61 protein-coding genes and 2 tRNA genes (2 of these 63 running past the window's edge) are annotated in these 56642 nt (G+C 57.8%); 53 read left to right on the top strand and 10 right to left on the bottom strand.

Annotation, left to right across the window (positions count from 1 at the left end; genetic code table 11):
* The 10 genes from ACSYSO_RS07085 to dapC form a co-directional block, all read left to right on the top strand.
* Positions 1-17 carry the 3' portion of an NAD(P)-dependent malic enzyme gene (locus tag ACSYSO_RS07085; RefSeq protein ID WP_489799593.1) on the top strand. 1141 nt of this gene lie to the left of the window's left edge, so the window shows 17 of its 1158 coding nt (coding positions 1142-1158); its start codon lies off the left edge, out of view; its stop codon occupies positions 15-17.
* An 82-nt stretch (positions 18-99) separates the two neighbouring features.
* On the top strand, positions 100-1155 hold the full coding sequence (gene citC / locus ACSYSO_RS07080; RefSeq protein WP_489799490.1) for a [citrate (pro-3S)-lyase] ligase: 1056 nt from the start codon (positions 100-102) through the stop codon (positions 1153-1155).
* Complete coding sequence (gene citD / locus ACSYSO_RS07075) at positions 1139-1432, top strand: citrate lyase acyl carrier protein (RefSeq protein ID WP_489799492.1); 294 nt, start codon at positions 1139-1141, stop codon at positions 1430-1432. The genes citC and citD overlap by 17 nt, the downstream gene beginning before the upstream one ends.
* On the top strand, positions 1432-2346 hold the full coding sequence (gene citE, locus ACSYSO_RS07070) for a citrate (pro-3S)-lyase subunit beta (RefSeq protein WP_489799494.1): 915 nt from the start codon (positions 1432-1434) through the stop codon (positions 2344-2346). Before citD ends, citE begins: the two co-directional genes overlap by 1 nt.
* On the top strand, positions 2336-3874 hold the full coding sequence (gene citF, locus ACSYSO_RS07065; protein ID WP_489799496.1) for a citrate lyase subunit alpha: 1539 nt from the start codon (positions 2336-2338) through the stop codon (positions 3872-3874). Before citE ends, citF begins: the two co-directional genes overlap by 11 nt.
* A gap of 202 nt (positions 3875-4076) precedes the next feature.
* Positions 4077-4646, top strand: a complete 570-nt coding sequence (gene citX, locus ACSYSO_RS07060) for a citrate lyase holo-[acyl-carrier protein] synthase (protein WP_489799498.1) — start codon at positions 4077-4079, stop codon at positions 4644-4646.
* The gene (gene citG / locus ACSYSO_RS07055; protein ID WP_489799499.1) at positions 4643-5554 is read left to right on the top strand and encodes a triphosphoribosyl-dephospho-CoA synthase CitG; all 912 of its coding nucleotides are present in this window, start codon (positions 4643-4645) and stop codon (positions 5552-5554) included. The genes citX and citG overlap by 4 nt, the downstream gene beginning before the upstream one ends.
* A gap of 204 nt (positions 5555-5758) precedes the next feature.
* Positions 5759-7270 (top strand): APC family permease, encoded by a 1512-nt coding sequence (locus ACSYSO_RS07050; protein ID WP_491701728.1) that lies wholly within the window; start codon positions 5759-5761, stop codon positions 7268-7270.
* Between the two features lie 60 nt (positions 7271-7330).
* Positions 7331-7654 carry a ferredoxin gene (gene fdxA / locus ACSYSO_RS07045; protein WP_489799503.1) on the top strand — a complete coding sequence of 108 codons (324 nt, stop codon included), beginning with the start codon at positions 7331-7333 and terminating at the stop codon, positions 7652-7654.
* A 2-nt stretch (positions 7655-7656) separates the two neighbouring features.
* Complete coding sequence (dapC, locus tag ACSYSO_RS07040) at positions 7657-8790, top strand: succinyldiaminopimelate transaminase (protein WP_491701727.1); 1134 nt, start codon at positions 7657-7659, stop codon at positions 8788-8790.
* A 22-nt stretch (positions 8791-8812) separates the two neighbouring features.
* Here the strand turns inward: dapC and dinB are convergent, their stop codons facing one another.
* Both dinB and ACSYSO_RS07030 read right to left on the bottom strand, forming a co-directional pair.
* Positions 8813-10135: a DNA polymerase IV gene (gene dinB, locus ACSYSO_RS07035; RefSeq protein ID WP_491701726.1), complete on the bottom strand. Its 1323-nt coding sequence runs from the start codon at positions 10133-10135 to the stop codon at positions 8813-8815.
* 4 nt (positions 10136-10139) lie between these two features.
* Positions 10140-11438, bottom strand: a complete 1299-nt coding sequence (locus ACSYSO_RS07030; protein WP_491702080.1) for an ATP-binding protein — start codon at positions 11436-11438, stop codon at positions 10140-10142.
* A gap of 335 nt (positions 11439-11773) precedes the next feature.
* On the opposite strand from ACSYSO_RS07030, the gene ACSYSO_RS07025 reads away from it, so the two are divergent.
* From ACSYSO_RS07025 to ACSYSO_RS06835, 39 genes are all read left to right on the top strand, one after another.
* Positions 11774-11860: transfer RNA gene (locus ACSYSO_RS07025), tRNA-Ser, on the top strand.
* 180 nt (positions 11861-12040) lie between these two features.
* Complete coding sequence (locus ACSYSO_RS07020; protein ID WP_491701725.1) at positions 12041-12679, top strand: YigZ family protein; 639 nt, start codon at positions 12041-12043, stop codon at positions 12677-12679.
* Positions 12680-12708: 29 nt separating this feature from the next.
* Positions 12709-13482, top strand: a complete 774-nt coding sequence (locus tag ACSYSO_RS07015) for an AbrB family transcriptional regulator (protein WP_491701724.1) — start codon at positions 12709-12711, stop codon at positions 13480-13482.
* A 193-nt stretch (positions 13483-13675) separates the two neighbouring features.
* Entirely contained in the window at positions 13676-14125 is a 450-nt protein-coding gene (gene rplM, locus ACSYSO_RS07010) for a 50S ribosomal protein L13 (RefSeq protein ID WP_489799512.1), read from the top strand.
* Positions 14126-14146: 21 nt separating this feature from the next.
* A complete protein-coding gene (rpsI, locus tag ACSYSO_RS07005) occupies positions 14147-14638 on the top strand; it encodes a 30S ribosomal protein S9 (protein ID WP_489799514.1) in 492 nt (163 codons plus the stop codon).
* 280 nt (positions 14639-14918) lie between these two features.
* The gene (locus tag ACSYSO_RS07000; protein WP_491701723.1) at positions 14919-15923 is read left to right on the top strand and encodes a zinc-dependent alcohol dehydrogenase family protein; all 1005 of its coding nucleotides are present in this window, start codon (positions 14919-14921) and stop codon (positions 15921-15923) included.
* 45 nt (positions 15924-15968) lie between these two features.
* A complete protein-coding gene (locus ACSYSO_RS06995; protein WP_489799597.1) occupies positions 15969-16355 on the top strand; it encodes a VOC family protein in 387 nt (128 codons plus the stop codon).
* A 130-nt stretch (positions 16356-16485) separates the two neighbouring features.
* A complete protein-coding gene (gene adhE, locus ACSYSO_RS06990; RefSeq protein WP_491701722.1) occupies positions 16486-19200 on the top strand; it encodes a bifunctional acetaldehyde-CoA/alcohol dehydrogenase in 2715 nt (904 codons plus the stop codon).
* A 212-nt stretch (positions 19201-19412) separates the two neighbouring features.
* Positions 19413-19721, top strand: coding sequence for a 30S ribosomal protein S10 (gene rpsJ, locus ACSYSO_RS06985; RefSeq protein WP_006295278.1), 309 nt, complete (start codon positions 19413-19415; stop codon positions 19719-19721).
* 14 nt (positions 19722-19735) lie between these two features.
* The gene (gene rplC / locus ACSYSO_RS06980) at positions 19736-20389 is read left to right on the top strand and encodes a 50S ribosomal protein L3 (protein WP_489799519.1); all 654 of its coding nucleotides are present in this window, start codon (positions 19736-19738) and stop codon (positions 20387-20389) included.
* Between the two features lies 1 nt (position 20390).
* The gene (rplD, locus tag ACSYSO_RS06975) at positions 20391-21050 is read left to right on the top strand and encodes a 50S ribosomal protein L4 (protein WP_489799521.1); all 660 of its coding nucleotides are present in this window, start codon (positions 20391-20393) and stop codon (positions 21048-21050) included.
* A gap of 1 nt (position 21051) precedes the next feature.
* Positions 21052-21348 (top strand): 50S ribosomal protein L23, encoded by a 297-nt coding sequence (rplW, locus tag ACSYSO_RS06970; protein ID WP_489799523.1) that lies wholly within the window; start codon positions 21052-21054, stop codon positions 21346-21348.
* A gap of 35 nt (positions 21349-21383) precedes the next feature.
* Complete coding sequence (rplB, locus tag ACSYSO_RS06965) at positions 21384-22214, top strand: 50S ribosomal protein L2 (protein WP_489799525.1); 831 nt, start codon at positions 21384-21386, stop codon at positions 22212-22214.
* Positions 22215-22227: 13 nt separating this feature from the next.
* On the top strand, positions 22228-22506 hold the full coding sequence (rpsS, locus tag ACSYSO_RS06960) for a 30S ribosomal protein S19 (RefSeq protein ID WP_489799527.1): 279 nt from the start codon (positions 22228-22230) through the stop codon (positions 22504-22506).
* A gap of 14 nt (positions 22507-22520) precedes the next feature.
* Positions 22521-22880, top strand: a complete 360-nt coding sequence (gene rplV, locus ACSYSO_RS06955; protein WP_489799529.1) for a 50S ribosomal protein L22 — start codon at positions 22521-22523, stop codon at positions 22878-22880.
* A 2-nt stretch (positions 22881-22882) separates the two neighbouring features.
* On the top strand, positions 22883-23704 hold the full coding sequence (gene rpsC / locus ACSYSO_RS06950) for a 30S ribosomal protein S3 (RefSeq protein WP_489799531.1): 822 nt from the start codon (positions 22883-22885) through the stop codon (positions 23702-23704).
* A gap of 6 nt (positions 23705-23710) precedes the next feature.
* Positions 23711-24130, top strand: coding sequence for a 50S ribosomal protein L16 (rplP, locus tag ACSYSO_RS06945; RefSeq protein ID WP_489760522.1), 420 nt, complete (start codon positions 23711-23713; stop codon positions 24128-24130).
* The gene (rpmC, locus tag ACSYSO_RS06940) at positions 24130-24384 is read left to right on the top strand and encodes a 50S ribosomal protein L29 (protein WP_489760524.1); all 255 of its coding nucleotides are present in this window, start codon (positions 24130-24132) and stop codon (positions 24382-24384) included. The genes rplP and rpmC overlap by 1 nt, the downstream gene beginning before the upstream one ends.
* Before the next feature lie 3 nt (positions 24385-24387).
* Positions 24388-24654, top strand: coding sequence for a 30S ribosomal protein S17 (gene rpsQ / locus ACSYSO_RS06935; RefSeq protein ID WP_489799533.1), 267 nt, complete (start codon positions 24388-24390; stop codon positions 24652-24654).
* A gap of 73 nt (positions 24655-24727) precedes the next feature.
* A complete protein-coding gene (gene rplN, locus ACSYSO_RS06930) occupies positions 24728-25096 on the top strand; it encodes a 50S ribosomal protein L14 (RefSeq protein WP_489799535.1) in 369 nt (122 codons plus the stop codon).
* A 1-nt stretch (position 25097) separates the two neighbouring features.
* Positions 25098-25433: a 50S ribosomal protein L24 gene (rplX, locus tag ACSYSO_RS06925; RefSeq protein WP_489799537.1), complete on the top strand. Its 336-nt coding sequence runs from the start codon at positions 25098-25100 to the stop codon at positions 25431-25433.
* A complete protein-coding gene (gene rplE, locus ACSYSO_RS06920; RefSeq protein WP_489799539.1) occupies positions 25430-26005 on the top strand; it encodes a 50S ribosomal protein L5 in 576 nt (191 codons plus the stop codon). The genes rplX and rplE overlap by 4 nt, the downstream gene beginning before the upstream one ends.
* On the top strand, positions 26005-26190 hold the full coding sequence (locus ACSYSO_RS06915; protein WP_044087814.1) for a type Z 30S ribosomal protein S14: 186 nt from the start codon (positions 26005-26007) through the stop codon (positions 26188-26190). Before rplE ends, ACSYSO_RS06915 begins: the two co-directional genes overlap by 1 nt.
* Before the next feature lie 85 nt (positions 26191-26275).
* Complete coding sequence (gene rpsH, locus ACSYSO_RS06910) at positions 26276-26674, top strand: 30S ribosomal protein S8 (protein WP_489760527.1); 399 nt, start codon at positions 26276-26278, stop codon at positions 26672-26674.
* 16 nt (positions 26675-26690) lie between these two features.
* Positions 26691-27230, top strand: a complete 540-nt coding sequence (gene rplF / locus ACSYSO_RS06905; RefSeq protein ID WP_489760528.1) for a 50S ribosomal protein L6 — start codon at positions 26691-26693, stop codon at positions 27228-27230.
* A 1-nt stretch (position 27231) separates the two neighbouring features.
* A complete protein-coding gene (rplR, locus tag ACSYSO_RS06900; protein ID WP_489799543.1) occupies positions 27232-27603 on the top strand; it encodes a 50S ribosomal protein L18 in 372 nt (123 codons plus the stop codon).
* Positions 27600-28340, top strand: coding sequence for a 30S ribosomal protein S5 (gene rpsE, locus ACSYSO_RS06895; RefSeq protein ID WP_489799545.1), 741 nt, complete (start codon positions 27600-27602; stop codon positions 28338-28340). Before rplR ends, rpsE begins: the two co-directional genes overlap by 4 nt.
* Complete coding sequence (gene rpmD, locus ACSYSO_RS06890) at positions 28340-28519, top strand: 50S ribosomal protein L30 (RefSeq protein WP_489760529.1); 180 nt, start codon at positions 28340-28342, stop codon at positions 28517-28519. The genes rpsE and rpmD overlap by 1 nt, the downstream gene beginning before the upstream one ends.
* A gap of 1 nt (position 28520) precedes the next feature.
* The gene (rplO, locus tag ACSYSO_RS06885; RefSeq protein ID WP_489799547.1) at positions 28521-28979 is read left to right on the top strand and encodes a 50S ribosomal protein L15; all 459 of its coding nucleotides are present in this window, start codon (positions 28521-28523) and stop codon (positions 28977-28979) included.
* A gap of 175 nt (positions 28980-29154) precedes the next feature.
* Positions 29155-30531 (top strand): preprotein translocase subunit SecY, encoded by a 1377-nt coding sequence (gene secY, locus ACSYSO_RS06880; protein WP_489799549.1) that lies wholly within the window; start codon positions 29155-29157, stop codon positions 30529-30531.
* 180 nt (positions 30532-30711) lie between these two features.
* On the top strand, positions 30712-31275 hold the full coding sequence (locus ACSYSO_RS06875) for an adenylate kinase (RefSeq protein WP_491701721.1): 564 nt from the start codon (positions 30712-30714) through the stop codon (positions 31273-31275).
* Between the two features lie 179 nt (positions 31276-31454).
* The gene (gene infA, locus ACSYSO_RS06870) at positions 31455-31673 is read left to right on the top strand and encodes a translation initiation factor IF-1 (protein WP_033520847.1); all 219 of its coding nucleotides are present in this window, start codon (positions 31455-31457) and stop codon (positions 31671-31673) included.
* Positions 31674-31693: 20 nt separating this feature from the next.
* Positions 31694-31807, top strand: a complete 114-nt coding sequence (gene rpmJ / locus ACSYSO_RS06865; protein WP_043164480.1) for a 50S ribosomal protein L36 — start codon at positions 31694-31696, stop codon at positions 31805-31807.
* A 120-nt stretch (positions 31808-31927) separates the two neighbouring features.
* The gene (gene rpsM, locus ACSYSO_RS06860; RefSeq protein ID WP_489799554.1) at positions 31928-32305 is read left to right on the top strand and encodes a 30S ribosomal protein S13; all 378 of its coding nucleotides are present in this window, start codon (positions 31928-31930) and stop codon (positions 32303-32305) included.
* An 81-nt stretch (positions 32306-32386) separates the two neighbouring features.
* Complete coding sequence (rpsK, locus tag ACSYSO_RS06855; protein ID WP_489799557.1) at positions 32387-32785, top strand: 30S ribosomal protein S11; 399 nt, start codon at positions 32387-32389, stop codon at positions 32783-32785.
* A gap of 77 nt (positions 32786-32862) precedes the next feature.
* Positions 32863-33858 (top strand): DNA-directed RNA polymerase subunit alpha, encoded by a 996-nt coding sequence (locus tag ACSYSO_RS06850; protein WP_489799559.1) that lies wholly within the window; start codon positions 32863-32865, stop codon positions 33856-33858.
* An 89-nt stretch (positions 33859-33947) separates the two neighbouring features.
* The gene (gene rplQ / locus ACSYSO_RS06845) at positions 33948-34463 is read left to right on the top strand and encodes a 50S ribosomal protein L17 (RefSeq protein WP_489799561.1); all 516 of its coding nucleotides are present in this window, start codon (positions 33948-33950) and stop codon (positions 34461-34463) included.
* 268 nt (positions 34464-34731) lie between these two features.
* On the top strand, positions 34732-36030 hold the full coding sequence (locus tag ACSYSO_RS06840; protein ID WP_491701720.1) for a tRNA pseudouridine synthase A: 1299 nt from the start codon (positions 34732-34734) through the stop codon (positions 36028-36030).
* A gap of 127 nt (positions 36031-36157) precedes the next feature.
* A tRNA-Ser gene (locus ACSYSO_RS06835) sits at positions 36158-36245 on the top strand.
* Between the two features lie 576 nt (positions 36246-36821).
* On the opposite strand, the gene ACSYSO_RS06830 is transcribed toward ACSYSO_RS06835, so the two are convergent.
* The 7 genes from ACSYSO_RS06830 to ACSYSO_RS06800 form a co-directional block, all read right to left on the bottom strand.
* Complete coding sequence (locus tag ACSYSO_RS06830; protein WP_491701719.1) at positions 36822-37637, bottom strand: hypothetical protein; 816 nt, start codon at positions 37635-37637, stop codon at positions 36822-36824.
* Between the two features lie 790 nt (positions 37638-38427).
* Positions 38428-41004: a mucin-binding protein gene (locus tag ACSYSO_RS06825; protein WP_491701718.1), complete on the bottom strand. Its 2577-nt coding sequence runs from the start codon at positions 41002-41004 to the stop codon at positions 38428-38430.
* Between the two features lie 65 nt (positions 41005-41069).
* Positions 41070-41384: a hypothetical protein gene (locus ACSYSO_RS06820; protein ID WP_491701717.1), complete on the bottom strand. Its 315-nt coding sequence runs from the start codon at positions 41382-41384 to the stop codon at positions 41070-41072.
* Between the two features lie 356 nt (positions 41385-41740).
* Positions 41741-43972, bottom strand: a complete 2232-nt coding sequence (locus tag ACSYSO_RS06815; protein WP_491701716.1) for a mucin-binding protein — start codon at positions 43970-43972, stop codon at positions 41741-41743.
* 356 nt (positions 43973-44328) lie between these two features.
* Entirely contained in the window at positions 44329-44553 is a 225-nt protein-coding gene (locus ACSYSO_RS06810; protein WP_489799571.1) for a hypothetical protein, read from the bottom strand.
* 431 nt (positions 44554-44984) lie between these two features.
* A complete protein-coding gene (locus ACSYSO_RS06805; protein WP_491701715.1) occupies positions 44985-47438 on the bottom strand; it encodes a mucin-binding protein in 2454 nt (817 codons plus the stop codon).
* Between the two features lie 209 nt (positions 47439-47647).
* Complete coding sequence (locus ACSYSO_RS06800) at positions 47648-47872, bottom strand: hypothetical protein (protein WP_489799997.1); 225 nt, start codon at positions 47870-47872, stop codon at positions 47648-47650.
* Positions 47873-48260: 388 nt separating this feature from the next.
* On the opposite strand from ACSYSO_RS06800, the gene ACSYSO_RS06795 reads away from it, so the two are divergent.
* Entirely contained in the window at positions 48261-49088 is an 828-nt protein-coding gene (locus tag ACSYSO_RS06795) for a LytR/AlgR family response regulator transcription factor (RefSeq protein WP_489799998.1), read from the top strand.
* Positions 49089-49512: 424 nt separating this feature from the next.
* On the opposite strand, the gene ACSYSO_RS06790 is transcribed toward ACSYSO_RS06795, so the two are convergent.
* Positions 49513-50133 (bottom strand): methyltransferase, encoded by a 621-nt coding sequence (locus ACSYSO_RS06790; RefSeq protein WP_489800033.1) that lies wholly within the window; start codon positions 50131-50133, stop codon positions 49513-49515.
* Between ACSYSO_RS06790 and ACSYSO_RS06785 the strand changes: the two genes are divergently transcribed.
* The 3 genes from ACSYSO_RS06785 to ACSYSO_RS06775 all read left to right on the top strand — a co-directional run.
* Positions 50023-50385: an ATP-binding protein gene (locus tag ACSYSO_RS06785; RefSeq protein WP_491702079.1), complete on the top strand. Its 363-nt coding sequence runs from the start codon at positions 50023-50025 to the stop codon at positions 50383-50385. The genes ACSYSO_RS06790 and ACSYSO_RS06785 overlap by 111 nt on opposite strands.
* Positions 50386-50541: 156 nt before the next feature.
* A complete protein-coding gene (locus ACSYSO_RS06780; protein ID WP_491701714.1) occupies positions 50542-53673 on the top strand; it encodes a glycoside hydrolase family 3 C-terminal domain-containing protein in 3132 nt (1043 codons plus the stop codon).
* Positions 53674-54102: 429 nt separating this feature from the next.
* Positions 54103-56642, top strand: partial view of a glycoside hydrolase family 3 C-terminal domain-containing protein gene (locus ACSYSO_RS06775; protein WP_491701713.1) — the 5' portion only. It continues 331 nt past the right edge of the window; the window shows 2540 of its 2871 coding nt (coding positions 1-2540); it begins with the start codon at positions 54103-54105; its stop codon lies beyond the right edge, outside the window.

Genomic DNA, 56642 nt, shown 5'->3' with positions numbered 1-56642 from the left:
AAGAGCAAGCTTCCTGAGCTTGTGTAGGAATTTGCACGGTATGCGGAGTTAGCCGCATACCGGGAGGAATGTGGTGTAGGAGTGTGAGGAAGGGGTGCCATGGCTACCGTCATCAGGGATATATATCTCGACAATGCACAGTCAAACCGGCGCTGGCGCCAATTCCTTGCCCAAGCCGGCATTGAGCGGTTCCTTGAGTCTGAAGTGACCTCACTGGATCAGACCGTAGGCGTCTTTGACGATGACCGGCTGGTTGCCACTGGTTCCATTGCGGGATCCATCATCAAGTACATGGCTGTGTTGCCAGGGGCTGGCGTTCACGGGGCGCTGTTCAATCAAGTGTTCAGCGAACTTGTCTCGCGTTTGGCGGCTCGTGGCATCTTCCACTATTTTGTATTCACCAAGCCAGGTTATGTTGCTTCGTTTGAGCATGTCGGCTGTACGTGCCTGGCTCAAGTCGATGCCGGAGCCGTCCTGGAAGGTGGAGTTCCGGGCATCGAAGCGTATCTGGATCGTCTGCCGCAGGAACGTGAAGACGCTGACGTGGCTGCCATAGTCATGAACGCAGACCCGTTCACACTGGGACACCGCCATCTTGTCGAACGTGCCGCCAGTGAGCATGAACGAGTGTATGTCTTCGTCTCGCGCAACGACGCGTCGCTGCTTACCAGCGACGAGAGATTGATGCTGGTGCGTCAAGGGCTTGCTGACTTGGGGAACGTGGCTGTGTGGAGCGGAGGGGACTATCTCGTCAGCTTTGTGACCTTTCCCTCCTACTTTCTGCATGCCTCGCAGAACGTGGTCGATTACCAGACGCGTCTGGACGCCACGGTGTTCGCTCGCTGGTTCGTTCCACGGCTGTCGGTCCGTGCTCGCTACGTGGGCGAGGAGCCCTTCTCTCCCGTCACCGCCACCTACAACGCCGCCTTGCGTCAGGTATTGGAACCGCAAGTGTGCGTTCAGATCGTGCCTCGTCTTGAAGTCGTGGGAATCCCCGTCAGTGCCAGCGCGGTGCGTCGTGCGATTGGCGGAGATGAGCGTGGAGATATCGCGACGCTGGTGCCGCGTACCACTGAAGATTTTATCCAACAGCATTGGGCTTCATTGAGGTCCAGAATCAAGAAAGGAATAGCAGCACATGAACGTGAAACGTAATGCGACTGCGGGGACGCTGGAGTCTTCCGACATCCAAGTGACCATTGCCCCAGGTAGCGCCGGCGTCAACATTGATCTGCAATCCGATGTGATGAAGCAGTTCGGCACGCAGATCAAGGAGACCATCTCCGGTGTGCTTGAACGCTATGGCATCGATAACGCAGAGGTCAAGGCGGTCGACAAAGGGGCGCTGGACCTGGTCATACGGGCACGCACCATAACGGCGGTGCAGCGCGCGCTGGACATAGTAGACGAGCCGAAGTGGGAGGTGCTGTGATGGCTGAGAATACTGAACGGTTACGGCGCACCATGATGTTCGTGCCTGGCAACAATCCTGCAATGCTCAAGGACGCCGGGATCTACGGTGCCGACTCCATCATGTTCGACTTGGAGGACGGCGTCGCGCTTGAGCAGAAGGATGCCGCCCGCTATTTGGTGTATGAGGCATTGACCGGGATCGACTACGGTGACGTCGAGCTGGTGGTGCGCATCAACGGCGATGACACCCCCTTCTACGAGAACGACATCAAAGCCATGGTAAAAGCCGGCATCGAAGTGATTCGTATGCCCAAGGTGGAGTCTGCCGCGATGATGCACGATCTCGAAGAGCGTGTGGCGGCTGCTGAACAGGAGTTCGGCAAGCCGGTGGGGTCCACCAAGCTCATGGCCGCCGTTGAGTCTTCCGAGGGTGTACTGCATGCCGAAGAGATTGCCAAATCTTCGGACAGAATGATTGGCATCGCCCTGTCCGCCGAGGACTACACCACCGACATGAAAACGCACCGTTACCCTGATGGGCAGGAGCTGTTCTTCGCGCGCTGCATGGTGGTGCATGCCGCCCGCGCGGCAAAGATCGCGGCGTTCGACACGGTGTTCTCCAACATGAACGACCCGGAGGGCTTCTACCGCGAGACGAAGCTCATCCACCAGATGGGCTTCGACGGCAAGTCGCTCATCAACCCCCGCCAGATTGAGATGGTCAACGAAGTGTTCCTGCCCACCGCCAAAGAGGTGGAGAACGCGCAGAACGTGATCGCCGCCATTGAACGGGCGCGTGAACAAGGATCAGGTGTGATCTCAATGAACGGCAAAATGGTCGATCGCCCGGTGGTGTTGCGTGCCGAGCGCGTGATGAAACTGGCTGAAGCCTCCCATCTGCTTGACGAGGAAGGAAACTACCTTGGAAAATAACGTAGGTCGGATTTTGCCCGACGATATCATGAACAATCTGGGGTTTGAACCTTACCGGAGCGCTGACTATGGCGACCCCGTGGTGACTCGCGTCGCGCCGAAAGTCCATGCCTCCAAGGGAGAGGGCAAGCTTTGCGATTCCCTCGAGGACGTGGTGCGTCAGAGCGTGCGTGACGGCATGACCATTTCCTTCCACCACCATTTGCGCGGCGGGGACTTTGTCTTTAACCAAGTCATGCGCATCATTATCGATGCAGGCTACCGAGACCTCACCTTGGCTCCGTCCTCGCTCACCGGAGTGATGAACGACATCGTCGTAGAGGCTGTTGAACAAGGCGTGGTCACCAACATCACCTCCTCGGGTATGCGCGGTTCCCTAGGCGAGGCTGTCTCTCATGGGCTGATGGAAAACCCCGTCATTTTCCGTTCCCATGGCGGCAGGGCCCGGGCAATCGAAGAAGGCAGCATCAAGATCGATGTGGCGTTCCTCGGTGTGCCCAACAGCGACGAGATGGGCAACGCCAACGGCATGGAAGGCAAATCGGCGTTCGGCTCTCTGGGATACGCCATGGTCGATGCAGCCTATGCCGACACGGTGGTGCTCATCACCGACGAGATCAAGCCCTACCCGAACGCACCCGCTTCCATCAAGCAAACGCAAGTGGACTACGTGGTCAAGGTCGACACCATCGGTGACCCCGAAAAGATCGGTTCCGGCGCCACCCGCTTCACCAAAGATCCCAAAGAGCTCAAGATCGCCAAGTCGGTCAACGAGGTCATTACGCATTCCCCGTACTTCAAGGATGGGTTCTCCTTCCAGACCGGTTCCGGCGGTGCGGCGCTCGCAGTAACGCGTTTCCTGCGTCAGTCCATGATCGATGCCGATGTGAAGGCTTCGTTCGCTCTTGGCGGCATCACCAAACCGACGGTGGATTTGCTCGAAGAGGGGCTTATCGGCCGCATCATGGACGTGCAGGATTTCGATAAGGGTGCTGCGCAATCCATGCATCTGAACGCCAACCAGCAGGAGATCGACGCATCTTGGTACGCCGATCCTGCCAACAAGGGTGCGATGGTTGACAAGCTTGACGTGGCCATTCTCTCAGCACTGGAGATCGACACGAAGTTCAACGTCAACGTCATGTCGGGGTCGGACGGTGTGATTCGTGGCGCGGTCGGCGGACATCAGGATGCCGGCACGGCGAAGCTGACGATTATCTGCGCTCCTCTGGTGCGTGGGCGCATCGCTACGGTGGTGCCTGAAGTGACTACGGTGGTTACTCCAGGAGCGTCCATCGATGTGCTGGTTACCGAGGTGGGCATCGCCATCAACCCGGATCGTCAGGACTTGCAGAAGGCGCTTGGCGCCATCCCGGGTCTGCCGGTCTACTCGATCGAGGAACTTCAGCAGCGTGCGCAACGCATCGTGGGCGTGCCGGAACCGTTGAAGTTCACCGATCGTACGGTGGCGCTGATTGAATACCGCGACGGTACGATTATCGACACGATTCGTGAAGTGGCTGACTGACCGTTGATCTGTATGCCTGCCGGCATGTGCTGTGGGCATACGGGTCACCGGTTCGATCTCGTACATTCGGTCACGCCGGCACGTGTTGCAGTGTGACCGGGTGTGTGGGACATGTATGCGGTGGGTCGATCGATAATCGACTCACCGCGTCCCTCGGTTCCTTGTGAGCTGAGGGCTGCGCCTTGATGGGAAGAAGGAATGTATGTTGTTGGATGCGGGGGAGCGCCAGACGCTCCCGGCCATTCTTGAGAACCGGCAGTGGCGTGAGCGTGAACAGCGCAAGCTGGCAGAACGGTTTCCGGGATGTTGTGTTGTCTCGGTGAAGATGAATATTCCCGGGGCGGTGAAAACGAACGATGGCATCCGTGCGATGTTCAGCACGGGCATGGAGGAATTCGGGCGTCAGCTGAGTGAGCGTGGCATTGAGCTCGTGGAATATCATGTCTATATGAAGCGTGCCACGGGGCCGGAAGCATTCATGGTGCTCGACGGCGGAAGCCTGACGGTCAAGATGGAGGCCATAGCGTTTGAAGATGATTATGTCATCGGGCGTCTCTTCGACGCGGATGTGATGACTGCTGCTTCGCAGGACCAGCTTTCGCGCAGTAGCCTAGGCATAGATCCGCGGGAGTGCTTGGTGTGTGAAAAGCCGGCCAAGGTGTGTGCCAGAGCACAGGCGCACAACGTGTGGCAGATAGGCAATGCGGTGGACGGCTATTTCAGGCAGTACCGTGACATGGTGCGTGAGACACAGTGCGAGACGGTAGGATGACTGCGCATAATGACGTGGTGAGTGTTGTGGGTATTGCGCGTTCGGCGCAGCGTGCCATGCTGTACGAGGTTGTGGTGCATCCCAAGCCCGGCCTTGTTGATCCTGTGGATTCAGGTTCGCATCGCGATATGGATGTGTTCACCTTTATTGACAGTTCGGTCGCACTGCGGGGATATTTCGAACGTGCGGCGCAGGCCGGAGCGGATTTTCGCGACGATAATCTGCCGCTGCTGTTCGAACGGTTGCGTGATCTGGGACGGCAAGCCGAACGGGAGATGTTCGCAGCCACGAACGGAGTGAACACCCACAAAGGCGCGGTTTTCTCCTTGGGCATTGCAGTTGGGGCCACGGCATGGTGGTGCCGGGAGCACATGTACGACACCTGCGCCGTGCAGCGTGTGATCCGGCAGATGCTGCAGGGGCTGTCCGAACATGATTTTCAAACAATGCGGGAAGACCGACACCCTCTTACCGCAGGTGAGAAGCAATTTCTAGAATCCGGCAGAACGGGAATCCGGGGGGAAGCCGAACATGGCTTTCCTGCTGTCGTCGATGTGGCGTTGCCTTTTTTGAGGCATCGTTCCGGCACGCTCAACGAGCGTCTGCTGGACACATTGATGATGCTTGCCACAGTGACACAGGACTCCAACCTGATCAAACGTGCCGGGAACGAGCATGTACTGGAATGGCTGAAAAGCAAGGTTGACGAGTATTTCAGCTTTGGTGGTGCGTGCAGTGAGCGCGGCATAGCGTTTCTGGACGATCTCAATGCCGAATTCGTACAGCGAAACCTCAGTTTGGGAGGCTGTGCGGACTTGCTGATACTCACTATTTTCTTCGCTCTGTTAGAAGGTGCCATCGGCGATGATGGGATTGATGGCAATGGTGATGCCGATGGCGGTAACTGAGTGAAGCCTCAGGCCGGCAGCCAATCAGTGAATCAGCGAATCAGTGAATAAGTCAGTCAAGCGACCAGTCAGCCAACCAATAAATACGTGTCCAATATATGAGTAATTGTGACGAACCGCATATTTTTGTGGTTATCTTGTATCCAGCCGCGCAGCTGATCGGTGCGGCTCACGAGTTGGCAATAGCATGGGTTGGAGCACAACATGGAGTTGTTTAGAACGAAATCTGTGGAGCAGACGCTCGCGGAGACCACAAGTGGCGACAGAAAGCTCAAACGTACGTTGGGGCCTTGGGATCTGGCTGTCATGGGTGTTGCCGTCGCCGTGGGCGCCGGTATTTTCTCGGTCGGAGCGCAGGCTTCGGCCTTCCACGCAGGACCTGCTGCCATTCTCAGCTTCATCATTGCCGGTGTGGTGTGTGCGGCGGCGGTGATGTGCTATGCCGAATTCGCCTCCATGATTCCGGCGGCCGGCTCAGCGTACACGTTTACTTACACCACTATGGGCGAGTTCATGGCGTGGATTGTGGGCTGGGACCTCATCCTGGAGACGCTCATGGCCTCCTCGGTCATCGCCAAATATTGGAGTGTGTATCTCAATGACTTCATGCACCTGATGGGTGTGAACTTCAGTACCGAACTGCACTTCGGTTCCTTTACCTTCGATTTCGCCCCCATCATCGTGGTGGCGTTCTTTACGGTGCTGCTTGTGCTTGGCACGAAGATTTCGGCACGCGTGGACGGTGCGTTCACCGTGCTCAAGATCGGCATTGTGGCGTTCGTGGTCATCGTTGGTTTCTTCTACATCAAAGCGTCGAACTATTCGCCGTTCATTCCGCCGTCGCAGCCCGCGGATTCGGTGCCCGGTGCCGCAGCCGGCAGCACGATGATGCAGCCGCTCTTCCAGTGGATGACCGGCCAGCAGCCCACCATTTACGGCATTTCCGGCATCATCTCGGGAGCCGCCCTCGTCTTCTTTGCGTTCATCGGCTTTGACACCGTAGCCAGTGCCTCCGAAGAGACCAAGAATCCCAGCCGCAACGTGCCGCTGGGCATCGGTATCGGCATGGCCATCGTGATTGTCATGTACATCCTGGTGGCCATCGTCACCACCGGTATGGTTTCCTACAAAGACATGGCCAAGGTCAAGAGCCCCTCGCTGTCCACAGGTTTCGAAATGGTGGGTGCCACGTGGGCGGCCAAGATCATCTCATTCGCCATCATCATCGGTCTGACCACCGTGGTCATGGTGATGCTGCTGGGCCTTACTCGCGTCATCTTCGCCATGAGCCGTGACAACCTGCTTCCCGAAGGCCTTTCCAAGGTTGGCAAGCACGGCACGCCCGCACGTTTGCAGATTGGTGTGAGCATCGTCGTCGCTTTTGTCGCTTCCTGCTTCGATGTCGGCATTCTGTCCGACATGGTCAACATCGGTACGCTTTCCGCATTCACGTTGGTGGCCGTATCCGTTCCGATCATGCGCAAGAAGCGTCCCGACCTCAAACGTTCCTTCAAGATTCCAGGCAACCCGGTCGTGCCGATACTCATTGCCGTAGCCTGCCTGTGGCTCATGCTCAACCTCACGGTGCTTACCTGGATCCGCTTCCTGGTTTGGCTGGCTGTCGGTTTCCTGGTGTATTTCGGCTACTCCTACAAGCATTCCCGGCTTGGGCGCGGCGACCTTGACGAAGCGTCTTTGCAAGCCGCCGAGGTCTGAGAGCAGAGGTCTGCTGAACCGCGTACTCTTGGGGAAGACTTAGAAACCTGGAGGGTGAAAATGGCATATGTAATTGCCCAGCCGTGTGTTGATGTGAAAGATAAGGCGTGCGTGGACGAATGCCCGGTCGACTGCATCTATGAAGGCGACCGTTCGCTCTATATCAACCCCAACGAGTGTGTGGACTGCGGTGCCTGCGAGCCGGTGTGCCCCACCGAGGCCATATTCTATGAAGATGACGTGCCCGAGGAATGGGCATGGTATGCGGATGCCGCAGTCGAGTACTTCAACGATCTCGGTGATCTGGGCGGAGCTCAGGGCGCAGGCCCCTCTGGTAAGGATCCGTCCCAGGTGGCGGCTCTGCCACCGCAAAACCAGGAGTAAGCATGGGCTTCCACCGTTTCTCCTCTCCCTACGACTGGAGTCGCGTCGCCGGGTTCAAAGACCGGGCGAGAGCAGTGACGGGCGGCATGATCGACCTGTCCGTCGGATCTCCGGTGGATCCGGTGCCCGCTTCGGTGCAGCAGGCGCTCGCCTCCGGTGCCGACGCTGCGGATGCGCATGGATACCCGCTGACCGCAGGGTCGACGGCATTGCAGGATGAGTTGGTTCACTGGTTTGTTCAGGCTCGCGGTGTGGATCTGCAGGCGATCGGTGCTTCGGTGGTGCCCACGGTCGGATCGAAGGAAGCGGTGGCGCTTATGGCGTCCCTGCTGCATCTGAACCCGGGGGACGCGGTGGTGCAACCGCAGGTGTCCTATCCCACGTACGCCATCGGCACCCAGTTGGCCGGTGCCAAAGTAATGACCGTGGCTGATGTGGCCGATGTTGACTCCTGGCTCTCTGTGCCTCGTGTCAAAGCCATATGGGTCAATTCCCCTAACAATCCTACGGGCGAGGTGCTGTCCGCCGGGCAACTGCGGGATATTGTGGCCGCTGCGCGTTCTATCGGTGCGGTGGTGCTCAGTGACGAATGCTATGCGCAGCTTGTGTGGAGTGAAGATGGCAGCCGTGCCGGCAATGCACCATGCGTGCTCAGCTCGGATGTGTGCGGTCGCTCGTCACAGGGGGTATTGTGCCTTTACTCGTTGAGCAAACAGTCGAACATGGCTGGGTATCGTACCGCCTGCATTGCGGGCGATTGCAGCATCGTTGACGATATGACCGTCTACCGTAAGCAAATCGGGCAGATTGTGCCCGGTCCGGTGCAGGCCGCAATGGTCGCGGCGTTGCAGGATGAGGATGCGGTGTCCATGCAGCAGCTGCGCTATGCCGGCCGTTTGCGCAAACTGGTGGTTGCGCTGCAACAGTATGGCTATGATGCCCGCATGCCGCAAGGCGGCCTGTATGTTTGGGTCAAGGCTTTGGGGTGCGACTGCTGGGAAGACATGGAACGGTTGGCGACTCTTGGCGTGGTGCCGAGTCCCGGCGAATTCTATGGGGATGCCTCGCACCTGCGCTTCTCGGCCACGGCCACAGACGAAGACATCGACGTGGCTGTGCAACGGCTGATGCGCTGAAGTTCCTGCTGTCTGAGTCAGGCTATCGCCCTCGCACGGCGCTGTCCTCCTGCCACGTGTTATCTTCCAATCCCAGGCTTGCCACGGTTTTGCCGTACCGTTGATGCACTGCGTCAAGTGCGGCTTCGGCCTTGCGCGTGCGTTCCGATCTCACGTCGCGCGTGCTCGGCTGATCTGCTTCTTCGATGAGATCGTCGATGGTAATTTGCACTGGCGTCTCGCTTTTCTTAGTGAACGAACTCGCGCTCACCCCGGCCAGCCGCACCTCGCGAGTCAGCGGGGTGCTCATAACGGATTCCTGGGGCATGCCCAGCATGGCTTTGAGCAGGTGCATTGATTCCGGGTACATCTCTTCGGTGGTGTCAACCGGGCGTTCCAGCGTGTGCGCTTTGGTGGAATAGCTCAGGTTGGTGTAGCGCAACTTAACGGTGACGGTTCTCGCCACAAGCCCCTTGCTGCGTAGTTCTGCCGAGACCTCATTGCAGCAGTGGTGCAGAAGACGCGCGACTTGCGCCATATCGCGGGTGTCTCTCTCGAAGGTGATTTCGGCGCCTATCGACTTCTCCACCGCGTGTGTCACGATTGGTCGTTCATCCTGTCCTCGTGCGGCCAGGTAGAGGTTGTGCGCAGTTACCTTCGAGCGTGTGGCATGAATGAGTGCTTCCTCGTCGGTGTCGGCCAGCTCTTCCACGGAATTGATGCCCCAGGCGGTCAGGCGCCGTTCGAGTGCCGGGCCGATGCCGGGTATGCCTCGCAGAGGCATCATCTGTACGAAGTGTGCGTGTTCGCTGGCGGGAATGAGCAGCATACCGTCGGGTTTGGCATTGGTGGAAGCCATCTTGGCCACGAGCTTGTTGGCGGCGATGCCCACTGAACAGGTGATGCCGAACCGGTGAAACACTTCGGCTCGTATCCACTTGCCGATGGCGGTGGGGCTGCCCCAGCGCAGCAATGCGCCGGAGACATCCATGTACCCTTCATCTACGCTCACCTGTTCGATTTGGTCGGTTACCTGTTCGAATACCTCTTTGAATATGCGCTGTGACATCTCGTGATAGTACTTCATGTCCACGGGCACATAGGCGCCTTCCGGGCACAACTGCCTGGCCCGAGCCATGGGCATGGCTGAGTTCACCCCGTATTTGCGAGCCTCGTAGTTTGCTGCGGATACCACACTGCGCGGTCCCACAAATCCGATGATTACCGGGCGGCCTCTCAGTTCTGGGTGGCGTACCGTCTCCAGAGAGGCGTAGAAGGCGTCCATGTCGATATGCAGCACATTGCACCCCGTCTCATCGTGTCCCCAGTCGCGTTTCGCGGCCTCAAGTCGTGGTGCTGTACTCATGCTCCTATTCTACGGCTCCGTCGGATTGCTGTGGGCGGATGGGACTGCGTTTGAAAGCATCGGGTTCCCATAGTGCGCTTACCGGCAGCGCCCACAGGTTGCCCGGCCATTTGAGGATCTGGGAACCGGTATATATCAGGTATCCGCGGTGGAACCCCGGGGTTTGTGCCAGTGCTGCGAGACCTTTGAAATCCCGTCGCTCAACGTGCGATGAGGCCTTGACTTCGATGCCGAGTGTGCGGCCTCGCCGGGTAAGTACCAAATCGACTTCTTTGGCGTTGCTGCCCGGAGTACGCCAGTAGAAACAGTCGGGGTGCATTGTGGACCATTGTGTGGCAGGTACAATCTGGTTGACTACGAACGATTCGAGTACTGCTCCGAACGCGGTCGGGTCTTCGCGCGCGTTCTTGCCTTTGGACAGCAAGGTCTGGATGCTGAACGATGTGTCAACCGGGTGTATCTTGGCTCTGGCAAAAGTCTGCCGGTTTGGCGTGGTGCGCACGTTGGGTAGCGCATACACCAAGAAGCGGCGCATGAAAATGCTGATATAACGTTCCACCGTGCGCCGGTCGAGTGCCAGCTCGCGGCCGAGCACGCTTGTATTGAGGATGCCACCGGGGGTGCAGAGCATTTTATCCAACACGTTTGCAGCGATGGAAATGTCAAGTTTTTCATCCGGGAGAATGGTGTTTCCTAGGGCGCCGCGTATATCGTCGTTTACCAAGTTCTCGCGTTCCCAATCTGCAAGTTCTTCGTATTGCGTTGAATATTCGGGAAAGCCTCCGGCTGCGATGAGCGTGTACAGATCATCGTTACGAAGAGTGCTCTCATATCCGGTGTTTGGCTCGTCGTTCCATAAGTCATCTACGATGCTCTCGGTGGCACCATGGATTTCGCGACCGGTAAGCGGGCTCATGGTGTAGTGCTGCGCGCGCCGTGCGAGAGGATCCTGCCCATCCAAGCCAGTGCGATTGATGATGGCGCTGCCGGTAAGTAAAAAATAGGTACGTCCCGAAGGTAGTGCGTCGACGATCTCCTTAACGGCCATGGGAAGGTCTGCGATGCGCTGTGCTTCGTCGATGGCAACGGGGAGTGTCAGACTTTCGAGCCAACCGCGCAGGTCGGCCTGAGCTGCGGCGAAAACGCTGGGGTCGGCCAATGTCGTGTACGAGTAGCCCAGGGGGACAAGCTGATGGCGCACCATCATGGTCTTGCCGACCGCGCGAGCGCCTTCAAGAATAACGACTTTGCGTTTGCTGTCCTGCAATGGTGTGGACAAAGCGCGTGTGATGTATGAGCTCATAGTCATGAGGATACCAGAATTGTAATTTTTGTACATCGGATGTACAAAAATTTGCGCATCCGATGTACAAAATTACATTTTTCCTCTGTGTTTGCTCTGTACTTTTCTCAAACAACGTCCACTGTGTGCTGTGTCTGTGGGCGTGGTGCACGCTTGGGATCCAATGGATGCCTCGTTCTCGGTGGCTGGATGCACGTGTATTGGGTTCAGCGGCGCTTGGTCGGCAAGGTGTGCGCTCGCGGGCTGCGGCATGTGTGCATGGCAACGTTCCCGCGCGCACCGGTGTGTTCCGTCGCGGAGGACTGCTAAAGTACAAGACGTTGCTTATGCAACACGGAGCCGTGCCTGAGCGGCCGATAGGGGCACCCTGCTAAGGTGTTAACTGCGCAAGCGGTTCGAGGGTTCGAATCCCTCCGGCTCCGCGAACAGACCCGAAACGTTGAAATATCAGCGGTTTCGGGTCTTCTTGTATCGCTCGATCGGTGGAGGAATCGGTATGACGGTAGGCATGTTCCCCGGTGTGGGTCGCGTCTGTCTAGCGCAGACCTCAAGCATCTCAATGATCCCTGCCATGGTGTCATCGTGCCGGTACGGGAGTGTGCATGAGTGACTCCTCCCTGTTCTCCACGCTTACCGACACGCCCGAAATTCCGGCGCACGATTCCTTCGTGGAGCGCAAATCTGAATTCATCGGCGACGCCTGCCACGTAGACGCGCTGGACGAGGCGCTCGCCTTTGTGGAGCAGATTCGCCAATCCCACCCCAAAGCCCGTCATACCTGCTATGCCGCCATTGTCGGTGCCGCAGTCGGCGCGTCCAAAGAACGGATGAGTGACGATGGCGAGCCTTCGGGCACTGCGGGCAAACCCATTCTGGATGTGCTGCGCGCTAACCGGCTTACGGATTGCGTGGTTGCGGTCACACGCTATTTCGGCGGTGTCCTGCTTGGTTCCGGCGGTCTCATCCGCGCATATTCCACCGCCGCTTCGATGGCGATCAAACAGGCGACTGCTGTGCGCATCGTGCCTAAGAAAATCTACCGTGTCACTCTCGCCTATGCGTGGATCGGCAAGTTCGAGCAGATTGTGGCCGGCCTGTCGGGTGAGTGCCTGAGTCGCGACTTTACCGATCGGGTGAGGGTGAGCGTGGCGGTGCCTGCAAGCGCGGCCGAACGTTTCGAGTTGCAGGTGCGCGAGGCGTTCAGTGCCCAAGCGAAGGTGGAGTTCACAGGGCTCGCTTAGCCGGGCCGCCGGCGGGCTATGCTGGAAGCATGACTGATGAGGAAACCGAAATCGGCGACGGCCAGAGTGGAACGCAAGGTGATGTGCAGACGCCTGAGGCAGCCATGCCCGCATCTGTGCCTGATGCTGCGGCGGCAAGCGGTAGTGCAGACGAACAAGCCTCGGTTGAAGTGCCGGTCGGGAGCGTTGATGATGCGCCGGCTGACGCGACCGAAGCGTTGACCGACAGCTACGAGCGTCTACGGCATTCCACTGATGCTCAGGAGTTGAGTGAGTTTGCGCGTCGTCCGCTTCCTCCGCGCTCCGAACAGTCTGCGTTCTCTCGTGCCACGGCATTGCTTGAGGCCGTAGCGGGCAACGTTCATACCCCTCTGGAAGATCGCATCTTTTTGGGCGAGACCATGCCGTTCCCGAATATTCTGGTCAAACTTTCCGAAGACAGTTCGGTGCAGGTGCGTATGGCTGTGGCTGCCAATAAGGACGACAAGAACTGGCTGGTCGGTCGGCTGACCAAAGATCCTGACATTTCTGTGCGGCAGACCGCGTTACGCAACCCTCAGACTTCGTGGAAAATGCGTCTGGAAGGCGCACAGGACACCGAAGTAGATGAGCAGACGCTCGATTTTCTGGCTTGCCTGGGTGTGGAGAGTGAACAGGGAGCCCCCCAGGTTCTCTCAACCATGGTGCGGCGGGCTGTGGCTCTCAACCCGAATACGTCTGAACAAACGTTGCGCCGGCTGTCTTCGGATAGCTCCGCGGAGGTGGCGGCGGCCGCCAATCGTGCGCTCGAATCGCGAGGGTGAAACAAGCTTCTGTTAAGTCAGGGGTTCCTATACAATGGAGAAGTGTTGTGTTTCCCTACGGGGTCCTTCAAAGCGCTTTCCCACTCGCACTCGAGGACTTTCAGGGAGCCCACGGATAATGAGGCACAAACTCTCGCTGTCTTTCAGGCGTGTGGTTTGGCCCGGAACACAATATAAAAGAAAAGGTACACTCGTGAAAACTTTCACACCGAAGCCAGCTGATCTGACTCACGACTGGTACATTATCGACGCCGCTGACGTGGTGCTCGGTAAGGTAGCGACCAAGGCTGCCACGCTGCTGCGCGGCAAGAACAAGCCGACGTTCGCCCCGAACGCTGATTTGGGTGCGCACGTCATCGTCATCAATGCTGAGAAGATTGCTCTGACTGGCAAGAAGATGGACAAGGTGCTCTACTCGCACTCGGGCCGCCCCGGCGGACTGCGCGAGGACTCCTACGCCAAGCTGCTGGAGACCAACCCCACCCGCATCATTACTGCTGCGGTCAAGGGCATGCTGCCGAAGAACCGTCTGGCTGCCGTTCAGATGAAGCGTCTGCATGTCTTCGCTGGTGCGGAACACCCGCACACCCCCCAGAAGCCTCAGCCCGTGGAGATTGAGAATATCTCCCAGCAGGCCAAGTGAACCGAGAGGAGATAACACATCATGGCTGAAAACACCGAAAACTCCGCGGTTCAAGAGACCGAAGAGGAACTGACTTCCTACACTACCGAGACCAACGCCGGCGTCGGCACTGGCACCTCGCAGATTGCTCCTGGCTACGGCACCGGCCGTCGTAAGGAAGCTGTCGCCCGCGTGCGCCTGACCCCGGGTTCGGGTAACTGGACGATCAACGGCCGCAAGCTCGAGGAGTTCTTCCCCTCCCGCCTGCAGCAGCGTGAGGTCAACTCGCCGATCGTTCTGCTCAAGCTTGAGAACAAGTTCGATATCAACGTCATCGTCGAGGGTGGCGGCACCACCGGCCAGGCTGGAGCCATCCGCCTGGGTGTGGCCCGCGCGCTCAACGAGATTGACCGCGATGCGAACCGCGCCACCTTGAAGAAGGCTGGCTTCCTGACTCGCGACGCCCGCGTCGTGGAACGCAAGAAGGCTGGTCTGCACAAGGCACGCCGCGCGCCTCAGTTCTCGAAGCGCTGACGCTCTGCGTTTACTGTTGTGTGCGATGGCCCCGGGGTTTTCCTCGGGGCCATCGTTGTATTGAGGCGCGTGTGTCTCGGTGTGTTGCATATCTGTCGGATGGGCGAGATGAGGAAGGTGCGCTGGTGTCGTCGAGAAAACACGCTGTAGGAGATACGCAAACATTGCACAGGCTTGCCTTTGCATTGATGTAAAACGTTTCTAATGTCATGGTTCGGGTGTTGCATAAGAATTGTGCACTACGATGTGCTCACTCACATGTTACGAAAGGAAAACGGCCATGAAGGCTCTTGTACTTACTGGTGTCAAGCAGTTCGAGATTCAGGATCTTCCCACCCCTCAGATCGCTGCGGACGAAGTGCTGATCAACACGGCTTATGCAGGCGTGTGCGGCACGGATCATGACCTCTATGCTGGACGTCCCGGCTCTGCCTCCGCTGTTCCTCCCATCGTGCTTGGGCACGAGAATTCCGGTACCGTAGAGGCAGTCGGGGAGGCTGTCACCAACGTCAAGCCGGGAGACCGCGTGGCAGTGGATCCCAACATCTACTGCGGTCAGTGCGAGTTCTGTCTCACTGGTCGTCCTGAATTGTGTGACGCGCTGAGTGCCGTAGGTGTCACCCGCAACGGCGGCTTGGCCGAGCAGTTCACTGCGCCGTCCACGGTGGTCTACAAGCTTCCTGATTCGGTGTCGTTCAAGTCTGCTGCTGCTATCGAGCCGATCTCCTGCGCTGTGCACGGCGTTGATTTGCTTGAGCTGCACCCCTACCAGAAGGCGCTGGTCATCGGCGACGGATTCATGGGGCAGCTGTTCGCGCAGATTCTGCAGGCGTACGGTGTGCACCAAGTGGACATGGCCGGCCTGTTTGACGAGAAGCTCGATTTGAACCGTGAGAAGTTCGGTGTCAAGCGTACCTTCAACACCACCAAGGTCGCAGTGCCCGAAGGTGAGTATGACGTTGTCATTGAGGCCGTCGGTCGTCCGGAGACCCAGCATTCCGCAGTGCTGGCCACCAAGAAGGGTGCTCAGGTGCTCATGTTTGGTGTTGGGCCGCAGGAGGCGCACTTCGAGATGAACACGTATGACATTTATAAGAAGCAGCTGACCATCAAGGGCTCGTTCATCAACCCGCTCACCTTCAATGATGCCATTGCCCTGTTGGACAGCGGTAAGGTGGACGTCGATCCCCTGATCAGCCATGAACTGGAGCTTGAGCAGGTGCAGGACTTCCTGGACGGCAAGATTACCGGCGTGTCCAAGGCCGTCGTCAAGGTGGCGGAGTAGCGAGCTTTGCTGGTACGGCAGAGGGAAGGAATCAACATGCAACCGATGACAGCGTTCACCACTGACTTCCAGCACTCCGGCATGCCTGCCAGGGATTTGGATGAGACCATCGAGTTCTATACCGATAAGCTTGGTTTTGAACTGGTCAAGATATTTCCCAACGGCGAGAATCGATGTGCCTTCTTGCGCTACGGTCATCTGACCATCGAGACCTGGGAGGGCGATCCGGTGGCCATGAAAGACGGTGCCATCAACCACTGGGCACTTGACACTCCGGACATCGAGGCGGCGTTCCATCATGCCAAGGAATTGGGGCTCGAACTCAAGGATCAGGAGATTCAGAGCATTCCCACGTTCTGGGACAATGGCATCCGCTATTTCAACGTGTACGGGCCTAATCGGGAGACCATCGAGTTCTGCCAGATCGTCTGATGCAGCGGCGTTTCTTCTGCTACGTTATGTAGAAATGTGACTCACGACACATTTGTTGGTGCAGTGCACTATATTGTGTCGTGCGTCACATACTGGCTTTCTGCCAGTAGAAACAGGAGAAGGAGCGCCGATGGCAAGCAAGGCACCAGCCGCACCAGCCAAATCAGTCGAAGAACAAGCAAACGAAGAAGTAGACGCTCTGGTCGCGCGTGCACTGCATGCGCTGGATGAGTTCGAGCTGCTCAATCAACAACAAATAGACCGCATAGTGGCCAAGGCTTCGGTCGCCGCGCTGAACAAACACTTGGTATTGGCGCAGATGGCGGTCGATGAAACAGGCCGTGGCCTGGTAGAAGACAAAGCCACCAAGAACCTTTTTGCCTGTGAGCATGTCACCCATTATCTTGCCGGGCAGAAAACAGTCGGCGTCATCAAGGAAGACGACGTACTGGGCATCGACGAGGTGGCCGAGCCTGTAGGTGTGGTCGCCGGCGTCACCCCGGTAACCAACCCTACTTCCACCGCTATCTTCAAGTCGCTTATCGCGCTCAAGACACGTTGCCCTATCGTGTTCGGCTTCCATCCGGGAGCTCAGAACTGTTCCGTGGAAGCTGCACGCATCGTGCGCGACGCCGCAGTGGCGGCCGGCGCTCCCAAAGACTGCATCCAATGGATTGAGCATCCCTCCATCGCCGCCACCGGTGCGTTGATGAAACATCCCGGCGTGGCCACCATCTTGGCCACCGGCGGCCCCGGCATGGTAACCGCTGCTTACTCCTCTGGCAAGCCTGCTCTGGGTGTGGGCGCAGGCAACGCTCCTGCATATGTCGACCGCGGTGTGGATATCAGTCGTGTGGCCAATGACCTTGTGCTTTCCAAGCATTTTGATTACGGCATGATTTGTGCCACCGAGCAGGCCATCATCGCGCACACCGACGTCTACGATCAGCTCAAGAGCGAGCTGCAGCGCCGCAAGGCTTACTTTGTTAATGCCGACGAGAAGGCGAAGCTCGAGCAGTATATGTTCGGCTGCACCGCCAAGTCCGGCGGAGAGCCAAAGCTCAACTCGGTCGTTCCGGGCAAATCCCCCCAGTACATCGCTCAGCAGTCCGGCTTCTCCATTCCTGACGATGCCACCATCATCGTGGCTGAGTGCGGTGAAGTGGGGGAGCGTGAGCCACTTACCTTGGAGAAGCTGTGCCCAGTCCAGGCCATGCTGCGTTGCAAAGACAGTGAGCAGGGATTCGACATGTGCGAGCAGATGCTCAAGTTTGGTGCCGGGCACACGGCCGTGATTCACACCAACGACCAGGATCTCACCCGTCGCTATGGTCTGCGCATGCATGCATGCCGTATCGTCTGGAATCAGCCGTCCTCACTGGGCGGTGTGGGAGACATCTATAATTCCATTGCTCCTTCGCTCACCTTGGGTTGTGGCTCATACGGTGGCAATTCGGTCTCCGGCAACGTCCAGGCAGTCAACCTCATCAATGTCAAGCGTATTGCGCGAAGGAACAACAACATGCAATGGTTCAAGGTGCCCGCCAAGACGTATTTCGAGCCCAATGCGGTTCGCTACCTGCGCGATATGTACAACATTCAGCGCGTTGTCATCGTGTGCGACAAAGTCATGGAGCAGCTTGGCATCGTCGACAAGGTCATCGATCAGCTGCGTGCGCGTCCCAACCCCGTCACATTCCGTACCATCGACTATGTCGAGCCCGAGCCGAGTGTGGACACCGTTGAGCGCGGGGCGCGCATGATGCGTGAGGAGTTCCAGCCAGACACCATCATCGCGGTGGGTGGTGGTTCTCCCATGGATGCGGCCAAGATCATGTGGCTGCTGTACGAACACCCGGAGATTTCGTTCGACGATGTGCGCGAGAAGTTCTTCGATATCCGCAAGCGAGCGTTCCGCATTCCGCCGCTGGGGGCCAAGGCCAAACTGGTGTGTATTCCCACATCCTCAGGCACGGGTTCCGAGGTTACGCCATTCGCGGTGATCAGCGACCACGAGACCGGGTACAAGTACCCCATTACCGATTATGCGCTTACGCCGTCCGTGGCAATCGTGGATCCTGAACTGGCTCGTACCCAGCCCAAGGAATTGGCGTGCAACGCAGGCTTCGACGCGCTGACGCACTGCTTGGAATCCTATGTATCCGTCTATGCGAACGATTTCACCGATGGTATGGCGTTGCATGCCGGCAAACTGATTTGGGACAATCTTCCCGTTTCGGTCAATGCCGAACCTGGCTTGGCTAAAACGCGTGCCCAGGAGAAGATGCACAACGCCGGCACTATGGCAGGCATGGCGTTCGGCTCTGCCTTCTTGGGTATGTGCCACGGCATGGCTCACACTATTGGTGCGCTGTGCCATGTAGCACACGGCAAGACCAACGCCATTCTTCTGCCATTGGTCGTGCGTTACAACGGTTCGGTGCCCTCGGAGCCCACCAGCTGGCCGAAGTATGACCATTACATTGCGCCGGAGCGCTACTGCGAGTTCGCCTCCGAGATCGGTCTCGAGGTCAAGGGGAGCGCAGAGGAGGGTGTCGAACAGCTGGCGAGTGCCATCGAGACGTTCCGTGACGATACATTGGGTATGGATTCCAGCTTCCAGCAGGCCGGTGTCGATGAGGATTACTACTGGAGTGTTCTCGATCAGATCGGCATGCGAGCCTACGAAGATCAGTGCGCTCCGGCTAATCCGCGTGTGCCGATGATCGAGGATATGAAGGACATCGCCATCGCCGCTTACTACGGTGTTTCCAAGGAAAAGGGACATGCTCTGCGCGTGCAGCGTAATGGCTCAAAAAGCGACACACCCGGAGTAATCAAGTAGCCCCCAAATGGTTTAATAGAACAGTTGCCTGTAAAAGGCTCGCAAATTGTTAATCATAAGAGCGAGTGTAGTGGCGCCTGTCTTCGTCAGAAGGCAGGCGCTTGCTGCACACTGATGTAAATCAGCCACGAGCGTTGCTCGGGGGCTGTACGCGCCGGTGTCCTTGAAGCAGGTTGGTAATGTAAACGAATCGCTAGAAAGGGCGGACGGCAATGGCGGGACAAAAAATCCGCATCAGGCTTAAGTCCTATGACCATGAGGTCATTGACCAGTCGGCGAAGAAAATCGTCGAGACGGTCACGAACGCGGGCGCCACTGTAGTGGGCCCGGTTCCTCTGCCTACCGAGAAGAACGTGTATGTTGTCATCCGTTCTCCTCATAAATACAAGGATTCCCGAGAGCATTTCGAGATGCGCACTCATAAGCGCCTCATTGACATCGTCGACCCGACCCCCAAGGCCGTGGATTCGCTGATGCACATCGATCTGCCCGCGGACGTCAACATCGAGATCAAGCTGTAAGGAGGGGAGAATCAATGTCGAAGCAGAAAGCGAATCGCTCTGCTCTGCTGGGCCGCAAGCTCGGTATGTCGCAGGTCTGGGACGAGAAGGGATTCTTCGTTCCCGTCACGCTTGTTGATGTGTCCACAAACGTGGTCACTGGCATCAAGACCGAGGCTACCGACGGTTATGCCGCCGTGCAGCTCGGCTACGGCCAGATTGACCCCACGAAGGTGACCAAGCCTCTGGCAGGTCACTTCGCGAAGGCTGGCGTTACCCCGCGTCGTCACCTCGTTGAGGTGCGCACGGAGAACGCCGAAGAGTTCCAGCCCGGCCAAGAGTTGAGTGCTGACCTCTTCGAAGACGGTTCCGAGGTCGATGTCACCGGCACGACCAAGGGCAAGGGCTTCGCCGGTACCATCAAGCGCTGGGGCTTCAAGTCCTATCGCCGTACCCACGGCTCGCACAAGAACGAACGCCGCCCCGGCTCTGTCGGTGCATGCGCGACTCCGAGCCGCATTCTCAAGGGCAAGCGCATGGCAGGCCGCATGGGACACGATACGTCCACAGTGCAGAACCTGACCATCGTCTCGACCGATCTCGAGAGCGGCGTCATTGCCATCAAGGGTGCCCTTCCAGGGCCCAAGGGTGGCATCGTCCTGCTCCGTTCGGCTGTGAAGGGAGCCTGAAATGACGCAAGTTACATTTAACGTAAGCGACGCCAAGGGCAAGTCTTCCGGCACCGTTGAAGCTCCTGCAGAGCTGTTTGGTTTCTCCAATGAAGAGGTCGAGGCTCACGTCCCGATGATTCATCAGGTAGTCACCGCTCAGCTGGCGGCAGCTCGTCAGGGCACGCACGCGGTCAAGTCCCGCGGCGAAGTCTCCGGCGGCGGCAAGAAGCCATGGAAGCAGAAGGGCACCGGTCGTGCCCGTCAGGGTTCCACCCGCGCTCCTCAGTGGGTGCACGGTGGTGTGGTGCACGGACCGGTTCCGCGCGACTACTCTCAGCGCACTCCCAAGAAGATGAAGGCCAGCGCTCTGCGCTACGTGCTTTCCAACCGCGCCAACGCCGGCCGCATCTCCGTGGTCGATTTCGGTGTGGAGAAGGCTCCGTCCACGAAGACCGCCGTTGCGGCGCTCTCTTCGGTGTGCGGCACTTCCTCTGCGGTTGTGGTGCTCTCCCGCGAGAACACCAACGAGTGGCTCTCCGTACGCAACATCCCCTCGGTGCATGTGCTCTTCGCAGATCAGCTCAGCACCTACGATGCCGTCGTCGCTCAGTACGTCGTCTTCAGCAAGGAAGGCTTCGATGCCTTCGTCGCTGCGAAGACCGAGCCGAAGGAGGCCTGAAATGGCTGCTATTCATAATCCAGCCCACGATGTCATCTTGAAGCCCGTCGTCTCTGAGAAGAGCTACGCCGGCTCCGACCGTGGCCAGTACACCTTCGTGGTCGCACCGAATGCAAACAAGGTGCAGATCAAGCAAGCTGTCGAAGAGATCTTCAACGTCCACGTCACCAACGTGAACACGCTCAACCGTGCAGGCAAGCGTCAGCGTACCCGCACCGGTTTCGGCTCCCGTGCCGACCAGAAGCGCGCTATCGTGACCGTGGCAGAAGGCCAGACAATCGACATCTTCGGTAACTGAAGGTTAGCCGAGAAAGTCAAAGGAAGAACTACATTATGGCTATCCGCACATATAAGCCGACGACTCCGGGCCGTCGCAACGCCTCGGTTTCGGACTTCTCCGAAATCACGCGTTCCACGCCCGAGAAGTCGCTGGTTCGTAAGCTCAGCAAGACTGGCGGCCGTAACTCTTACGGTCGTGTGACCTCCCGCCATCGCGGTGGCGGCCACAAGCGTCAGTACCGTCTCATCGATTTCAAGCGTTGGGACAAAGACGGCGTGCCTGCCAAGGTTGCTGAGATCGAGTACGATCCCAACCGTTCCGCACGCATCGCTCTTCTGCACTATGCAGACGGCGAGAAGCGTTACATCATTGCCCCTGAGGGCGTGAAGCAGGGCGATCGCATTGAGACCGGTGAAAAGGCTGATATCAAGCCCGGCAACAACCTGCCTCTGCGCAACATCCCCACTGGTACCGTGGTTCACGCTATCGAGCTCCGTCCTCTGGGCGGCGCGAAGATCGCACGTTCCGCAGGTGCGGGCGTTCAGCTCGTAGCCAAGGATGGCGCCTACGCTCAGCTGCGTATGCCATCCGGGGAAATCCGCAACGTGGATGCTCGCTGCCGCGCCACCATTGGTGAGGTCGGCAACTCCGAGCACGCCAACATTCAGCTTGGCAAGGCCGGTCGCGCACGGTGGATGGGCAAGCGCCCGATCACCCGTGGTGAGTCCATGAACCCGGTCGACCACCCGCATGGTGGTACCACTCGCGGTGGTAAGCCGCCAGTGTCTCCGTGGGGCAAGGGCGAAGTTCGTACTCGCCATCCGAAGAAGGCTTCGAACAAGATGATTGTTCGTCGCCGTCCAAATGGCAAGAACCGCAAGTAGGAGTGTCGAAGAGATGACTCGTAGCATCAAGAAGGGCCCTTTCGTCGACGCCCACTTACAGAAGAAAGTCGACGAGCAGAATGAGAAGGGCACGAAGAACGTCATCAAGACGTGGTCGCGCCGTTCGATGATCACTCCTGACTTCATCGGTCATACGTTCGCCGTTCACGACGGACGCAAGCATGTTCCGGTGTTCGTCTCGGAGTCGATGGTTGGCCACAAGCTCGGCGAGTTCGCCCCCACGAAGACCTTCCGCGGTCACGTGCATGACGACAAAAAAGCCCGCCGCTAAAGGAAGAGAAGATTATGGAAGCTAAAGCAATCGCCCGTCACGTCCGTGTGACGCCGCGCAAGGCTCGCCGCATGGTCGACCTCATCCGAGGCAAGCAAGTGAGTGAAGCCATCACCATCATGAAATTCGCTCCGCAAGACGCATCGGTTCCGGTGCTCAAGGTCCTGCAGAGCGCCGTCGCGAACGCACGCGTCAAGGCCGAGAAGGCCGGCGAGGCATTCCGCGAGGACGACCTGGTGATCAAGGAGACCTATGTGGACGAAGGCGTGACGCTCAAGCGTTTCCGCGCTCGTGCGCAGGGTCGTGCTGGCCGCATTAACAAGCGCACCAGCCACATCACCGTCGTCGTGGCAACCAAGGAAGGAGACCGCTAAAGATGGGTCAGAAGATTAATCCCTTTGGCTATCGCCTGGGCATCACCGAAGATCACCGTTCCAAGTGGTTCTCGGATTCCACCAAGCCCGGTGAGCGGTACAGCGACTTCGTGCTTGAGGACGACAAGATTCGCAAGGCAATGAACAAGGACCTGGAGCGTGCCGGCGTCTCCCGTGTGCTCATCGAGCGCACCCGCGACCGCGTGGATGTCAGCATTCACACTGCTCGTCCGGGTATTGTCATCGGCCGCCGTGGCGCCGAAGCTGAGCGTGTACGCGCCAAGCTCGAGAAGATTACGGGCAAGCAGGTCCGTCTTAATATCTTCGAGGTCAAGAACGCAGCGCTCGACGCACAGCTCGTGGCTCAAGGCATTGCCGAGCAGCTCACGAACCGCGTCACCTTCCGCCGCGCAATGCGCAAGGCTCAGCAGGATGCTATGCACGCAGGTGCCAAGGGTATCCGTATCAAGCTCTCCGGTCGTCTTGGAGGCGCCGAGATGAGCCGTTCTGAGTTCTACCGTGAAGGCCGCGTGCCGCTGCAGACCCTGCGCGCTTTGATCGACTATGGCTTCTTCGAGGCCAAGACGACCTACGGCCGCATCGGTGTGAAGGTATGGATCTACAAGGGCGACATGACCGAGCGTGAGTTCGAGGAGCAGCAGGCTCAGTCGAACAACCGCGGTCGCCGTGGTTCCGATCGTCGTCCGCGCCGTGGTGCGCGCCCTGAGGGTGCAGCAGGCCGGAGCTCCAAGCCAGCAGTGGCTGCCGCTCCCGCAGGCGAGGCTCCGGCCTCTGCGTCCGACGCGCAAGAAACGAAGGAGTGAGCAGATATGCTTATCCCAAAGAGGACTAAGTATCGTAAACAGCAGCGCCCGACCCGCCGTGGCATGTCCAAGGGCGGCAACGAGATTTCGTTCGGCGACTTCGGCATCCAGGCTCTGGCCCCTGCCTACGTCACCAACCGTCAGATCGAAGCCGCGCGTATTGCCATGACTCGTTACATCAAGCGTGGAGGCCGTGTGTGGATCACGATCTTCCCTGATCGCCCGCTCACCAAGCACGCTCTCGGCTCCCGAATGGGTTCCGGTAAGGGTACTCCCGAGTACTGGATCGCCAACGTGCGCCCCGGTCGTGTGATGTTCGAGATTGGCGGTGTGTCCGAGCCAGTGGCCCGTGAGGCACTGCGTCGCGCCATCGACAAACTCCCTATGAAGTGCCGTATTATCGCACGAGAAGGCGGTGACATCTGATGTCAGTGGGAACTGCAGACTACACCATTAAGAATCTTGGCGAGAAGACCAACGACGAGATCGAAGGCTTCCTGAAGAAGTCGAAGGAAGAGCTGTTCAACCTTCGCTTCCAGAACGCCACCGGTCAGCTTGACAACTCCGCTCGCCTTAAGGCTGTGAAGCACGACATCGCCAGAATGTACACCGTTCTGCGCGAGCGTGAGCTTGGGCTTGCCCAGGCGCCTGAGTCGAGCGACACGAAAGAGGAGAAGTAAGCCATGGCCGAAAAGCAAGAGCGCAACTTCCGTAAGACTCGCAGCGGCTATGTCGTGTCCGACAAAATGGACAAGACGATCACCGTTGAGCTTGAGCAGCGTTCCACCCACCCCCTGTACGGCAAGGTGGTCCGCTCCACTCGCAAGATCAAGGCCCATGATGAGCACAATGACGCCCACGTTGGCGATTTCGTGAGTATCATGGAGACTCGGCCTTTGAGCAAGACCAAGCGTTGGCGTCTCGACTCCATCGTCGAGCGTGCCAAGTAACAAGTTCGGCAAGGCTCCGCTGGTCACCCCTTCGGGGGTGCCAGGGGAGAACCAGCGCGGCTAAGGAGAATCAATGATTCAGCAGGAAACGCGGCTTCATGTCGCCGACAACACGGGTGCCAAGGAGATCTTGGCCATCCGCGTGCTCGGCGGGTCGAAGCGACGCTATGCCGGCATCGGCGACGTGATCGTCGCCTCCGTCAAGGACGCCATCCCCGGCGGGTCGGTCAAGAAGGGCGACGTGGTCAAGGCCGTCGTCGTCCGCACAGCCAAGGAACACCGTCGTAACGACGGCTCCTACATCAAGTTCGACGAGAACGCAGCGGTAATTCTCGGCTCCGGCCGTGAACCCAAGGGCACTCGTATCTTCGGACCGGTCGGTCGTGAGCTGCGCGACAAGCGCTTCATGAAGATCGTGTCCCTTGCCCCGGAGGTGATCTGAGATGGTAGCCAAGATCAAGAGCGGCGACCAAGTCAAGGTCATCCGCGGCAAGGACCGCGGCAAGGAAGGCAAAGTTCTGCGGGTGTTGCCCAATGATCGCCTGATTGTCGAGGGTGTCCAGATCGTCAAGAAGCACGTGCGTGCCACCCAGCAGGGTCAGCAGGCCGGCATTGTCTCCGCCGAGGCTTCGATCCATCGCTCCAACGTGATGGTCATCGACCCGGAGACGAAGCAGCCCACCCGTGTTGGTGTCAAGGTCGAAACCGTCGCGAAAGACGGCAAGGTCAAGACCGTGCGTACGCGCATCGCCAAGAAGTCCGGAAAGGAGCTGGCATGAGCGAAACAGCAGTAGAAGCACCTCAGACTCCGCGTCTGAAGCAGCGTTACACCGATGAGATCGTGCCTGAGCTCAAGAAGGAGTTCACGTACGCCAACCCCATGCAGGTGGCGCGTCTCGAGAAGATCGTCGTCTCCATGGGCGTCGGTGCCGCAGCTCGCGACTCCAAGCTCATCGAAGGCGCGATTCGCGACCTCACCGCCATCACCGGCCAGAAGCCCAAGGTGACCCGCGCCAAGAAGTCCGTGGCTCAGTTCCACCTTCGTGAAGGCCAGGCCATCGGCGCCTACGTCACCCTGCGTGGCGACCGCATGTGGGAGTTCCTCGACCGTCTGCTTACTCTGGCCCTGCCCCGTATCCGCGATTTCCGTGGCATCAGCGGCAACCAGTTCGACGGCCAGGGCAACTACAACTTTGGCCTCACCGAGCAGTCCATGTTCCACGAGATCGATCCGGATTCGATCGATCATCAGCGTGGTATGGATATCACTGTGGTGACCACTACCAAGGACGACAAGGAAGCTCGGGCGCTGCTCAAGCACCTTGGCTTCCCCTTCAAGGAGAAGAACTAATGGCAAAAACCGCTCTGAAAAACAAGTCGGCTGCCAAACCCAAGTTCAAGGTGCGTGGCTACACACGCTGCCAGGTTTGTGGTCGTCCCCACTCCGTGTATCGCAAGTTCGGCCTGTGCCGCATCTGCCTTCGTGAGAAGGCTCACCGCGGCGAGCTGCCCGGAGTTACGAAGTCCAGTTGGTAAATATCGACGCTGAAGGTCTGTTGCCTGCGTCCGGCATTGTCGGAGCAGGCTGCAGAAACCACGGCGAGAAAGGGCGTTAGCCCACATGACAATGACAGATCCAATCGCAGACATGCTTACGCGTCTGCGCAACGCGAGTGCGGCAAAGCACGAGACAGTCGTGATGCCGTATTCCAAATTCAAGGCGAACATCGCCGCTATCCTCAAGCGCGAAGGCTATATCGTAGACTTCGCTGCCAAGGAAGCACGCGTTGGCCAGGACCTTGAGATTACGCTGAAGTATGGCAAGAATGGCGAACGCGCCATCCAAGGCATCAAGCGCATCTCCAAGCCCGGTCTGCGCCGCTACGCCAAGTCCGACGCGCTGCCTATGCCGTTGGGTGGCATGGGTGTCGCCATCATCTCAACGAGCTCAGGCCTGTTGACTCAGAAAGAATGCCTCGACCGGGGCATCGGCGGCGAAATCGTCGCTTTCGTATGGTGAGGAAGGAGAGCTAGACATGGCATCGCATATTGGAAAGCTCCCCGTCGCCATCCCGGCAGGCGTGGAAGTCAGCATCAAGGGCCAGGAATTCAGCGTCAAGGGCGCCAAGGGTTCCGACTCCTACACCATTCCCGAAGGCATTACCGCCTCGGTGAATGACAACGAGATTCAGCTCGTCCCGGTCGACGATCTTCGTCCCACCCGTGCCAAGCACGGCCTGGCTCGTTCCATCGTAGCTTCGATGGTGCAGGGTGTGCACGAGGGCTTCACCAAGACCCTGGAAATCGTCGGCACCGGTTACCGTGCGCAGATGAAGGGCAAGGGCATTGAGTTCTCGCTCGGCTACTCGCACACCATCACGGTGAACCCGCCCGAAGGCATCACCTTCGAGCTGCCGGACGCGAACCACGTGGTCGTCAAGGGTACCGACAAGCAAGCGGTGGGGCAGATTGCTGCCAACATCCGTAAGCTTCGTGCCCCGGAACCCTACAAGGGCAAGGGCATCAAGTACACTGACGAACACATCCTCCGCAAGGCTGGAAAGGCTGGTAAGTGATATGACGGTCAAAGTTTTCGGTAAAGGCAAACGAGTTGCCCGCCTCCGTCGTCACGCGCGTCTGCGCAAGCACATCGCGGGTACCGCCGAGCTTCCACGTCTTGTGGTCACCCGTTCCAACCGCCACATGGTGGCTCAGATCATCGACGACACCAAGGGTGTCACCTTGGCCAGCGCCTCGACCGTCGCTCATGACTTCGACGGTTTCGAAGGCACCAAGACCGAGGCGGCTCACAAGGTCGGCGAGCTGGTAGCCAAGAAGGCCAAGGATGCCGGCATCTCCGCCGTCGTCTTCGACCGTGGCGGCAACAAATATCATGGTCGCGTCGCAGCTGTGGCTGATGGCGCCCGTGAGGGAGGTCTGGCACTGTGAGCGATAACGAGAAGGAAACCCAAGTGGCGCAAGATTCTCAGAACACACAGGCGACACAGGACAATCAGTCCCAGGGCCGTGACGGCCGCCGTTCGGACCGCCGTGGCGGCCGCGGCGAAGGCCGTCGCTCCGAGCGCCGTGGTCGTCGTGAAGACAACCACCAGGACGATATGCTCGATCGCGTAGTCACCATCAACCGCGTATCCAAGACTCACAAGGGTGGACGTACGTTCAGCTTTGCCGCCTTGGTTGTGGTGGGCGACGGTAACGGCACCGTTGGTGTTGGTTACGGCAAGTCCCGTGAGGTTCCCGCGGCAATCGCCAAGGGTCAGCTGGACGCCAAGAAGCACATGTTCACCGTTCCTCGCGTGCGTGGCACCGTGACCCACCCGGTCATCGGTCACGACGCCGCAGGCACTGTGATGCTTCGCCCCGCAGCTCCAGGTACCGGTGTAATCGCCGGTGGCGCTGTCCGCGCCGTCATGGAGTGCGCAGGCATCACTGACATTCTCACCAAGTCCATGGGCTCGGCGACTGCTGTCAACGTGGTTCGCGCCACGGTGGACGCACTCAAGAACTTGGAAGAGCCGGAAGAGATTGCCGCACGTCGCGGTATGCCGCTTGAAGAAGTGGCTCCCGACTCCCTGCTCCGCGCTCGTGCCGAGGGCATCGCCGAGGCCCGCAAGGCCCGTGAAGATGCCAAGGCCGAAGCTGCTCAAGCAAAGGACGGTGAGTGATGGCTCAGCTGAAGATTACGCTTACCAAGGGTCTGGTGAACCGCAAGCCCAAGCAGCGCGATACCGTGCGTACGCTTGGTCTGCGCAAGATTGGCCAGAGCGTTGTGCGTGAAGATACCCCCGTGATTCGTGGGCAGATTCAGGCAGTCCGCCACCTGGTCACCGTTGAGGAGGCCTGATATGGCAGAAGAAGAAAACACCATCCTGCAGATGCATGATCTGCACCCGGCTCCAGGTGCCAAGAAGAACCGTATCCGCGTTGGTCGCGGTGAGGGTTCCAAGGGTAAGACTTCGGGTCGCGGCGACAAGGGTACGAAGAAGCGTTACCAAGTGCGTCCCGGCTTCGAAGGTGGACAGCTGCCGCTGTACATGCGTCTGCCCAAGACCCGTGGCTTCAAGAGCCCGTTCAAGAAGGAATACCAGGTCGTCAACGTTTCTGCGCTGGCCAAGGCATTCCCCAAGGGCGGCGAGATCAGCGTCGAAGACCTGGTCAAGCAGGGTCTGGTTCGCGCCAACCAGCCGGTCAAGGTGCTGGCTGACGGCGAGACCACCGTTGCCTTCAAGCTTTCGGGCGTGAAGGTTTCGGCTTCGGCTCTCAAGAAGATTGAGGCCGCAGGTGGCTCTGTCACCGAAGCCTGAACCTGTGCGTTTAATATAAACGCAGACAGGTGAGGATGATGCCCCTTTCCGCTGAAGCGGGGAGGGGCATCTCCATTGTGTGCTGCACCACTAGTAGACGCTCTACGCTAAACTAGGCAGCTAGACTGTGTAAGCAGCGTTGCACGCAAGTGCGCGTCAAGGAAGGAAACCCCACGTGAGGACGCTAATTCAGGCTCTGAAGACGAAGGAACTTCGCCATAAGATTCTTTTCGTCATCGGCATGATCATCATTTACCGTATCGGGTCGTTCATTCCCGCACCAGGTGTTGACTACAATGTCGTGCAACAGTGCGTGGGCACCATGAACAACGCGCAGGAGAACTTCGTTGGCTTGGTCAACCTCTTCTCTGGCGGTGCCATGCTGCAGCTTTCTATTTTTGCGCTTGGCGTGATGCCGTACATCACGGCTTCCATTGTCATTCAGCTTCTGCGTGTGGTTATCCCGCGCTTCAAGGAACTGCATCAGGAGGGTCAGTCCGGTGAGGCCAAGCTCACGCAGTATACGCGTTACCTCACTATCGGTCTGGCAATCCTGCAGTCCACCACCATCATCGTTACGGCACGTTCCGGCGCGCTGTTCAACTACCAGTGCGGTCAGGTCATCCCTGACGGCTCGGTGTGGAACATGACGCTCATGGTGCTGGTGCTCACCGGAGGTACCGGCCTGATCATGTGGATGGCCGAGCTGATCACCGAAAAGGGCATCGGTCAGGGTATGTCCATCCTCATCTTCATGTCCATCTGCTCCGGCTTCCTGCCGCAGCTGTGGGAGATTGGTTGGGGCACCAACGGCAAGGACGGCAATTGGAAGGACTTTGCCATCGTCGTCGCCGTGCTCGTCGTGATTCTCATCTTCGTGGACTTTGTGGAGCTTTCCCAGCGTCGCATTCCCGTGCAGTACACCCGCCGCATGGTCGGTCGCAAGATGTATGGCGCATCCTCCACCTACCTGCCGCTGAAGGTCAACATGAGCGGCGTGATTCCTCCCATCTTCGCTTCCTCCATTCTGGCCATTCCTACTTTGGTGGCGCAGTTCGGCAAGAAGGATCAGTCCTGGGTCAAGTGGATCAACGACAATCTGGCGGATACCACCTCTTGGGTGTACATTCTGCTTTACTCGCTGATGATCGTCGGCTTCTGCTTCTTCTACACTTCGATCACCTTCGATCCCGATGAGACCGCAGACAATATGAAACAGTACGGCGGCTTTATCCCTGGTATTCGCGCAGGCAGTGCCACGAGCCGTTACCTTCAGTTCGTGATGAACCGTCTCAATACGGTCGGTTCCATTTACCTGCTCTTTGTAGCTCTTATCCCCACAGTGCTCATCATGGCACTCAAGCTCAACGCCAAGCTGCCGTTCGGCGGCACCACGATCCTCATCATCGCTGGCGTCGGTCTGGATACGCTGCGTCAGGCCAAGGCTCAGACCGAACAGTTCCAGTATGACGGGTTCCTGCTTGAAGGCGACTTCAAGGAAGGCAAGGCTGTCAAGGGTAAGGATGCTAAGAAAAGCAAGTCCTCCAAGTAGTGCTGTTGTCTCGTTCTGTGTATCAGGATGAGACGAGGGGCCAAGCGGGCATCGAGAAGGCGACTTCTGGTGCCCGCTTTTGTATGTGCGAGGTGCTTGGGGGTGCTGTGAGCCTTGGGAACGGCTTCACGTAGACTTTGAGCAAGACAGACAATGAGTTGACGAGAGAAAGGTCGGTTGATGAGACTGTTAATTATGGGGCCACAAGGGGTTGGCAAGGGTACACAGGCCAAGCGCATTGCAGAGCACTACGGCATCCCGCACATCTCCACTGGCGACATCTTCCGTTATAACCTGAAGAACAGTACTCCTCTTGGGTTGGAAGCGAAGCAGTATACCGAAAAAGGCCAGCTTGTCCCGGACGAGCTTACCGACAAGATCGTGGAGGATCGTCTCGGGCAGGATGATGCCAAGAACGGTTGGATTCTTGACGGCTATCCCCGTAATGCCGCACAAGTGCAGTCGCTTGATGCGATGCTGGAACGTTTGAGCGTCTCCATTGATCGCGTAGTGGCGTTGGATGCCGACCGTGACGTGCTCATGAAGCGCATTGCCAAGCGTGCCGAAGATGAGGGCCGCGCGGACGACACCCCAGAGGCCATCGCTGTGCGTCTCAAGACCTACGACGAGCAGACGGCGCCATTGTTGGACACCTACAAGTCTCGCGGAAACCTGTTTGCCATTGACGGCACTGGCAGTGTAGAGAGCATTACCGAAGCAATCGTCAACGAGCTGGGTGAGTAATCGCGGCATTCGGTAGGCTGCTGTTTATCCTCAAGCCCTTCGCGAGGAGGGCGAATAGCGCTGGGAGCGAAGAGACGACACGCAAGTGTACGCTTCTCTTCCCCTAGCGCTATATTTGTAATTTGGCGTATCTCGTATATGCCGACATGTAATACCAGCCGGAGATAGGACTAGGGCTTATGGCAAAAGACGGTGTGATTGAAGTCGAAGGTCAGGTGGTGGAAGCACTGCCTAACGCGATGTTTCGCGTGGAACTTGAGAACAAGCATATCGTTCTGGCCACGATCTCGGGAAAGATGCGGAAGAACTACATCCGTATCCTGCCTCAAGATCGAGTGGCGCTTGAGATGAGCCCCTACGACTTGAACCGTGGTCGTATTACGTACCGTTACAAGTAAGGTACAAGAAAAGGAACACCATGAAGGTCAGCCCTAGTGTGAAGAGGATCTGCGAAAACTGCCGCGTGATCCGTCGTCACGGTCGCGTCATGGTCATCTGCTCCAACCCGCGCCACAAGCAGCGTCAAGGCTGAGCAGAACCGCGACAACATAAGATGCTGAGTCACAGCGAAAGCTGAACCTTGGGCACGCAGGCCCAAGCTGGGAAACCAGGAGACTTCAGTACACACCTGCGGAGAACAGAAGGAATCGCAATGGCACGTCTTGCCGGAGTCGACATCCCCAATGAGAAGCGCATCGAGGTTGCCCTCACCTACATTTTCGGTGTGGGTCGCACTCGCGCACAAGAAACGCTTGCCGCCACTGGAGTTAATCCAGACACGCGCGTCAAGGATCTGAGCGACGAGCAGCTTATTACACTGCGCGACTATCTTGAGGCAAACTACAAGATTGAAGGCGATCTGCGTCGTGAAGTTGATGCAGACATTCGTCGCAAGATTCAGATCAACTGCTACCAAGGCCAGCGTCACCGCCACGGACTGCCCGTGCACGGCCAGCGCACCAAGACCAACGCACGCACCCGCAAGGGTCCGAAGCGTACGGTCGCCGGTAAGAAGAAAGCAACAAAGTAGCAGCTAACGGAAGGGCAGAGGCCGTTATTGGCTAGCAATCCTTCCGGACGCAATACAATCGTTATTAGGAAACGAGGATCAATGGCAGCTCCCAAGCAGTCCGCGCACAAGGCGCGTCGCCGGGACCGCAAGTCGGTGCCGGTCGGGCAGGCTCATATCAAGTCCACATTCAACAACACCATCATCTCCATCACGGATCCCTCAGGCGCAGTCGTGGCCTGGGCTTCCGGCGGCGATGTCGGTTTCAAGGGCTCTCGTAAGTCCACTCCCTACGCCGCAGGCATGGCTGCCGAATCGGCAGCTCGCAAGGCGCAGGAGCACGGTGTAAAGAAGGTTGACGTGTTCGTCAAGGGCCCGGGTTCGGGTCGCGAAACCGCCATCCGTTCTTTGCAGTCCGCAGGTCTCGAAGTCGGTTCCATTTCCGACGTCACTCCGCAGGCCCACAACGGCGTCCGTCCCCCCAAGCGTCGCCGCGTCTGAAGCACTTCATTTATTATCAGTCCAACCCGCTTATGATTAGTGAGTGCACCACAATCAGAAGCTGAAAGGATACCACAGTGCTTATTGCACAGCGTCCGACACTTACTGAGGAATCGTTGAGTCCTCAGCGTTCTCGCTTCGTCATTGAGCCCCTTGAGCCAGGCTTTGGCTACACCCTGGGCAACTCTTTGCGCCGCACTTTGCTGAGCTCCATCCCCGGGGCTGCCGTCACTTCCGTCCGCATTACCGGTGCACTGCATGAGTTCACCACGTTGCAGGGCGTTCAAGAAGATGTGACTGAGCTGTTGCTCAACATCAAAGGCATTGTGCTCACCAGCGAGTACGACGAACCTGTCGTTATGTACTTGCGTAAGAGCGGCAAGGGCGAAGCTACGGCGGGAGACATCACACCTCCGGCCGGTGTTACTGTCGCCAACCCCGACATGCACATCGCCACGCTGGCGGAAGACGGAGAGCTTGAGATCGAGTTCACCGTCGAGCGCGGCCGCGGCTATGTGCCGGCACAGATGAACAAGCAGGAGGGTGATGAAATCGGCCGTATTCCGGTGGATTCCATCTACTCCCCGGTGCTCAAGGTGAGCTACAAGGTCGAAGCTACCCGCGTGGAACAGCGTACGGACTTTGACAAGCTCATTCTGGACGTCGAGACCAAGCCAGCTATCTCCCCGCGCGATGCAGTTGCCTCCGCAGGTTCCACATTGGTCGAGCTCTTCGGCCTGTGCAAGGAACTCAACGAGCAGGCAGAAGGCGTCGAGGTGGGCCCCGCTCCCGTAGAGGAAGAGGAAAGCCCCGAGATGGCAGTGCCGATCGAGGAGCTCAACCTGACTCAGCGCAGCTACAACTGCCTGAAGCGTGAGGGCATCCACACGGTCGGCGAGCTGGTGGCTCACACCGAGCAGGATTTGCTCGACATCCGCAATTTCGGCATGAAGTCGATTGACGAAGTCAAGGAGAAGCTGGAGTCCATGGGGCTCTCGCTTAAGGCATCGCCGCTCGGTTTCGATACCAACAACCTGGAAGGTGGCACGTTCTTCTCGCCTGAGGACGAGTAAGCGTACCGCTTCAAATAAAGCAAGCCACTGGCCGTCCGGACGTTCGGGCGTATGCCCACCTGGACAGGTCAGCGGTATAAGGAGAAACAATGCCAAAACCAAGTAAAGGGCCTCGCCTCGCTTCGAGCCCGGCGCACGAGCGCCTTATGTTGGCAAATATGGCGACGAGCCTGTTCCGCCATGGCCGCATCGTCACGACGCTGCCGAAGGCCAAGCGTCTTCGTCCGCTCGTCGAGCGTCTCATCACGTTCGCCAAGCGTGGCGATCTGTCGAGCCGCCGTCGCGTGATGCGTGTGATTCGCGACAAGCACATCGTGCACCTGCTCTTCACGGAGATCGCCGAGAAGATGGGTCAGCGTGAGGGTGGCTACACTCGCATCATCAAGATTGCCCCCTCCAAGGGCAACAACGCGCCGCGCGCCATCATCGAGCTCGTCACCGAGCCGGTGAGCGCCAAGCAGTCTGTGGTCAAGGAAGCCGAGTCGGCTGCCAAGACCGTTGCTGCCGAAGAGCCGGAAGCGCCTAAGGACGAAAGCGCGGAGAAGGAAGCCCCTAAGGCTGACGATGCCGCTGCTGAGACCGAAGAGACGAAGGACGCCGAGTAAGTCGGGTCTGAAGTCTGCAAGAGGGCCGGGATAATAATCCTGGCCCTCTTTTGTATGTTGAGAGGCCATGGTGAGGCCGTGTGGAGGTCGTGTGGAGGGCATGTGGAGGGCACGCTGATATCTGTTGAGGCCATGGTGCGGTCATACTGAGTATCTGTTGAGCAGCTGTCTTTAGTCCAAACGCTGGTGGCCATTTCGTACTCGTCATGAGGGCTGCGAAACTGAAACCACGATACGCAAGACACATGCTGTGCGTATACTGGGGCGCATGCGATTACGGTTGGATTTGGCGTATGATGGCGGCGACTTTTACGGATGGGCGATTCAGCCCGGGCGCCGCACAGTGCAAGGTGAAGTAGAAACGGCGATATCGAAGATACTACGTGTCGAAGCGCTGGGCTTTGACGATGGTCTGGGGGAGAGCTTCCACGGAACGGAGAGCACCGAAGCTGGTGATGCTGGCGCATCTGGAGAATTGCTTGACGGGAGGAGTGCGGACGAGTCGTCAGATACGTCGAGTTCGGGTGAGGCGTCTGCGAATGAGACTCGTTCCGCAGACACAGTGAGCAGCGTTGCTAGTGGTAAATCTTCCGAACCCAACATTCCTGTTTCACACGGCAAAGTGCGTCTTACCGTCGCAGGCCGAACTGATACCGGGGTGCACGCCAACCATCAGGTGTGTCACATTGATGTGGCGCAGACAGTGCTTGCACGAGTGAACGGTCACATGGATGTGGGTGCGGTGAAAGCGTTTGAACGCCGTCTGCACGGCGTGCTGCCGGACGATGTGGTGTTGCTGAACGTTAGTGAGGCGCCGGCAGGGTTTGATGCCCGCTTCTCGGCGCTCGAGCGCACATATGTGTATCGGATAAGCGACAACAGCCGCCCGGTGGACCCACGCATGCGCAACTTTGTGCTGCATGTGGATGAGCTGTTGGATGTTGAGGCGATGAATCGTGCGGCGTCGTACGCGGTCGGCTTGCACGATTTCGGCTCATTTGCTACCCCCAACCCGGGAGGTACCACGATTCGCGAGGTAAAGGTGGCACGGTGGGACCGTATCGGGGCTCAGGCAGCGGCTGCTGAATATTGCGCTCAACCTGGTGGGGGCAGGACACTTGACGGTTCGCCTGTTATGGACAGAGCGCAGTACTCGCAGAGTGCGGTGCAGGCCGAACAGCCCGGTATGCTGCCTGTGGACCGGGACGTGAGGGTTGAGGAGCTTGTCGGAGATGAAGGCGCGCAGTACGGAGAGAATGAAGCTGCACAGCAAGCATCACGACATTATCAGGTACCTCAGCTGGAGGAGGGAATGCTGCATTTCACCATTGTGGCAGACGCGTTCGCTCGCAGCATGGTACGTTCTCTGGTCAACGCGCTGGTGAGTGTGGGGCGTGGCAAGAAGAGTGTGGCGTGGTTTGTGGATAAGCTGGAACACCCCTCACGCGAGGGCTTAACTGGGCCGATTGCAGCCAAAGGCCTGACGCTGGAACATGTGGACTACCCAGCTGACGCCGAGCTGGGAGAGCGGGCTCAGACCATTCGCGCCAAGCGCACGTTGCAATAGAGGCGGAGACCAGGCGGAGCGCTGCAAACCGGCGTTGCTTGTGGCCTATTACTCGCCACGCCCAGTGCTGATAAGGAGTTGCCATAGGGTAGGGGCTGACTTATACTTGAAAAGTTGCGTAAGCAATGGATAAGTGTCCGAGCGGTCTAAGGAGCACGCCTCGAAAGCGTGTGAGGGGAAACCCTCCGCGAGTTCGAATCTCGCCTTATCCGCCAAGGCCTTCCGGATTCCACCCCGGGAGGCCTTCTTCTTTCTTCAGGTTATGTAGCAGAACGTGGGCTTTATGGATTGGTTCAGCGTGTCGCTTGTTGTGCTCAGCGATTACGGACCCATCCTTTCCTCTGACATATAGCCCATCTCCGCTGCTGGATCCGATAACGGTACTGCTGACAGATACAGGTGTGATGGTGCGGGACGTCGTTGCACTGTGCACGTTGGTGCTGTCGGTTCCGTTGCGTGGAGGTGTGCGTGCGCGGTGGAACCGTCGGTGAGGTGGGGTTAGCGTCGGTTTTGCTGCGCAGAGGTGCTAACGCGCGGCAGAACCGTCAGTGAGGTGGGGTTAGCGTCGGTTTTGCTGCGCAGAGGTGCTAACGCGCGGTAAAAACGTTGGTGAGGTGGGGTTAGCGTCGGTTCTGTTGCGCAGAGGTGCTAACGCGCGGTAAAAACGTTGGTGAGGTGAGGTCAGTGACGGTTTTGTTGCGTGGAGCGCCGATATACGGGGTATGTAACAAAACGAGGGTTGCCGCGGACGCTTATTCGCACGCGGCAACCCTCGTTTAGGTTACTGTCGGTTATAGTACGCTCTTCTGACCGTCCGGCATATGCGCTGGCTTGGCAGGAAGACGGTGCAGCACCACAAGGTTGTGGATGGCGAAGCCGATAGACACCACGCCCATCATATAGAACCACGGGTTGTTTGCCGGGGAGAAGTACGGGCTGATGAGATTCCACATGTTCGTTGGCAGGAACGAGTTGACTGTGCCGACGAGGATAATCCACGCAAGCACCCACGAGGCACCTGTACGAGTGCCGCGCTTTGCCCAGTAAATGCCCGGTACAGTGGCCATGATGACGTTGGTGAAGATGTACCACTTGAACATGCCTGGGTCGTTCATGAACACACGGAAGAGGTTGATTGTGGCGATGAAAAACACCACTTGCTCGAGCACTTTTTTCCAAGCGTAAGAGACCGGCACTTGGCCGCCGCCGACTGCCGGATCGTCGCCCCAGATGGACTGCCGCTCAGTGTAGATGGTCTTATACAGGCAGTAAGTCTCGAAACCTACCCACACGCACTCGGCGATAGAACCACCCACGAAGAACCAGAAGCCGCCAGTTGCTGCAGCTGCGGTGCCGAAGACGAAAATGCCCATTGCGTCGAGTGCAAAGTAGTAGGTGTGCATAAGGACCGGGTATGGAGAATGTCCTTCTCTACGTACGAGTAGGAAGCTCCATATGTATTCCAGGAAGCCGACGATGAAGGTGATGATCACCACCGTCAGTGTTAGTGCAAACCAGCGATTGCTCGGGTCTAGGGCTTTGACGAAGTCCTGAAGCGAGTAGTTCGATGGATTGCTTGGATATGTCGCGAAAATCTTCTGAATCATCGTACAGCCTCCTTGCTATGAGGTGTGATGTATGCTGTACCACCTGTGCTGATGCTATGTTGCCGCAGCACTGGCATCGCGCCTCAATACCCAGCATATGAGGGGAATGTTGAAGGTGCTGAGCATTTGCCCATGAGGGCAAGTATGGCCGTCGGTAGTATAATGTGATGCGTCTCACTTTTTGAGAATGACGCTGGCGTGTGGTGCGGCTCCGCGGATGTATTTCCCGTCCCGAATCGTTCCGTGAGTACTTTTCCGCGTGGTGTGTGGTGTGCTGGTTTTGGAGATCGCCGGAATATCAACGTTCTTGGTGTGGTGGTAACTGTGCCATCCGTGGGAAAGTGCTCACGGAACGAACTGATTGTGGTGTTGGTGCGTTCAGTAGGGACGAAAAGCAGGATATGGCGTTGTGTCAATATTGCAGTTTGGTGGATTTTCAACGTTCTGGGTTTGGGCATAGGGCGTTTTGAGTGGTTTTCCCCTACTGAATGAGTACGTTTGGTCATTATCGGGCATCGTTGTGATTGAAATGTACGCAACTCTGCTGGTTGGTGGTGTTTTTGCGTACGTTTCGGTTGTTTACAGGTGTTGCTGTTGGGGTTTGATGGAATATCAACATTTTGTTGTAGTGGTCATCGTGCAATCTGTGGAACGTTACTCATGCAATGAGGAGCTTGTGGTTGGGGTGGTTATGGGGAAGGCCCGCACTGTTGTAGTGTGGGCCTTCTGATTATGGTTGCCGGCTGGGTTGCTTGTTATTCGTTCACCGCATAACCAATGTAATCAAGGGTTATTTGGTGGTTCGTTTGTTGCGTAGGTGGGTGAGTATGGCTGCCATAGTGAGGAGTCCTAGGGCGATGAGGGTGCCGAGTAGGATTCCAGAACCGCCGGTGAAGGGCATGCGTTGGACGGTCTTGTTATACACCACGTTCACGGTCAGAGAGCGGTCGGAAGTGTCCGGGTTGGCCGGGTCGGTGGGTGCGAACGTCACTGATGGGTTGTCGGTGGTGCCGTCATGCTTGATACCGGTGATCTCACTGACGACCGGTGTCTTGGCAATATAACCTGACACGTTGGGACTGTTGACCTTCGGCATGGTAGTAGCCGGAGTATTAGCGCTGCTGGCCTGCCATACGTATTTGCTCCAGTTGGGTGAACCGTCGATCGAGTCATACGCGGTGTTGTGGATCTGATGCTGTGTCCAGGTCACTGTCTGGGTTACGTCTGCTGGTGGGGCGTCTACGGTGTTGTGGTTGAGTTTGTAGTGGATGGTTCTCACTGTCTTCTTAGAGATGTCCTTTTCCGGGTTGGCTTGGATGTACAGGTATTCGTCCTGATCAGTGTTGTTGTCCATGTCGAAGCTGGTGTTCAACTGGAAGGTGATGGTGCGCTTGCTATCGGTGCCGGGGGTAAGCTGAGTCAGGCCTGAGCTCAGTTCTGCTGCATGGTCGTGGCCGCCGAGTTGCACACTGTACTTTGAGAGTATGTTGGTTGCGGCGGTGCCGGAGAGTCCGGTGAAGGTTTCTCCTAAACCAGTGTTTTCGGTGCCGTCGGATGGCTGCCAGGAGGTTCCGTTGCTGGGAGTCGCGTCACAGTCCTTGCCACTGCTGGCGTCTGCACTGTTGGTGTAGCAGGGTACGGTGATGACGTGCACGTTGAGTTTCTGGGTGGCGAGCGTGTAGAAGTAGTAGACGTCGGTGGTGCCCCAGCCGGCAGTGGATCCTGCTGTGCCTGCGGCGACGATGTCACCGTTGGCGTTGTATGAGCGTCCGGTTTCTCCTGGGTAGGGGACGGTGAGGTTGCCGGTGGCCCAGACGGTTTTGCCGCTGTTCTTGTTCGCCAGGGCAGTCAGTCCTGCAACGCTGGAGTCTGTGGTGCCCAAAGTCGAAGCGATGGTTTGCCGTTGTGCCGCGGTCAGTGAGCTCAAATCAGCGACGGTTAACGGTCGGTAACCGGCCACGTTGGTGGGTGTGGCAGGAGCGGAAGCGGTGCCCTTGACCCCAGTGATGCTATTCGCCTTACCGGTCGGATCGCCTGCTGTGGCGGTGACGGCTGACAGTGGTTGTCCGTCAGTGCCTACGTAATGGGACTTGACCACTGTCTGACCAGAGGCTGCGACGGTTTGGATTTGGTTGTTGTCGCTGATGGTGTTGCCGATAATGGTGCCTGCGGTGTCGGTGGCGACAATGCTGAGCTTCGTCAGCGTGTAGGGGTCGGAGAAGCCAAATCGGTAGTTTTGGGCAATGAGCGTGGCCGCATTGCGCAACGCGCCGTGGTAATAGTTGAGAGTGGCCTGTACATCGGCCTCGATGTTGGAGTTTGGTGCCGCTGCTGATGGGCTGTTGCGGGTGTTGGTTTCGATTTGCGCATCGGTGAGCAGGGTATCGGCATATTTGAGGTTGATGGCAAGCCGGTAGTTGCCCTTGGAAAGACGCGAGTAGTAGTATGCGCTTGTGCTGCTGTTGTCGGCGAGCTGCCTGAGCGTGGCGGCACTTTGGTTGTCTCCGCCATTTGTCCATGGAATCCACTTGGTGGAGCATGCGCTCGAGTCGTACCCGGTGGTGGCGCTGCCGGGCCAGCTTTGGATGGTTCTGCTTGCTGCGGACACGTAGTCGCTGCACAGCACCAACGGTGAGGATTGCGGAATGAGATCCTGAGTGTTTGACGTGAGCAGGAAGTTTAATTTCAGGTCATCCTGCTTGATGGTTCCGGTCTGGCCGCCGCTGCTCTGCAACTGCTGAAGCACGGTGTTGTTGGCGATGCGCTCACTGAACCGCACGTCGGCTATATCGGTGTGTTCGGTGTAGGTCACGTAGCCGAAGGCGTTTTGGGCAAGTTGGGTTATGGTGGTGGTCGCCGGAGCGGAGGAGAAGGCGAACGTGTAGCTTTGTGGCGTTGGCAAGGGAGTGTTGTTGTTGAGGCTGTACACGTCGATGGTGTTGTTGAACGGCATTTTGCGTCGTACGTCGGCAGGCGTGCCGAAATTGAGGTCCATGACCCATTGGCCGCTGACGTTGAACACTTCGGTTCCCATGCCGCCGCTGGTTTGCGTTACTGCGAGCGTGATGCACTGCAGTGATGGGTCAAACCCGACGGTGCCGACCTGGTTGCCGTTGTTGTCGGTGAGCGCTACCCTTCCGCCCCATTCGCTTAGTGTTGCCTTGGCGCCTGTGGGGTCGGTGCTGGTTTGCCTGATGACGGCGATGACAATGGTGTTTCCTGCTATGAGGTCCGATGCGTTGACGGTGAATGCGGCGGTGACGCCCAGTCGTGCTTCTTCGTTGTACGCTTTGGATGCGTAATTGGGTTGTGCAGTGCCGTCAAGACCGTTTAGTAAGGAGACGCCGGAGCTTACGGCGTTGACCACGCTTCCTTGCGTGGAAATGGTAGGTGCGCCGCCGGCGGGGGAGATGGCGGCACTTGGTTCAGTGCCTAGAGTGCCGGTTTTGCTGGGGGGGGGGTAATGTCATTGCTATTTTGAGCTGCTCCAGCTGGAACTTGAGCTTCGATGGCGGAACCGTCCGCATAGGTGGCAGCACCGGCGGCGAAGGTGGCGAGCAATGTAGCTGTGGCAGCGATGCAGGCGACCAAGCGTGTGCGTGCGGGCTTTGCGGCAAGTGCTCGCGTTGTGCTCGCCGTGGTGGGGGACATGCTCATGATTCGTCCTTTGCTGTCTGTTGTCCACATGTTGCCGTCGCTGCCGACCGGTGCGTAGTGCTTCTGACGGGTACGAAGGTTCTTATGCATTTTCGATTATGTGATTATGGATTTGCGGCAACGATAGACGCCAAATCCAATGCTTCAATCAATGTACTCTGTAATATTGACAATTAATGCATATATCTCGCATAAGAATGCGGGACACTGTGCACTGTTCAAACTGCGATCAGGCAAATTTTTGTTGGGATTTCAACGTTTCCTTGTTCATCGGCTTCACATTATGTATTACTGAGCAAGCAAATTCGGCTTCAGCTTTCTTGTGCGCTCGCTGATGGATGGGCCATCATGTGTTGGTTGTTGGTTGTGTGCGGCGGTGTGATAGCAATAGGTAAGGCCCGCACTTTGAGTGTGGGCCTTGTGGCTATGGTTGCTGGTTGGTGGGGCTACCGGTTGGTGGCTGTTTTCTTGTTGCGCATATGAGTGAGGAGCGCTGCAAGAGCAAGGAGTGCTAGGGCTGCTGCACCACCGAGCGCCGCTCCCACGCCGCCTGTGAAGGGCATGCGGGTGATAGCTTTGTGATAGATCACGGTCACGTCCAGTGTGCGGTTGGATGTGTTGGGGTTGGCGGAGTCGGTGGCGGTGAACGTGGTGCCGGGGTCGTCGGTGGTGCCGTTGGCTGTGATGCCGGTGATGGCGTTCACCGTGCGCGGGTTGGTCAGGTAGCCGGCTTTCGACGGGGTGACGGCATCGAACCCGGTGGTGTCGGTGTTGTGCCAGTTGTTGTAATGCTGGGGCGGCTCGTTGGGGTAGATGACATCGTAGAAGAGGTCTTCTTTCCATGTACTTGTTTGAATGGTGTCTGGGGCTGCGCTGGTGCCGTCGGCGTACTGGTGGTGGATGGTGCGGGTGATGGTTTTCACTCCGGCGTCTTTCTTGATTTGGTTGTTTTTCAGGTAGATGGTGATTGTGGTGTCATTGTTGGGGATGCTGGTGTTCAAAGTGAACGTGCGGGTTTTGGTGGTGTCGCTGCTTTCGGCGACCGTGACTTCAGGGGGTACGCCGACTGCGCGGTCTGCTCCGAAGAGTTTGTCGGTGTAGTTCAGGATTTCGTGCACAGGGGTTCCCGGTATGTTGGTGAACGTTTGTTGGTGGGCGGTGACGGGTTGACTGCCGGTGCAGGAGGCCCAGTCGTTGTTGGCGGGCGTGCAACTGTCGGGGACTTTCAAATATTGGATGGTGATGGTGCGGTTGTCTGGGATGTAGAAGTAGTACACGTCGGTGGTGCCCCAGCCGGTGGTGGAGCCGGCTGTCCCTGCTGCCACGATGTTTCCGGCGCTGTTGTAGGTTTTGCCTGTTTCTCCCGGGTAGGGGACAGTGAGGCTGCTGGTGGCCCATACGGTTTTACCACTGTTCTTGTTGGCGAGAGCGGTCAAACCGGCGACACTGCTGTCTGAAGTCCCGAGGGTGGTGGCGATGGTGGCTCGTTGTGCCGCGGTCAGTGAACTGAGGTCAGCAGCGGTCAATGGTCGATAGCCAGCTATATTCGCAGGTGTGGCGGGAGCGCTAGCGGTGCCTTTGCTGCCGGTAATCGAGTTCGCTTTGCCGGTCGGGTCACCCGCGGTGGCGGTGACTGGTGACATTGCGCGTCCGTCGAGCCCTACATAGTGAGACTTCACCGCTGTCTGGCCGGAAGATCCCATGCTTACTGGCGTACTGGTCTGTGTTCCAGTATGGGTTGTGTTAATGGCGGTGTCGTCGAGTGCTGTAATGCTGTTGGTGGCGCTGCGGTATTGATCGGGAACGTTGAATCCGTACTGGAAGTAGAAATAACTGGCTCTGTTTTTGAGTGCGCCGTGATAGTACTTGACGGTTGCGTCGAGGTCGGCTGTTGGATTGATACTGGCGGCGAGTCCTGCGTTCGCTCTGGCGTTGGTGCGAATCTGGTCATCGGTCAGAACGGTATCGGCGGCTTTGAAATTCATACCTACAAGGTAGGTGTACTTGCTTGCGGTATTAGTGCTTGACTGTCGAGAGTAATACACCACAGACGTAGCAGACTGTGAGGCTTGAGATTTTAGCGTCGACCATGGCACGTTGTCTCCAGCATCTTTCATTGGTATAGATGTTTTGATTTCAGGGTCGGGATATCCAGCTAGATCATTGACTTGTCCGGGTCTTCCCTGGATAGTGTTTGATTCGGCTGAGACGAGATAGTTGCCAAGGTAAACGGTGAGATAGCTTGGCGAGAGGTCTTGCGTGGACGTGAACTGATAAGCGCGCACAATATCGGTATTCGGGTTGACCGATCCTGAAGCGCCTATGCTGTTCTGCAATTGCATGAATACGGTATCGTTGGGGATACTGTTGTCAAATATCATGGGGCGTGCGATGAACCAATTTGGATTGGCTTCTTCGTAGAAGTAGTTTTTTGATTGAGAAGTCGCATAATGGGTATCGGCGACTTTGTTGAAATGGAACGGATAATCTCGCCTGACTCCGAGAGTTCCACTAATGCCTGTGTTTGAATCGTACGCGCCGATTTGAATGGTGTTGTCGAAGGGCATTCTGGCGCGGATCATGTTGTCAGTCCACTGGTTGAATACCATGCTGCGCGGTACGGAGAAGCTGAGTGCTTGTGAGCCAACACTTGTTGAGGTTTTGGTCACTTCAAGCACAAGCGCATGTCCCCAAGTGGGGTGAGATTCTTGGAAACCAATGTTACCTATGGGGTTGCCTGTGGCGTCGTTGATGGTTGGGGATCCGCCGTTACCTACGAGCTGTGCTTTATCGTCGGGTCCGCCGGATGTGGCGATGGTGAACGGAGAGATAAGAATTTCGTTGCCTGCGACAAGAGCGCTGGAGTTTACTGTGAATGTACCCGCAACGCCAAAAACGGTGCCTTCGTTGCCTGCTTTGGTTTGCAGTGTGGTTGGCTGATCTACAGTTGAATTGAGCTGGAGCAGTCGTACATTGGGATTAGTGGCAGTGATACGCGCACCGCGCGTTGAGATGGATGAGGTTGGTTCAGTTCCTAGCGTGCCGGTTCTGCTGGGGGGGGGGTAATGTCATTGCTATTTTGGGAGGCTGCGTCTGCTGTTTGGGTTTCGCTGGCGGTGTTGCCGGCAAAAGCATCCGAGCCTGCGGCGAAGGCGGTGAGCAGGGTGGCTACGGCGGCGATGCCGGCGACCAAACGCGCGCGTGCGGACTTTGCGGCAAGTGCACGCGTTGTGCTCGCCGTGGTAGGGGGCTTGCTCATGATTCGTCCTTCTATAGTAGTCGTCGTCTGCTGTCCAAATTCGGAAGGCTTGCTGCCTACTGGTGTTGATCACTTTTGGAAGGTGATACGACGGTTCTTTTTATAAGTTTCGGTTATGCAATAATGGCGTTTGCTGCAAACCAGAACAAGCAAAACCAATACTCAAACAAGAGTATCCTTTAATATTGACAAATAATGCATATACCTCGCATAAGAATGTAGGGCAGCGAGCGTTTTGCAAACCGCCGTCAAGCAAAAATCCGTGCAGCTAAGCGCAATGCCGCGGCCAATGTCCAATGTCCAGCACTGTCAAAAGAGATACAGCGCGGCAAATCCGTCGCCCGGAAGACGCCAGCGACGGAACATGAGGGGTGAACCGCACTGGTGGTGTGCGGCTCACCCCTCATGGTCATTGGTTGCCGATTATTGATTTATTGATTGGTTTGCTTGTTGCGTAGGCGGACCAGCACGGCTGCCACGGCAAGCAGCGCCAAGGCGATGATGCTACCGAGCAATACCCCCGTGCCTCCGGTGAAGGGCATGCGTTGGACGGTCTTGTTGTAGACCACGTTCACGGTCAGGGTGCGGTCGGAGGTGTTCCGGTTGGCTGGGTCGGTGGGGTCGAAGTACACGACTTCGTAGCGGCCTGATGCGTCGTAGCCGGTGCCGTTTCCCATATTGTCGAGGCCGACGATTTTGCTGACGACCGGTGTTTTGGCGATATAGCCGGGGATGGTGGGGCTGTTGACCTCGCTCATGTTGACCAGGCCTTTACCGGTGTCGGCGGTGCGCCATGCGTTTTTGTCCCAGTTGGGTGAGCCGTCGATCTGGTCGTAGGCGACGTTGTGGATTTGGTGTTGCGTCCAGGTGATGGTCTGGGTCACGTCGGCTGGTGGGGTGTCGATGGTGTTGTGGTTGAGTTTGTAGTGGATGGTTCTGGTTGTGGTTTTGGTGATGTCTTTTTCTGGGTTGGCTTGGATGTACAGGTATTCGTTTTGGTCGGTGTTGTTGTCCGTGTCGTAGGTGGTGTTCAATTTGAAGCTGATGGTGCGTTTGGTGCCGGCGGTGCTTGGTGCCAGTTGGGTGATGCCGTTGCTCATGCTGACAGGGTGGTCTTTGCCGCCGAGTTGCACCGTGTATTTGGTGAGCGTGTTGGTGGCGGTGGTGCCGGAGAGTCCGGTGAAGGTTTCGCTGCGGCTGGTGTCTTCCGTGCCGTCGGAGGGTTGCCAGCTGGTGCCGTTGCCGGGGACAGCGTCGCAGTCCTTACCGCTGTTGGCATCGGCAGAGTTGGTGTAGCAGGGGACGGTGATGACATGTACGTTGAGTTTCTGCGTGGCGAGTGTGTAGAAGTAGTAGACGTCGGTGGTGCCCCAGCCGGTGCTGGAGCCTGCGGTTCCGGCTGCGACGATGTCGCCTGCCGTGTTGTAGGTTTTGCCGGTTTCTCCTGGGTAGGGGACGGTCACGTTGCCTGTGGCCCATACGGTTTTACCGCTGTTCTTGTTCGCCAGTGCGGTCAGTCCGGCCACACTGGAGTCTGTGGTGCCGAGGGTAGAAGCGATGGTCTGTCGTTGTGCCGCGGTCAGCGTGCTGAGATCGGCGACGGTCAACGGCCGGTAACCGGCAACATCGGCCGGCGAGGCGGGAGCGGAAGCAGTGCCTTTGGTTCCGGTGATTGAATTGGCTTTCCCGGTCGGGTCGCCGGCCGTGGCGGTGACGGGATTCACGGAGCTGCCGTCGAGGCCGAGGTAGTGGGACTTTACCGCTGTCTGGCCGGCTGCGGCAATGGATACCGGGCTGGTATATCCGGTTCCTTTACTCCAATCAGCGTCATCAATATTGCACATCGTATAGGTAATTAATGATTTTTTGTACTGGTCGGTAAGTTGGAAACTCGGGACGATGAAGATGTAGGTGGCACTGTTGCCGAGTGCTTTGGAATAGAAGTTTTTTGTAGCCTGCACGTCGGCCTCGATGTTTGAGGTTGCCGCTGCCGGGTCGGGGTTTTTCCTGGTATTCGATTCCAACTCTGCTGGAGTGAGAATGGTATCGGCGTATGTGAGGGTGACTGCTATCGCATATTGTCCATTGTCTTGCAATGAGTAATAGGCCCCGGACTTCCCGGTCGCTGCGATTTGAGCTTGCATATTGGCGAAGCTTACGTTGTTGCCTGCGTTGGTATAGGGGATTGTTCTGGTTGTCATAGCGGATTCATTGTATGCTGGATATGTGCTTCCTACGGCAGCTTGGATGCGACCGGTGGCGGCGGAAACGTAGTAGGAACCTAACTCTACAGTGATGGTGCTGGGGATAATGCTCTGATTGTCGAGCCATGCGAAGTAATTACGACGGATTGCGTATCCTTGTGAGGATACGCCAGAGGCTCCTCCGGTATTTTGCAAAGTCTGGAATGCTGAGGCGGACGTGATGCGGTCGGTGAAACGATTGTCCATGAAGTTAAAGCTTGTGGTGCGTGCGTTGATCATTGACACGTTGGAGTAGTAATTGGTTGCATCGGTGGTTTTTTGCGGAGCGTTGAAGTGGAAGTTGTAGTTGTGCGGTGTGCCGAAGGTGCCGGTTCTGCCGCTGCTGGCATCAAAGGTGCCTACTTTGAGTGTGTTGTCGTAGGGCATGCGGCGCAGGACTTCTGGAGGAGTGGCCCAGTTGAGATCGAATAGCCATGTTGTGGAGAAGGTGAATGTGATGATGCCGCTTGCCGCGGATGTGTTGGTGACATCGAGCACCACCGACGGCCCCCATGAGGGTTGATCTTTGACGTATCTGACGATGCCGAGCTCGTTGCCTGAGCTATCGTTGACCTTCAGACCGCTGCTATTGCCGGAAAAATTAACCTTGGCTCCGGCTGCGTCTGTGGTGGTTTGCGCCACGGGGGCAAGCAGGATGGTGTTGCCTTGTGCTGCGTCGATGGCATTGATGGTTGCCGTGCCGCTGATGCCGAGTCGAGCGTTCTGAGCTGCACTCAGTGTGACTTGTGCAGGGACTTCTGTGGTGGTCTCGTTATAGAGAAGTTTTACGTTTGCTTGGGTGGCGACTGCTTCGGCGCCTTGTGTAGAGATGCTTGCGGTTGGTTCAGTTCCTAGCGTGCCGGTTCTGCTGGGGGGGGGGTAATGTCATTGCTATTTTGGGAGGCTGCGTCTGCTGTTTGGGCTTCACTGGCGGTGTTGCCGGCATGGGCGACTGAGCCTGCGGCGAAGGCGGTGAGCAGGGTGGCTACGGCGGCGATGCCCGCAACCAGGCGCGTGCGTGCGGACTTTGTGAAATCGCCGTGTTCGGCGCGGTTGGTGGTGGGAAGCGTGCTCATGTTGTACGTCCTCTTGGTCTGTGGTTGTTCCGTATATGTCCGTATGCCGGGGTGTATGGCACTACCAGTGCTTCAGGCCGCCGTGCGGAATATGTTCTGTTGTATTGTGGTGTCTGCGTGAACAATCGAGATGAACACTCGAGAGTGAACATCGGAGCGGAACCACGCTGTGTTCTACGATACTCGTGAATATTGACAATTAATGCATATACGATGCATACGAACAACTGTTGGGGAATGATTCTTAAACCGGTAGGTGTTGCGTGATGAGGAAAAGGCTGTGGTACTGAGGGGCGCAAGTGCGGTGCGCGTAACCGGTCGGCGTTGTGTTGTCGTTGTTGTGTCAATGGCGGTGCTACCGTGGAATCACATCTTCAAGGAGGAGACGATGATCCGCATAGCTGTGGTGGACGATGACGAGCACGACGCCTCGCAGACCAAATCCATGATCGACCGCTACTACGAAGGACGGGAGTCGGCGTATTGCGTATCCACGTTCGGTGACGGCGAGTCTTTGCTCAAGGCCTACAATCCTCAAGATCGGCAGCTTGATGACGGCGGACAGCGCGACGGCATCCACGAGCGTCGTGATTCGTACCGGAATCCTAAAGCGGCCGAAGGCTCTCTGGCAGCGGCATCCTCCGCATCGTCCCGCTCTGTATTCGATTGCATTTTCATGGACATTGAAATGCCCGGCATCAGCGGTCTGGAGACCGCACGCAAGCTGCGCTTGATAGACACCGATGTGGTACTGATCTTCACCACGGTGATGGCGCAGTACGCAACCGCCGGCTACGACGTGGATGCCATAGGCTACCTTGTCAAGCCGCTGCAATATTACGGTCTGGCGCTCAAAATGAGCAAGGCAGAAAGCCTGATGCGTGAGCGCCGCGGGGTCACTGTCCCTATTCACAGTGCAGGCGGGGTGGAGTACATCCGTTCGGCTGACGTGCGGTATGTGGAGGTATACAGCCACGAGATCCTCTACCATGTGGGAGCGCAGCGGGTGCTCAAGGCGTGGGGCACGTTGCGCTCCACGGCACAGGCCTTTGAAGGCGAACCGTTCGTGATGGCTTCGCGCTATTGTCTGGTCAACTTGCGGTGGGTGAGTGGGTGCGGCGGTGGCACCGTGAGTGTGGATGGTGAGGAGCTGCAGGTGAGCCGCGCCAGAAAGAAACCGCTGATGCAGGCGCTCGCGGCATATTACGGAGGCTGACGTGCATTACGACATTCGGCTTTCGTTCTTCATAGTGGAACTGATGGTTGCCACGGCATTGTTCAGTTCGCGTCGGCAGTGGCGTTGTTCGTGGAGGCTGCTGGCCGTTCCGGCAGTGGTGTTGGTTTACGGTTTCGGTGTTGACGGTGAGGGGTTGGGGCGGTTTTCTCCGGTCTCTCAGACCTGGTATGAAGCCTTGGTCTACTACGCCTCGTGTGTGGCGGTTCTCGTGCTGCTGACGCGTTTGGTTACGCATGCCTCATGGGTGGAGGCGCTTATTACCGTATGTGCCGGGTATGCAGTGCAGCACATCGCCTATGATGTGCTTAAATTTATCCTCATCGTTGCCGGCGCTCGCGGAGACGTGTATTTCACGCTTCCTTATTACGTCTTATATCTGTCAGTATATGTGCTCACGTATGCACTATCGTGGCTGGTGGTTGGGCGTCGATTCAGCGCCAATCATGAGGCGCTTCGGCACAAGCCCATGTGGGTACTCGGGGCATTGGGTCTCCTGCTCTTCGTGATTGTGGCGAACCTGGTGGTGGGTGTGGGCTGGCCGGTGCAGGTACAGACCTCGCTGGTGTTGTACGACGCCATCTGCACAGCGCTGGTGCTCACTGCTCTCAACATCGCTGCCACGAACGACAGGCTTAAGGAAGACCTGCTGAGCATGCGCCGGACCGCACGCATGCAACGCCGCCATTATGAAATGTCGCGCGCCGGCATGGAACAGATCAACATCACCTTCCATGATCTGCGCAAACGGCTCAACGCCATATCGGGCAGTGGTGCGGCACCCGCGCTGGTGGATCAGGCGCAGCGTGCGGTGACCCAGGTCGATTCGCTCTTCCACACCGGCAACCCGGCTTTGGACGTGGTGCTTTCGCAGCAGAGCCTGTACTGCTCCAAGCACGGCATTGCCTTTACCTGCATGGCAGACGGGTCGGCGCTGGATTTCATGGATGATGACGACCTGTACTCCCTGTTCGGCAACATGCTTGACAATGCGGTTGAGGCGGTGATGAAGCTGGACGATTCGCACCTGCGGGTCATTGACATGAACGTGGAAGCCAAGGCGGGCTTTGTGCGAGTGGAGGAACGCAATTACTTTGCGGGTGAGTTGACCATGGTGGGCGGTCTGCCGCGCACCACGCATGCGGATGTGAATCTTCACGGTTTCGGCATGCGCTCCATGGCGCAACAGGTGAAGCATTACGACGGGACGATGCGCGTGCGCACACAGGATGGGGTCTTCACACTATCGGTAGTTTTTCCTCAGGCATCGCGCTCCTGAACCATGTTCCTGAACCGTTGGCGCGGTGGAGATGCCAGTTCGCGCGCTCGCCTCCCTGTGGCTCCCATTCCGTCCTAGCCTAAGACCGTACTGTAACGGCTGCGTTCGGCGACAAGCCATGGCTGCGGTCGGAATCGTCAAAGGAGAGGAGAGGTCATGGCGCGCGAAGCGAAGGGCAAGAAGCTCAAGATGCGCAACAGCACCTTCAAGAAAATCTGGATAACCATAGTGGCCATAGTGGTCGTGGTGGCGGTGGCACTCACCATTGCAGGGAGCATGTTCTCCGGCGTGCTCGACAGCTACCTGGGGCGTGGCAAGGTAGAGGTGCACAAAGCCAGTGGCACCTCCTCCTGGGACGCCACATACAACGCCAAGACCACGTCGTCGATGAAGGATGCCAAGGCGGCCAGTGACAAGGTCTCGCAGCAGGTTACCGACGAGGGCATCGTGCTGCTCAAAAACGACGGCGTGCTGCCGCTCAAGTCCAAGAGCGCGGTCACTCCGTTCGGCTACGGCTACCTGAACCCGGTCTACTCCGGCTCCGGAGCGGCGGCCACCACCGACAAGAGCATGGCCACTCCGGACAAGGAGCTCGCCAAGCATTTCCAAGTCAACGATGCTGCGGTCAAAGCCATGAAGGGTGCCAAGCCCTCCTTCCCGGGCGCTGCTGACGGCACACCGGCGTTGGACGCCGATCACAACTCGCTGCAAGCCGTGATGGACAAAGGCAAATCAGCGCAGATCAACGAGTACGACCCCTCGATCTACAACGCCCTTGACGGATCCACTAAGGACTCCACAGGCCTCGTGTTCATCGCACGCAACGGCTCCGAAGGCATCGATAAGCGTTCCACCGGTTACAATGACGGCACCCCGCACTATCTGGCGCTCACACAGGCCGAGCAGAACACCATCAAGGCTGCCAAGCGCACCTGTGGCAAAGTGGTTGTGGTGCTGAACACCGCCAACCCCATGCAAGTGGCTCCGTTGATGAGCGGCGACACCCAAGCGGACGCCGTGCTGTGGACGGGTACGGCCGGTTCGCGCGGGTTCGCATCGCTGGCGGATGTGCTGGACGGTACCGTCGATCCCTCCGGTCGTCTCACCGACATCTATCCCACTGATTTCACCAAGGACCCCACCTACGCGAACTTCGGCGAATATCATTACACCAACGCCACGGTCAAGGACAACACCCTGCTGGGCGACATGATTCCCGGTGCCAGCTTCGGCACCATCCAGCGTCCCTTCGTAGAGTATGCCGAAGGCATCTATGTGGGCTACAAATACTATGAGACCGCAGCCGCGGTGGATCCCGGCTTCACCTACGGTGCGGTGGACGCCCAAGGCGCGCTCGCCCAGCCCGGCGCTGTGGCATATCCGTTCGGCTACGGCTTGAGCTACACCACCTTTGATCGCAAACTTGACTCGATCAAGGCTGACGGTGCCAACATAGAAGCCACGGTCACGGTCTCCAACACCGGAGACAAACCCGGCAAAGACGTGGCGCAGCTCTACTACACTTCGCCGTACACCGACCTCGACAAGAGCTCGAAGATCGAGAAGGCCGCCACCAACCTTGCGGCATTCAAGAAGACCAAGCTCTTGAAGCCCGGTGAATCGCAAACGCTCAAGCTGAGCTTCAAGCGCGACGACATGGCCTCCTACGACTACCACCACAAGAATGACGACGGCACCACCGGCGCCTATCTGCTCGAAGCCGGCGACTACGACGTGGCGTTGAAGAACAACTCCCATGATGTCATCGACTCTCAGAAGGTCAGCGTTGCGCAGACCAAGGTGTTCCAAGGCAAAGACCCGACGCAGAGCGACAAGGACGCCCAATCCGTGCTTGACGACAAAGGCAACCCCACCGGTAAGCCTGAAGGCAAGTCGTTCAAGGCCGCCAGCAACGAGTTCCAAACCATGAACGACTACATGGACACCACGGTCAAGCAGCTCAGCCGCAGCGATTGGGCCGGCACTCAGCCCGTCGGTCCGCAGAACCGAGAGAAGGCCGCCCCGCAGATGGCCATCGACGAGTTCGACCGTTACCAGAACTTCGATCCCAAGAGCGACAAGACGCTCGGCAATGTCAAAGGCAGTGACGTATACGCTGCTTCCGACCCCGCCAGCGGTGCCAAAAACAAGCTTTCGCTCATCGACCTGCGCGGGTTGAAGTACAACGACCCAAAGTGGGATAAGCTGCTCGATCAGCTTGACTGGGGCAAGGACAAGGCAAACATCCAGTCTCTGCTGTACATGGCCGCTTACCAGACCAAGGACATCGAGTCCATCGGCAAACCGCTCACCGTCGACAAGGACGGTGCCATGGGCTGGAGCGTCAAGGGGGCATCCTCCTGGGCCGGAGCCAACGTGATGGCAGCCACCTGGAACACCGACCTGCTCAAGAAGGTGGGCTCCAGCATCGGAGAAGAAGGCTTGCAGTCCGGCATCAACGGCTGGTACGCTCCCGCGGTCAACATTCACCGGTCGGCCTTCTCTGGGCGCGACTACGAGTATTACTCGGAGGACGGTGTGCTCTCAGGCAAGCTGGCCGCAGCCTCGATCTCTGGTGCGGGCGACAAAGGTGTGTTCAGCTATTTGAAGCACATCGCGCTCAACGATCAGGAGACCTTCCGTTCCGAAGGGCTGTCCACCTGGGCCAATGAGCAAGCCACGCGCGAGCTGTACCTCAAGCCCTTCCAGATTGCTGCCGAGGAAGCCAAGAGCACAGAGCGTTACCTGGATTCCGAAGGGCACGCACACACCAAGGTGATTCGCTCGGCGACCGGCATGATGAGCGCCCAGAACCTGATTGGCGGTGTGATCGGGTTCGGTCACAAGGGCCTGCTCACCGACGTGCTGCGTGGCGAATGGAACTTCCATGGAGCTGTGGTCACCGATCTGTTCATGGAGAAGTCAAAGACCCAGCGTGACTTGACCATGCGCGCCGGCAGTGACATGTACATGATTCAGACCCCCGGCTACAACGCCACCGACTATGACAGCCCCACGGCCAAAGCGTGCATGCGCACAGCGGTGCACAATGTGGCTTACATGGTGGCCAACTCGAACGCCATGAACGGCATGACCCCAGGCTCGACCATGAGCATTTCGATGAGCCCGTGGCGCAAGCTGCTGGTGGCTATTGATGTGCTGGTGGCGCTCTTCGCGGTCGCCATGGTGATTGTGATGATTCGCCGCGGCAAGAACGAGCGCGAGTTCCCCGAACGCTACCGCGCCCCCAAGGCAAAGAAAGGAAAGGCCAAGCAGTCTCAGGACTGATGCCGGCCATGTTCCGGCAAGGCATCGGTAGTTCCAACGGCACCCGCAGGTGCCATCCTCAGCCCCGTCTGAAGCGCTTCGCAGCCTTCAGGCGGGGCTTTTGCAATCATTTTCGTTCCGTGAGTACTTTGGCGAGCATATGCGCAATACTGTTCAATCAAAAACGTTGATATTTCGCCATTCTCTTGTTTTGACATTGCTGATGAGCGGGGTAAAAGTACTCACGGAAGGAAAAGGATGCGGTTGGAGTGTTCCGCACTCTGTTGGGGAAGTCTGGAACGCGATATTCTGCATTGCGACATCCCGCATAATTGGACAGCAACAGGGTTGATGCATAGACTGAGAGGGATTCTTTGCCGCTATGGTGCGGCAGCTGCGCTGAAGCAGCAAGGTTGCATGGCAGGGAAGTCATGAAGAGAAGGAGCAGTGATGCTTGGTATAGCATGGTCCGACGTCGTAGGCGTCTTCCAATCAATTAAATGGTATTTGGCGTTTATTGTCGCCGTGATTCTTATTGCCGCTGTGGTGGCGGTCGCCGTGCGCAAGGTGAGCGTGCCCGCTCGCAAACTCATTCGTTCGAACACCATCGTGGTACCTGCATTGGCCATTGTGGCAGCGGTGAGCATGATGCTCACCGGCCCCATGTCCACGCTGCTGAACCTGGCTGCCTCGGGCGGTACGAGCCAGAAGGTGTCCGACGCCACTACGGCCAAGGCCTCTGATCTGGCGCGCGACATCGCCGGTGAAGGCTTCGTGCTGCTCAAGAACGACGCTGACACCCTCCCGCTCAAGCAGACCAAGAACCTCAACCTCTTCGGCTGGGCTTCCGAAAACCCGGTCTACGGCGGCACCGGCTCCGGCGCCATCAACGAGAACTACCAGATCGAGTCGCTCAAGGACGGTCTGCACAAGGCCGGCTTCAAGACCAATGACGCACTGACGAAGGTGTACGACAAGGTCGGTCACCGCGCCGTGGTCAACACCACGTCCGGCTCCGGCTGGTCGCTGCCCGAGGCGACCAAGGACATGCTCAACGACCAGGTGATGAGCCAAGCCAAGCAGTTCTCCGACACCGCCATCATCACGCTGGCGCGCGTGGGTGGCGAAGGCTACAGCGACATGCCCACCGATATGAGCAAGGCTGAATATAAGGACAATTCCAAGTCCTACAAGGATTTCAAGCCCGGCGAATCCTACCTGCAGCTGTCCCAGACCGAGAAGGACATGGTCGACACGGTGTGCGCGAACTTCGACAAGGTCATCGTCGTCTACAACGGCTCCAACCCCATGCAGCTCGGATTCCTCAACGAACACCCGCAGATCAAGTCGGCCCTGTGGGCTCCGGCCCCCGGCAACGTCGGTTTTGACGCGCTCGGCGACATCCTCACCGGCAAGGTCAATCCTTCCGGCCGCACCACCGACACGTTCCTGTATGACATGAGCAAGGCGCCGTGGTGGAACAACTCCCAGCCGATCAAGTACAGCAACTTGAAGGACAAGGCCATTCACCTGCCCATCTCCAAGACGATGACACTGAACCTTGATCCCTCGTTCATCAATTACGTCGAGGGCATCTATGTGGGCTACAAGTATTACGAGACGGCTGCCAAGGAAGGCTTCATCAACTATGACGACGTGGTGCAATACCCGTTCGGCTACGGCTTGAGCTACACCAAGTTCGAGCAGAAGATGGGCAAGATCTCCAAGAGCGGTGACAATCTCACCTTCACCGTGGATGTGAAGAACACCGGCAAGGTGGCAGGCAAGGACACCGTGGAGGTCTACTCCGACCCGCCATACACCAACGGCGGCATCGAAAAGGCTTCGGCCAACCTGCTGGTTTCCAAGAAGACCGACACCATCAAGCCCGGCGAGTCCGTGAGCGTGAAGGTTTCCTTCCCCGTATCCCAGCTGGCCTCCTACGATGAGAAGGGCGCCAAGGCCTACGTGCTCGAGCAGGGCGACTATGGCATCGCCATCAAGTCCGACTCCCACCACGTGTTGGACTCCGCCACCTATACGGTTCCCAAGACCGTCACCTACGGCAAGGACAACCCGCGCCCAGGCGACAAGACCGCGGCGACCAACAAGATCTCCGAGGTGGCCGGCGACGTGACCTACATGTCCCGCAAGGACCACTTCGCCAACCATGACGCCGTCGTAGCGGCTCCCGCCAGCGACGTGATGCCCGAGAAGTACGCGAAGGACTACCACCTCAACGCGGACTTCGACCACTCCACCTACAACAACCCGGACGACAAGATGCCCACCACCGGTGCCAAGAACGGCCTCAAGCTCAAGGATCTGCGTGGGCTTGACGCCAACGACCCGAAGTGGGACAAGCTGCTCGACGAGCTGAGCGTGGACGACATGACCAAGCTCACCTCGCTCGGCGGCTTCCAGACCGCCGCGGTGGACTCCATCGGCAAGGTAGCCACCACCGACTGCGACGGTCCGGCCGCCATCAACAACAACTTCACCAAGCAGGGGTCGATCGGCTTCCCGATCGCCGTGGTGCTGGCCAACACCTGGAGCCAGAAGCTGGCACGCCAGTATGGTGAGATGATGGGCCAGATGGGCAAGGAGATGGGCGTGACCGGTTGGTATGCGCCGGCCATGAACACCCACCGCACCGCCATCGGCGGCCGTAACTTCGAGTACTACTCGGAGGACGGCCAGTTGGCCGGCGAGATCGGCGAGAACGTGGTGGCAGGCGCCAAGTCGAAGGGCATGTACGCCTACATCAAGCACTTCGCGCTCTACGACTCCAATGCCATGATGGTCAGCGTCTGGTCGAACGAGCAGGCGGCCCGCGAAGTCTACCTGCGCCCCTTCGAGCTGAGCGTGAAGAACGGCAAGTCCGACGCCACCATGGTCGCCTGGGCGTTCGTGGGCAGCAAGTGGTCCGGCGAGCAGGGATGGGTCAACACCATCATGCGCGATGAGTGGGGCTTCAACGGCATGGCGCT

Source organism: Bifidobacterium sp. ESL1130, assembly GCF_058507935.1.
The sequence above is the reverse complement of the archived record's forward strand: the minus strand, read 5'-3'. Positions and strand labels throughout refer to the sequence as shown.

Coding starts and splice junctions, on each gene's coding strand:
- citC (WP_489799490.1), top strand. CDS start 100: ATGGCTACCGTCATCAGGGATATATATCTCGACAATGCACAGTCAAAC.
- citD (WP_489799492.1), top strand. CDS start 1,139: ATGAACGTGAAACGTAATGCGACTGCGGGGACGCTGGAGTCTTCCGAC.
- citE (WP_489799494.1), top strand. CDS start 1,432: ATGGCTGAGAATACTGAACGGTTACGGCGCACCATGATGTTCGTGCCT.
- citX (WP_489799498.1), top strand. CDS start 4,077: ATGTTGTTGGATGCGGGGGAGCGCCAGACGCTCCCGGCCATTCTTGAG.
- citG (WP_489799499.1), top strand. CDS start 4,643: ATGACTGCGCATAATGACGTGGTGAGTGTTGTGGGTATTGCGCGTTCG.
- ACSYSO_RS07050 (WP_491701728.1), top strand. CDS start 5,759: ATGGAGTTGTTTAGAACGAAATCTGTGGAGCAGACGCTCGCGGAGACC.
- fdxA (WP_489799503.1), top strand. CDS start 7,331: ATGGCATATGTAATTGCCCAGCCGTGTGTTGATGTGAAAGATAAGGCG.
- dapC (WP_491701727.1), top strand. CDS start 7,657: ATGGGCTTCCACCGTTTCTCCTCTCCCTACGACTGGAGTCGCGTCGCC.
- dinB (WP_491701726.1), bottom strand. CDS start 10,135: ATGAGTACAGCACCACGACTTGAGGCCGCGAAACGCGACTGGGGACAC.
- ACSYSO_RS07030 (WP_491702080.1), bottom strand. CDS start 11,438: ATGAGCTCATACATCACACGCGCTTTGTCCACACCATTGCAGGACAGC.
- ACSYSO_RS07020 (WP_491701725.1), top strand. CDS start 12,041: ATGAGTGACTCCTCCCTGTTCTCCACGCTTACCGACACGCCCGAAATT.
- ACSYSO_RS07015 (WP_491701724.1), top strand. CDS start 12,709: ATGACTGATGAGGAAACCGAAATCGGCGACGGCCAGAGTGGAACGCAA.
- rpsI (WP_489799514.1), top strand. CDS start 14,147: ATGGCTGAAAACACCGAAAACTCCGCGGTTCAAGAGACCGAAGAGGAA.
- ACSYSO_RS07000 (WP_491701723.1), top strand. CDS start 14,919: ATGAAGGCTCTTGTACTTACTGGTGTCAAGCAGTTCGAGATTCAGGAT.
- ACSYSO_RS06995 (WP_489799597.1), top strand. CDS start 15,969: ATGACAGCGTTCACCACTGACTTCCAGCACTCCGGCATGCCTGCCAGG.
- adhE (WP_491701722.1), top strand. CDS start 16,486: ATGGCAAGCAAGGCACCAGCCGCACCAGCCAAATCAGTCGAAGAACAA.
- rpsJ (WP_006295278.1), top strand. CDS start 19,413: ATGGCGGGACAAAAAATCCGCATCAGGCTTAAGTCCTATGACCATGAG.
- rplC (WP_489799519.1), top strand. CDS start 19,736: ATGTCGAAGCAGAAAGCGAATCGCTCTGCTCTGCTGGGCCGCAAGCTC.
- rplD (WP_489799521.1), top strand. CDS start 20,391: ATGACGCAAGTTACATTTAACGTAAGCGACGCCAAGGGCAAGTCTTCC.
- rplW (WP_489799523.1), top strand. CDS start 21,052: ATGGCTGCTATTCATAATCCAGCCCACGATGTCATCTTGAAGCCCGTC.
- rplB (WP_489799525.1), top strand. CDS start 21,384: ATGGCTATCCGCACATATAAGCCGACGACTCCGGGCCGTCGCAACGCC.
- rpsS (WP_489799527.1), top strand. CDS start 22,228: ATGACTCGTAGCATCAAGAAGGGCCCTTTCGTCGACGCCCACTTACAG.
- rplV (WP_489799529.1), top strand. CDS start 22,521: ATGGAAGCTAAAGCAATCGCCCGTCACGTCCGTGTGACGCCGCGCAAG.
- rpsC (WP_489799531.1), top strand. CDS start 22,883: ATGGGTCAGAAGATTAATCCCTTTGGCTATCGCCTGGGCATCACCGAA.
- rplP (WP_489760522.1), top strand. CDS start 23,711: ATGCTTATCCCAAAGAGGACTAAGTATCGTAAACAGCAGCGCCCGACC.
- rpmC (WP_489760524.1), top strand. CDS start 24,130: ATGTCAGTGGGAACTGCAGACTACACCATTAAGAATCTTGGCGAGAAG.
- rpsQ (WP_489799533.1), top strand. CDS start 24,388: ATGGCCGAAAAGCAAGAGCGCAACTTCCGTAAGACTCGCAGCGGCTAT.
- rplN (WP_489799535.1), top strand. CDS start 24,728: ATGATTCAGCAGGAAACGCGGCTTCATGTCGCCGACAACACGGGTGCC.
- rplX (WP_489799537.1), top strand. CDS start 25,098: ATGGTAGCCAAGATCAAGAGCGGCGACCAAGTCAAGGTCATCCGCGGC.
- rplE (WP_489799539.1), top strand. CDS start 25,430: ATGAGCGAAACAGCAGTAGAAGCACCTCAGACTCCGCGTCTGAAGCAG.
- ACSYSO_RS06915 (WP_044087814.1), top strand. CDS start 26,005: ATGGCAAAAACCGCTCTGAAAAACAAGTCGGCTGCCAAACCCAAGTTC.
- rpsH (WP_489760527.1), top strand. CDS start 26,276: ATGACAATGACAGATCCAATCGCAGACATGCTTACGCGTCTGCGCAAC.
- rplF (WP_489760528.1), top strand. CDS start 26,691: ATGGCATCGCATATTGGAAAGCTCCCCGTCGCCATCCCGGCAGGCGTG.
- rplR (WP_489799543.1), top strand. CDS start 27,232: ATGACGGTCAAAGTTTTCGGTAAAGGCAAACGAGTTGCCCGCCTCCGT.
- rpmD (WP_489760529.1), top strand. CDS start 28,340: ATGGCTCAGCTGAAGATTACGCTTACCAAGGGTCTGGTGAACCGCAAG.
- rplO (WP_489799547.1), top strand. CDS start 28,521: ATGGCAGAAGAAGAAAACACCATCCTGCAGATGCATGATCTGCACCCG.
- ACSYSO_RS06875 (WP_491701721.1), top strand. CDS start 30,712: ATGAGACTGTTAATTATGGGGCCACAAGGGGTTGGCAAGGGTACACAG.
- infA (WP_033520847.1), top strand. CDS start 31,455: ATGGCAAAAGACGGTGTGATTGAAGTCGAAGGTCAGGTGGTGGAAGCA.
- rpmJ (WP_043164480.1), top strand. CDS start 31,694: ATGAAGGTCAGCCCTAGTGTGAAGAGGATCTGCGAAAACTGCCGCGTG.
- rpsM (WP_489799554.1), top strand. CDS start 31,928: ATGGCACGTCTTGCCGGAGTCGACATCCCCAATGAGAAGCGCATCGAG.
- rpsK (WP_489799557.1), top strand. CDS start 32,387: ATGGCAGCTCCCAAGCAGTCCGCGCACAAGGCGCGTCGCCGGGACCGC.
- rplQ (WP_489799561.1), top strand. CDS start 33,948: ATGCCAAAACCAAGTAAAGGGCCTCGCCTCGCTTCGAGCCCGGCGCAC.
- ACSYSO_RS06840 (WP_491701720.1), top strand. CDS start 34,732: ATGCGATTACGGTTGGATTTGGCGTATGATGGCGGCGACTTTTACGGA.
- ACSYSO_RS06830 (WP_491701719.1), bottom strand. CDS start 37,637: ATGATTCAGAAGATTTTCGCGACATATCCAAGCAATCCATCGAACTAC.
- ACSYSO_RS06820 (WP_491701717.1), bottom strand. CDS start 41,384: ATGCATAAGAACCTTCGTACCCGTCAGAAGCACTACGCACCGGTCGGC.
- ACSYSO_RS06810 (WP_489799571.1), bottom strand. CDS start 44,553: ATGAGCAAGCCCCCTACCACGGCGAGCACAACGCGTGCACTTGCCGCA.
- ACSYSO_RS06800 (WP_489799997.1), bottom strand. CDS start 47,872: ATGAGCACGCTTCCCACCACCAACCGCGCCGAACACGGCGATTTCACA.
- ACSYSO_RS06795 (WP_489799998.1), top strand. CDS start 48,261: ATGATCCGCATAGCTGTGGTGGACGATGACGAGCACGACGCCTCGCAG.
- ACSYSO_RS06785 (WP_491702079.1), top strand. CDS start 50,023: ATGGCAGACGGGTCGGCGCTGGATTTCATGGATGATGACGACCTGTAC.
- ACSYSO_RS06780 (WP_491701714.1), top strand. CDS start 50,542: ATGGCGCGCGAAGCGAAGGGCAAGAAGCTCAAGATGCGCAACAGCACC.